Raw genomic sequence first — 43,325 nt, forward strand, 5'->3', positions numbered from 1 at the left:
GGTAAGTTATAGTAACGCAACATTTCTTCCGCTTCCTTATCGTATTTCAGTGCAAAACAGAACTTCATACCCACATTTGCAACCTCTTTGTTTTCTGATTGATAATCGGATGCATTTTGTGTTCCTAAATACAAGCCGATATTGTGATAACGTCCTTCTCGAATGATTTTGTCAGAAGACGCCGCACCCTCTTTATTTTTCAAAATACTTGATGCTTCATCTTGTAGGTACACTTTGAAAATACTACGATCGGAATGCATTAAGGATTTACCAAATGCCGCTAATGCAATTAAGATACTACGAGATAATTTGTCTGTAACACTTTCATTCTTTTCCTCTGATTTCGGAATGCGTAAATGTTGAATTTGTAATACTTGTAATGGACGTTCTAGGCTTAATACACGGTAATCTTGACCTTGTTTACCAAACAATAAATCTCCTAACTGGATGCCTTCTAAGGTTGCTAAACGATTTGTAAGAGCGTTTAACCGTTCTAATTCAGTTGGCAATAAGTTAGGTTCTTTCTTCATTTCCTCTAGCTCTTTACGAACCAAAGTTAAACATGCATCTTCTTTTTCTGCCACTCGTTCAATAGCTTTATATAAATAGTCATATCGGATATCCTCTAACCCTACATCCGATAGGAACGTTAAAATTTCAAGTGCTAAACTCTTCGCATCCTCTATTGTTGCGCTTATTCGGAATGGGTCTAAACAGCCCGCATCCTTTTTATCCTTCCCAAGCGTCCATACTTGCAAGGTATCCTCATTGAACCCTGGCAATAATTCTGGCCATCGTGTGCGGTCCCCTTTGGGGTCGATTATAAATGCCCTTCCCCCACTCATCACAATCCAGAAAGCGAGTAAATTCATTAAGAAGGATTTTCCTTTCCCTGTTTGCCCCGCAAACATAACTGATAAACTCTCAAACGCTGTTACAATGTTATCTAATGCTTTCGCCGCGAGTTCTGGACGAACAAAAACAGGACGATTTAATTTCTTTGTCTTTCCAATGTAAAACCCTTGATTGTCACCAATTTGCGTTGTGGCCCCGAACATGCCCATTGCAAGTACACCTGGCTCCACAAACAATTTGAAATCCGTATTATAACGCTTTGAACCTGGCAAGAACTCGTAGAAGTACGATAACTGTTCTCCATATGGATTGACCAATTCAATTTTCATTTTGCGATATTCTGTAATGAGCGTATTAACACGTGATTTTAATGTTTTCGCATCTTCGGCATATACGCAAAACAGTACACTTAGTTCATATCCAGGTGCCCCCGTTGTTTCAAATCGATCTTTTACAATTTTGACGCCCCTTGCTTTACGATCAATTGTTAAATCTGTTGTACGACCGCCCACCATTGCTTGTTGACGTTGATCGTTTAATTCCAGTTCACTGTTTGAAAGTTTTTGTGTGACCATCTGATTTTCTAAGTGATACGCTCGAATACTCATTTCAACAGGAAACTTTAACGAATGAGATTGAATGCGATAAATCCACTCTCCACCAGGAAAGGCTGATATTTCGGGCATATCTTTCACCGCAAGAAAAGCAACATGAGAGGTTTCGATTTCTCCTTCTTCATTTTGTCTTTCAAGGATAAGAGAACGCCCTGGGCTTTCATCGATTACCGTATCTGTTAATTGGACCATTTCTTGTAAATCTGGACGGCGTACTTTTACCGCCTTTCCTTCTTCATTTTGCAACGTAACCGTAGAACCTACTTTCCAGTTTTGATTCCGATTCAGTTCTTTCATACCACGTGTGAAATTATGATGGAATACAAAGCGAGTCGTAGCTGGTTTCGCACGACGTGTATTCGGAAACGCCCCTCTGACTTGACCAAATAGTACATCCTCTATTTCCAAATAATTTTCGATTTCTTCTTCTAAAATATCCGTCACATTCATACCCGATATATTTTGAGCTGTCTCTGCAAAGCCTTCTCTTACCTTCTTCATAAACTTCCATGTTTCTACGACAGGGTTACGAATTTGTCTTTCTTTCTGTTCCATGTTCAGTTGTACTAAAACGAAAAAGCGATATTCCATGTTCTCTTTCGCAATGGCCGCATTTCGTAAGTATTCTTTTACCTTTTTGAAAAGAAAGCGTCCTGTTGGTGCCATTGGCCCTTTTAAAGTGGAAATATGTTCATCCAGAATTTCATCTGAATTTGTTGTACGAGGAATCACAAGCAAGTGGATATCATATTCTTGATGGGTAAAAAGACCGAGTTGATTACGATAGTATACTTTTTTCGTACTTTCGTCTTGATGATCGTATTCAAAACCGTCTATTTCATATACTGCGGATACTTTTCCATCTATACTAAACGCTAAATTCTTTTCAACGTGCTTTAATGGTGGTCTGTTCATCGTTTTCAACATATTCAACTTCCTCCTTTTGGGGTAAAAATGTTAAATCATAAGCGTGTATGTCGTTCTCTTCTTCTTCACTGGATACATGTACGATTGGTAAATCTTTTACATCATGTTGTACACATACATGACCATAAAACACATGTTTTTTAAATTTGGGCAAATTCACTAATCGACTGCTTTGATGTTTACGTAAACGAAATGTGATCCAGGACCGAACAAAAGAGAAAAGTGATTTTCCATCTGTTTTATATTTATCTGCACCCCATACGAGGAAAAGAGGAATCACACCATAATACATGAGCCAAACTTGATCGATCATATCCCCAAATATCCATTTAAAGGGAGGAAGGAAGCGGAAGGCTACAAGCCCCGCTTCTACCGCCGCAAAATAACCAAGTGCCCTCCATGTAACCGCACGCGGAAGACGATACCCCATAATTTCGTACTGTCTTCGCATATAGTTCATATAGCTTCCGAAACAATAGACAATGATAGATTTTGATTCTTTTTCCTTCATGTAGCTCCCTTCCTTTCCATCCCTTACTTAGACGCCAAACAATCCGCCTAACCACGTTCCGATTGTTTTTAATGCATCTGGTTTGTTAATGAAGAATACGACAATCCCGCCGCCAACAATTAACGTGATCGCTTTTCCCCATGCGCGCTTTGCCGCTACGATCAAGATAACAATGATAAACGCACAATATAACGCGTATGTTCCTTGTGTCTTCATCATTTCGAAAAATCCTTCCAGACCGATTCCTAACACAAAATGATTTATACTAAACATATACATGCCCCTCTCCTATTTTGTTTTTAAATCTTTTACAATCCATTGCTTTCCATCTTGTTTGACAAACAACGTGTAACCTGTTTTCATTTTCGTTTCAGAATGCGGATCAATCATAGATACCTCTGTTTGTACCTCATACGTGCCTTTTGTTTTTCCTGGATAAATCTTAGAGGAAAGTACATTTTCAAATTTCATGGCTCCTTCTAACCCTTTAATATCCGTATTAGCTAACACATACGCGAGTTCTTTTTGTGTTGCGGTGGTATAGGATTTAAAGAAAGTGGGTAGAAATTCTCGAATATCTTCTTTGACAGCGAGTTCATGGACTTCCTCTCGGTCTTTCTCTTCTTTTCCTTCTGGTACTTCTGCTTTTTCATTTACCTTGACAATTTGAGGGAATCCACTAATGACAAAAGCCTTTCCATCTGATTGAACAGGAACCGACACTTGCTGGATCACCTCCTTATCCTCTGGACCGCTATTATCTGCCTTCATGCGGCTTAATTTGTATCTCACTTTAAAAATTACGTTTGCTTCTTTATCTGTGATCTCATCTACTTTTAATACAGTTGCGTATAGAAAATGGGAATCCCATTGGATACTTGCAAAATCCAAACCGACTTGTGGATCAAGTGTTTTCGGTATATAGAGTTGTAAGCGCTCTGAACGCTTCTTCTTGCCTTCATCCCCTCTTTGCCATGTAAAGTATTCTTTTGCAAATCCGCGCGCAAATTCAATCGCTTCTGGACGCGAGGCAAGGTTTTGTTTTTGCGTGACTTCTTTTGGAATGGTACTGGCTTTTGCTTGTGTATCTCCCTTTCCTTTTACTACGGTTGTAATGGATACAATCAGCATCCAACAAAACAGGAGCCAAAAGGTCCATTTCCCAATTAAGCGGCCTTTATATGAAGGAAGCCTTTTTGCTTTCCTTGCCTTCCCTTGTTTACTTTCAAATGTTTTTGCAAACCACTGTTTCACCTTTTGAAGCATATTCATCCCCCTTTCAATTTCGGTACTGGCGTAAAGATCGTTCGTAGCAATCACAAGCGAATGAAGCCATGCCAACCGCGGTTGATTCATCTTGTATTTCATTTCTTGCATAATTGATAAAATTGTTGAGTTTCGTTTGACTGCCTGTGATATATGGGAATCTAGCATGCACCACATACCGTTTGTCTTCATGCTTCCCCACTTCAAAGGACGCCCCATCTGTAGCCCGAAACGCCCTTACAAACTCTAAACCTTCCAATTCGTCCATCATGCACTCTCCTTTTCTCTTAAAACTGTAAGAAACTTGTTTGCCTTTTCTTTAAACATCCACCCTTTGTCTATCCGTGCTTGCTGGAACATGTCATAACAGCTGATTTCATGTTCAATTTCTAACATTGCTTTTTCTTTTGTAAGCTCTATCCCATCGCACTTCCATTCCAATTCATTTGTATCTAATCCGATTTCTATTTCGATAATTTTTCCATTTTCCATCAGATAAAACTTTTGCATATATACATCTGTTTGAGATAAACAAATCTCATGTATTTCCTCACAACCCATTCCCTCATAGATTTCTGCTAGAAATTGAACTTCAGTTTCTTCTAAACTTCCTCTTTCATAAGTGTTTTTATGTGTAAACATCGTTTATCTCCCCCTTATGATCGACTATCGGCCATCTTCCATATTCCCACTACCACCAGGAAGAGAAGTAACACGCCTTCCCATCCTTGCGTATAGTAAATTTCCACCACTTTACTTTTCACCACTTCCCAGGCTTCTCTTGATCCTGGTACTCTTTCAAATAACCAATCTGAAAAGACAATTAACAGAAAAATACTGGCGCTTATCGATAAAATAAACCGAAACACATTTTTACAGCCTCACTTTCTTATTCGGATTCTGAATATTGCGATAAATGTTACCGAATGGGTCTTGCAATATATCTTGAAACAGTGTGATAAACACTGGTATTTCTGGACTACTTACCCCTTTTAAATATCGAATCAATTCTTTTTCTCTACTTTCACTACCCGCGATAAATACCAGGCGCCATTGTAATATTTCATAACCCATACCAATATGCGTCCGATACTCTGCCGCTTTTCCTTCTTGTGCCATGAAATCGTTATAACGGATAATCTTTTTTTCTAATACTTCTTTTGATCCGTAAGAACGTTCCATTTCCATAAATACACCAATGTTTTTATCGATCTCTTCTTTTAACCCAATCACTGCAACTCCATCTGGGCGTATGACACGACTTTTTCCTTTTGCATATTGAAATGTGGCCCGCGGTTCGTTGATCCATTCCTTTAGTTCCAATCTTTCTTCTTGCTTCGATATTAATGTCATGGCACATTCAATTTTCGCTAACATTAAACTGTGATATACAAAGGATGCCGAGCGTTTGGACCAACTATTTTTCCAATGCACTTCCCCTCGAAATCCACGAACCATTTCAACTCCTTTTGGTGTTAATGTATAAATGCGTTGAGGTTTCGCAACTTTTCGTTTCTGATTTCTCGATGATGTAACAGGTAAATACTCGTAACGGATATAGCCCGCTTGCTCTAGCTTATATAAACGATTTGTTACAGATTTTTTTGTATAATCCACATACACCTTTTGATGAATGTACTCAATATCCAAGTAGATGTGTGTATGCAAGCTCATGAGTAGTTGTTCATCTGAAATTTGAAATAAAATGTTTCCCATGCCCCTTACTCCTTTTCCCAACTATCGAAAATGCTCACTTCTTGCGGTGTATCCTCTTTTATTTCTACATTTTCTATTTCGATTGTTGTAACAGGCTCTTTTACTGTCTTATCTTCTTTCTTTACTTCTATTGTTGTCGTAGCTTGTTTTCGGAATGGGATAATTTGCGCTTGGTGTGCGGGTTCGACTGGCTCTGTTTCTAAAACAGGTTCTTTCACCTCTTCATTAGAAGATAATTTCTTTTCTAACTCATCAAACCCCGATGTCACAACAGGTTCTTCTTTGGTTAAATTGACTTTTTCGGCTTGTTGATACTTGCCTTTTCCATATAGAAACTCATCAATTTCCTTGTCGATTTCTAATCCTGCTTTCCCATTTTGTTGCTCTAAAGAATGAATCTTTGCTCTGGTCCATTCATTTGATGCATGAATTTCTTTTTCGTTTTTATAATTCGCCGCTTTTCCATTTGGTAGATATCGGTCTAATGGTGGAACTCGTATGGTACACCATACATTTTTTGCTTCACCTCTGATATAATCTTGTGTTTGAATCGCTACAACTAAGTTAGGAAGGTTTTGCAAATACTCTGTACGGAATTGCTTTTGCATAATGCCTTCTAACGTTTTTGCGGAATTATGACCTTGCCTACATACAAAGTAATTTCCGCCCGCCTCTGTTAACATGTCTGTTAGCTCTCTGTCTAACTGTCCCGACACTTGCTGGGTAATCACCCATAATCCAAATCCATGCTTCCGATCCTTTGCGATGATTTTCGGTAGAACGGGTACTGGCACGTCATGGGCTTCATCTATCACGCCTAAATGTAGTTTTGAACCATGCGGCCGCTGTTGAGCGATACGGTGATATTGGTTACAAATGTAACCGACTGTAAGCAATGTATCTTCTTTTCCCATGCCCGCTAAATCATAAAAGATAAGGTGTCCTTCATCCATCCACTTCCGAATTTCTAAGGAGAAGCCTGTTTGCCCGTACATACGCTTTAAATACAACGTATTACGGAAGATATCTAATCGGTTTAAAATCGCTTGTGTGCTGTCTTCTAACGCGCTTCCCACTTCATATTTCCAAAAGTGAGAGTAATATTTTTGTTCCGGCCCTTGTAAATTGGCAATTACATTTGCTCGAAACAGTTCGTCAGATATGAAGAGTGGGATACTTAAAATCGTGTGAATTTGACTCTTATCACAAAGTAACGTCCCAATAATCGCTCTTAGTAATCTTTCGGTTTGTTGTGCTTGCCCTTGAATCATTAACTTAATCATTTCCATAATGGATTCAACCACTGTTTGGATATCTTCATTTGGAAAGCGATGAAACAAATTCAAGGCTGGTGGATGATCTGTATTTCGAAAACGGATAAAATGAACTTTACTCCAATCAACTTGTTTCCCATCCTTTTCCGCTTTTAAGAGTCGATTCATTGCTACATACGCTAAATCTTCTGTTGGATCAAATAGAGACAATCCGCCCGCTTCATTCGGATTTTCTAACCATTTATCAATGACACTTTGCATCAACCTCATGGCAATGGTGCTTTTACCAGACCCAACTTTCCCCGTAATGTAACCATGATTTTTGAAAAAGTCTTCTCGAATTTTTACTAATCGATCCTTAATATAGGGATGCATCACATGGCCAATTGAAATGCCTTCGGCCAATAAATCATTTGGTATCATGTTTTCCCCTTTATCTAGATACAAAATGTTGCGCTCTGTCTTGCTGTTTTTATCCCCTGTTACGTTAGGAAGATGAAACAAGTTTAATAGCTCTGATCCCGTCCAGATCATTTTCCCGTATACGGGATGTGGTACAGCTGGCATGCTGCGTCGGAGCCTTCTGTATCTCAGCTCATTCACATCGGCCATAATACTTGCTACCATATGCCCTAAGTTCTTGATGACAGGTACACCAGGATAGTGGTCACTTGCAAATGAAACAGATACTTGAAACGCTACTTCATTTTTTGCAAACCGTTTATTTAATGCGCGAATCTCTTCTTTTTCAAAGGCATCTAGCCCATGCTTTTTCTTCTTTCGAATGGCTTTTTCTGCTTTTCGAATCCCTTTTGTCAGCTGATACCCGTTATCTGGTGTAAAAGCAACATCAACCCATGTCTTTTCTTCCATTGCACTTCCTAACATCGGTAATACATCACGTGTATAGCGTGCTAGTGATAACGTGGCATCTAGCCGCTTTCTCTTTAATACCATCCGTCCTCCTACCGCTTTCCTTGTTGGAAATGGCATTTCTTCCTTTGGGACAGTATAAATTTCACTGTGGGTATAGGCGCTTTGTATCGCTTGCACAACCTGTTTGATTTTATCTTCTGGACCACCTACATAAAAGCGAACACGCTCGTTTTCTCCCTCTGGACGATACATCGTCATGCGGTACCAATCGCGCCCTTTTAACAGGCGTTCTAAAGGCTTTCGGCCCGAACCATGTACATGCCGAATCATTTGTCCTAGTTTATCTGGTGTGACTTCATCATCTATGTGCGGAATGAATAATACGTATCGATACCGCTTCTTTTCTAGATATAAATAGATGCCATGTAAGACAATCCGTATGACAATTCCCAACAGGATCAATAAAGCAATCCCACGAAACACACCGACTACAGTTGGCACCAGCTTCATCAATTCTGTGAGGATTTTTTCTTTAGAAAACCAGACAAATGCAACAGCTCCTATACCTAAAAGCATTTTCCAGTTCTTTTCTATGAAATTTTCAATTTCTTTGTCGAGCTTGCTGTGCGCCACTTCTTCACTTCCTTTCTATCCTTGAAATGGCCTTATGCAAGGGCGAATAACTTTTCACGATGCTTTTCTGTGTGTTCTTCTGCGGCTAATTGAATCAAGATTTGAGGTTGCATGATCCCGTTTTGAGGTTGATTAATTTGATCTAAGAGTGTTTTATAGTTGAAGAGTTCTTGCTTCACTTGTTCGATATCTAATTCACCATCTACCGTTACTTGTTCTTTCCAGAACGTTTCCCAGCATTCTTGACGATTTTGATACGCTTGTTTTCCCATCTTGCTTCCTCCTTTTAAGTGGGGAGGATATTCAGTGAAAGAATGTCCTCCCATGAATATTATGATTTGTGCGCTTTTTTATAGGGGTCTAATGTGACTAAGAGGGAAGAGAAAATCATGCTCTTTCCCATTCTTCCCGTCCATTCTTCTGTACGCTTATTTGTTGAAGGTGTATGTGTTGTATGTGGAACTCGACCAATATAAAAACCGCGTTTACTTCGCATATGCTTAATTGGTTTCATTAGAAAACCTCCTGTATTGTTTTATCATTCTATATCGTTAAATAGAAATATTGTATAGTTTTAAGCGATGAGTGGGTCTAATTCTAAATACACATCAAATCTGTGCAATAACTCTTCTGGTATCGCTTGAAAACTCACAAAAACTCTTACATTCAGTTCCTCTAGCTCTTCTAAAAGATTGATGAATCCCTCTGGATTATTGGAATACAACCTTAATCCTTCATCTATGATAACGACATCCGATTGTTTGCATGTTTCTATCTCGGTTTTGCTTAGAAAAGAATCTTTTGATGTAAAGGTGATAATCTGAGCACCCATTTTTTCGTATTCTTTATACTCTCCATCCCCATCTAAGACAGTCGCTTGTTGATTATCCGCCATGACAAGGGTAAGAAGTTGCTTCATCAAACCTGTTTTTCCTTTTCCTGTTCCACCTCGTACCAGGATATTTCTATTTTCTTCCCCAAATACAAATTGAGGATTCATTTTGTTCCCTTCATTCTCTATGACAATGGAATTTGACTTACTCATGTCATACCATTTTGGTTTTATAAATGCTGGGATTTGTGCACTTCTTCCAATAAATGTTCCACACATAGCAATCTCACCTTTCCATTCGTATCAATTTTTTATCAAGCTATTAAATCTAATTCCTCTAAATCTGTAGAAAGAATCTTAATTTCTTGTTGGTGCTCTTTGAATAGAACATGTTGGATATTTTTTCGCAACTGAAACCCATCTTCCACCAATGCAAGTAAATATGATTTCGTATATTTCCTATTATTGATTTGATAATGTACATCAAATATGCACATGATCCCGCCCTCCCTTATCAGTTGAGAGTGTTTTACACTTCTTGATTCTTACGTTTTCTAAATGCGTAAACAGCTAGGATGCTTCCAAGAACGACAAATGTAACACCAATCCATTTCCAATATGGATTTTCAGCTTTGCCGCCTGTTGTTGGTAAATGGCTTTCTACTTTCTTAGGTTGTTCTTTCATCGGTTGTGGTTGTTTTACAATGTGTTGTGGTTTCTCTGGTGTTGGTACAGGTTTTTCAATGACCTGTGGCGTTTGTGGCTTCTCTGGTTGTGGTTTTGGTTGTTCTGGCTGTGGTTGTTCCGGTTGCTCTGGTTGTGGCGTTTCTGGTGTTGGTGGAACTTCTTTTTTCTGATCTGCTACAACATGTTTGATAATCTCACCATCTGTTTTAATTTCAAAGGAGAATGTTTCTTCATTGATTAAGTATCCCTCTGGTGCAAATGTCTCTTTATATGTGTATTTACCAGCTGGTAATTTTTCAAACTTTGCAATGCCTTGTTCATTTGTTTTTCCTTTTACAACTTCCTGGCCTTGCTCGTTATAGATTGTAAACTCTGCACCTGGTAACTTGTTGTTTCCATCGGCTACGTCTACTTTTGTAATTTCTAAGCTACCTTCAATCTTTTTGTTTTTTACGGTGTGTTTAATAATTTCACCATCCGTTTTAATTTCAAAAGAGAATGTTTCTTCATGTGACACATAACCTTGTGGTGCAAGTGTTTCTTTGTATGTGTACTTTCCTGCTGGTAGTTTATCGAACTTCGCAACGCCTTGTTCGTTCGTTTTCCCTTTCACGACTTCCTGGCCTTGCTCGTTATAGATTGTAAACTCTGCACCTGGTAACTTGTTGTTTCCATCGGCTACGTCTACTTTTGTAATTTCAATTGATCCTCTAATCTTCGTATTCTTTGCAACTAGCTCAATTGTTTTCCCTTTTTCAGTGATGCTAAACGGAATCGGCTCTTTTACCAGTACATAGCCCGCTGGTGATGTCTTTTCAATGAATTGGTACTTTCCGAATGGGATATTATCAATTTTGATTAACCCGTTTTTGTCTGTCTTATGCTCACTGATTTTCTTACCTTTTTCATCAGCTAGGATAAAAACAGCACCTTCTAATTTCGTTTTTCCGTCTTCATCTACTTTTAAGAGCTGTACATTTCCTTTTACTTGATCGTTTTTCACTTCAAACGTAAGTGTTTGATTATGCTCTTTTACTTCAAATGGATACTTTGTTTGATTTAATAAGTAACCTTCTAATCCTTTCGTTTCCTGGAAGTAATACTTTCCAAACGGAAGAGAATGTACTTTCGCAATTCCTTCTTGATCTGTTGTTACTTTTGTGACTGCCTTTCCTTCTGGCGTAAATACTGTAAATTCAACGCCTGGGAGAATCTTGCCTGTGTCACTGATCTTTTTAATTTCAATATTTCCTTTGATTTGTACATTTTTCATTTCTACAACAGCAACTTCACCTGTTTTTACTTCAAAAGGCTTTGGTGTAGCGTCTAACACATATCCAACAGGTGCTTTCACTTCTTTTACAGTGTATGTGCCAAGTTCTAAGTTACCCATTTCAGCGATACCGTTTTTATCAGCTGTAATCGTTCCCATAACTTGTTGATTGCTGTTTGCGATTTCAAATACTGCGCCTGGTAGCGGCTTTTTGTTTTCATCCACTTTCATCACTTTTAAGGCGCCATTTGCTTTCCAGAATACTTGTAAGTCTGTGCTTACCTGTTCTGTACTGCGCTCTAATAGTACAGTTGCATCTTGAATCGTACTTGTTCCTTTATATACGACTGCATGAACATTTGTTAGATTTGAAACGACTTTTAGAGATAGTTCACTACTCTTAGAGGATTTTGGTACTTGAATACGGAACTTTTCTCCTAGTTGGAACGTTTCTTTTGCTTCACCTTGTTCTGTGACAATACGTGTGCCTTGTGGTGCATTGTTCATTTCTACGTGGAATGTACCTTTTTTTGCATTTGTTTGAACGTTGTATGTTGTTGTTTCAAAATATTCACCGTTTAATTGTGCTTCTTGTTTATCCGTTGGAATGACATTCATCCAGACATCTTGTGTATCCTGGCTTTGATTTGCCGCATGAATAATGTTCTTTGCCGCTTTTTCAACAGCCGCATTCTTGAACTGTAATTCATCAACGGAAATTTGGCCAAGTGCATTCCAAAGAGCTAATTGCGTTGCATAATGGGCCTCTTTCCAATTGGCAACACCTAAATTTTCTGGTGTTTTCTGTGGGTACCCATTCATTAAGACGCGATAGGATACATCATCTGTTTTGCCCGCTTCGGGTAAATCCTCTCCATTTGGGGATTTTAAACCGTATACTAGGCAATACGCAATTTGACCACTCGCGTTCTTTAGAAACTCTGTACGAACATCTTTCCCATACTGCGGACTATAGGCCCAATCCATCTGATACCTTTCTCGATTGATTACCTCCGCACTGGCTTGATTCAGTGGAATCAAGAAGCTCATAACGAATAAAAGTACACTCGTAAAGAGTAGTAGTGTTTGATGCGATCGTTTCAAAACCATTTTTTACAGCTCCTTTAGGATTATTCAGTTTTCAAAGGACAGAATATTTAGAATTTTAATTTTCTAAATATAGAACAATATACTTTAGTCATAATTATTTCGTCTTTTAGCCGAATTTCATTTACAATACACTTAGATAGATGTAATCAATAACATGATTTTTATTCATTCTGTGATGGGTATTGCACGATAATATGTTGGTCTGAAAAGTTTCTCGATCGGAACTTCAAGGAAATCAGCTATTTTTTTAGCTTTATTGTCTTTCAGACTCCTTCTTCCAATTTCAACATCATATAATGTGCCGATCGGAATCTTAGCGCCTTTGGAAACTTCCTTAATACTTAAACCTTTGGATTCCCTGTATTCTCGTACAACGGTTTTGTTTTCATGTGACGCTAGCATTTTTTCACCCTCCCTTCCCTTAATTACATTGTATTCGGCTTAAAGCCGAAAGTCAACACAAAACGAATAAATTTTATTCAAAAACGCAATTTTGTTTTAAAATCCATGCAAAGGAGTTTAATTATGACCAATACATTTCTAGGACAAAACCTTAAACATCTCAGAAACTCACAAAAGCTAACTCAAAAAGAGCTAGCTTCCAAAATTAATATCTCTTATTATGCTTATAACAATTGGGAAAATGATTTAAGGGAACCCGATTTGCTATCTTTAAAAAAGTTTTCTATTTACTATGACCTTCTTATTGATGAATTAGTTAATACACAAATAATTTCATCAGATTCTATAGAGATACAAAATCAAAAACTAGATATGATAAAAAATCTAGAAAAAAAAGATATACTAAAACCACTTGAAGAAAACTTAAAAAGACTAAGATCATTAAAGGGACTAAGTCGCAAAAAAATCGCCGAAGAATTAAATACTCCCTATAGTACCTATGCTGGCTGGGAAAATGGATTTAGAGAACCTGATATTTCCACGCTCAATAATATAGCTTCATACTATAAAGTAAGTATAAATGATTTATTGAATCCAGAAGCGGCCGTTAGGGATGAAGATACATTAAAGCTCATTTCGCGCTTATCTAAAAATTTATTTGAAACATACATAAGTGTTCCAGATGAGCATAGAGCCGAATTAGAGAAAAAATTGATCGCCTATATGAATGAATTTAAATCTCAAAAAAAGATCAAATAAGTTTAGTTAAAATAATTATGTTTAAATTAGCCTGTCTTTTCTATATTTTCCCTTGTACTTTCTTGTTTACATATTTGGATTAAATCCATATATAGGTTGAAAATAGTGTATACATCAGTTGTACCACAATTATTCTTAACATTTTGCTCTAACCATTGAATATTTAATTCCATGACAATGCCACGTCCTTTTCTTATAATTTAAGAATCAGCGTCAAGGTGGTGTATTTTTTTTACAGAATCAAAAATCGCACCACCCCCTAAAAAGTACGAAAGACGCTACAATAAGTAGCGTCTAATCATTTCAAAATTCAGTTTTTTAAATTTAAACTCAACCAGTCCCAGGGTCTACCATCATATAAGATGTAGTTAAAGAGGGATTATCTTGAACCTTAGCAAACTTTTGAACAGGTTCGTCATGTAAAGAAGTTACTGAAATCCCTAAGATAAGTAACATGCACATTAAATATTTAGTCAACTAAATTCACCTCGCTTTTCAATAGCGCTTGTTTCACACCTCTAGCATAAAACAAGTTTCCAGATCTTTCAAAAGATATTAATGCCTCTTTTAAACCTTGTATGTCTCCAACTACTTTTGAATAAGAATATAATTGATGTGCACTAAATCCATTTTGTTCCAAAATTTTATACATTGCAAGCCCTTTTTCTCGATCTCCATGTATACATTCATAATGAGCGTGTTCACCAATATGAATATAATCAAAATCAATCTTATGAAGATTAAAATTATTTTCGATATACAGATGTGCCAATGTTGTTTTAAAAGCAAAATATTTTTGAGACTTTCTAGGGACATGGATATTATCAAGAAGCTCCAAAGCTGATTCCATGTGCATTTCTGCCCTCAAAGGGTCCTCATATATGTAACTCTCTCCTAAACACCCTTTTGCAACAGCCTTAATCATCGGAATTTCTAAGTCTGATTTTATGATCGATTCACAGACTTCTCTACATTTATCAATTTTGTCACTCAATAAATATATATAAGCAAGCCTTTCTCTATATTGCATATATAAATGATCTTTTATATATGTCTGTTTAATGTCTTTTATAAATTTTTCCGCGTCTTTTGCAAAGGGAGCAACTGCATTTGATTCATCCTCATCATACATAGCCACAGTATAAAGCAAATTTGATAACGCTTGACACTCTGCGTTAGAAGAAATTTTTAAAGTTTTAATTTCATCAACTATTTTTTGCCCCTTAATTTCATTTTTATTTCTTCGATTAAATAAATCATAGATTAACAGGTACTGACTCACACTATCGGTATTAATATGTTTTTTTATTAATCCATCTATAATCTCATAATCACCAGAAACATGCGAATAACACAAGGCTTTCCTAATGTTCAAAGGGCTTTTTACTAAGAGTATAAAGGTATTAATTTTTTGACGCCTTACTTCTAAATTATCATATAAAATACTAACAACTTTTAAAAAGCTGTCTAATTTCATTTCATATTTATTTTTACATTCTATTGCCCTAGTTATTTTCTCTCTACTTACCCCCGATAATTTAGCTATTTTACGTAATGTATATTTTTCGTTTATTTTTTGCGATATTTCATCCATAAGATGTTTCATTGTAAATTCTTTTGTAATGATCTCGTTCATAGTGACAATTCCTCCTCACTAAACCCTATTAGCCCTTTACAAAATTTTAACATATCTTCATGTTTTTTATTTTAGAATATTACGAATCTTCGTCAACCTGGTTGAAAAAATATATACTGAAAATTCTGAAAATTCTTTAAATTTTTATTGGAATTTCGAATAGGTTTTATTCATCTTTTATTGATATTTTGTGAGGAACGTTTTACAATACAAATATAACAACAAAAAAAATAAACCCACCTCGAGCTTTTATCTGGCTGAAGTTTGGCGACGACACCAGATAAAAGCTCCCTAACAGGGTTCATTCACATAAAAAATTTATATGATTTTTTTTAGTATCATACTTGATACTGAAATTATACCATATTGTATATGTAATGTGAATATAGAACCTCTGTTTTTCCAGCATTTTTCTGTTTATTTTAGGTGGGAAAAATAGGAGGTTTTTTCATGCTACTAAATAACTTTTTGCTGAGTAGAGCAAAACGAGAATTAAGTCCACACCTGGTTCATGTTCCGCGAGGTGCTATTAATAAAACAGTACAAAAAGTAATTAAAGCTATTGATCTGATTCTTAAAGAGACAGAAGGTAAAACCACTAAAGATTTCTTCATACAAACACCACGCCGCTATCAGGCATTGGAAGTTGTTTTATCTTACCTAGTACAAGAAGGATACTCTCAAATGCGACAAACTCAAATTAGTGAAAAATCGGGTATCTCTGTACCAATTATCAACTTTATTCTGAAGTGGTTAGAGGACCTCGAGGTATGCCATCAAATCAAAACAAGACGTCATGGTAAGAATGCACCATCTATTTACATATTAAGCCTCAATACCAATTATTTAAAAATCATTGAATACTTTAAGCAAAAATGGGCGTTTTCAATTGATATGTTTTCTACATTTACAAAGTTTCTATCTAAAAAACTAAGTAAAAAACAGGAGCAATCTACAGAACAAGCCGAAAAGCCAATTGTGCCTACATGCCAGGGAATAGACATATTGGATTCTGTTGCTCCTTCAAATGAAGAAGTAGAAGAAAAACAGCCAATGAATCCCCCTGATTTGGGTGAAAAGTTAGAACTACGATTCCGCGAAATGGATGAGTTTATGAGTGAAGATCAAAAGAAACTCTATATGTATATCATAAGTAAAGATACAAATATTACTGAAAAAGATGCTTATACAATCGCATTGCGTATGCCGCCAGACGTAGATTGGGAAGCAAGAAAGACTTTTGAGGATTGTGTACAGTTTTTTGAGATAAACAAATCACAAGAAAGTACGCCTGCACATTTCGTAACAATCTATACAAAACAGTTAACTGCAAATAGGAAGCGTAGACAGCAACAAGCGCAAGAAAACATAAGAAATATAGGATTGAGAAAATCAAATAAGAGTACAATCCCGTTAGATTTATTCAAAAAGATGCTTGATCCAAACGCGTAAATCTCGTTTTTCACAAAAAAATAATTGTTTTATAGCCTTGTTCAAAAAATTCATATCTAACAAGGCTTTTTGTCATGCCATTCTTTATTTTAATAGATTAAACATATTATCAATCTATTATACTTTTATAAATTAAGGGCGTTTTTCACAACAAATCCACTATAAATTTAAACTCAAATTGAACCTGCTTTTAAATCAGTAATTAAATAAGAAGAATTCTCTAATCCCTTGTAAGAGTAAGGCTCATTGAGCAAAAACAAATCCTAATGTATTTAATGCTTTTAATTTTTAAAAAACAAGATTTAATTATAAGGAGTTTCCTATATCGGGAGTTTCTTTTTTTTATAAACTTCTACATATCATTCAAAAATTGATCAAAATATCAAAATAAAAATCTTCTCTTCACTTAATATATAAATCTACAGTATTTCAGTTGCTCATCCTATTTCCGAACAAACACATTAATAATTAGTATCTTTATTCGTTTCTTTTCCTGCATATCATGATAATTGTGTATCTATTATCAATCCTAATTCTATCCATGCATACTGCAATAATACTGATGTTTATGTTATGCCAAAGTGATGCGAATATGATGTCTATGTAATGTATACATGATGAAACGCGGCATCATTTCGGCATAAGTGCAAATTAAGGTTAATGTACACAAACACTAGCTTTATTCTACATACATAAAGAAAAAGAAAAACGAAGCTCTCCTGTTAAGGGTATCTTGATTCAGCTATGAATCAGATTCCGTTGACAGGCAGATTTTCAAAAAACTACGTAGGCGGGGCGGCGGCCATTCCCATTCCTCGCATATTGTCCTCCCTCAACATCGGCCCATCATTCGCCTTCCGCTCATTCCAACACATCTGTATATCCCCCTATATCACAACCTCACGACCTGTCTAGCCAGGCTCATATGTCTCCGCATAGCCCCGCAATGTCTCGGCTATGGCATCCCACACAAGCCCCCTCAAAAAAACCTCACGCCCTAGAATCCCCTATTGCTTGTTTATGTGGTTTTCGCATATAATTGCGGTACACAATTTTTAGGACAAAGGAGTATATAAAAATGACTTGGGAACTTTCTGTTGATGTTTTCCTTTCTGATCTGTTAAAACATGGCCGTAAATCATCCACAGTTAAACAATATCGCTACGATCTCACACTTTTTACATCTTGGGTACAGAAATGCGTCAAATTGACTCCAGAAGCGTTTTTTCGTTCTTTTGATACAAATACATTAGATAGATATTTAAAAGCGCTTAAAAAGGAACGTAGAGCGTCGATTTCTAATGTGAAGCGTGTACGAGGCATTCTAATAAACTTTTTACAATTTCATGGCGCCGCCCAGGATTTAAAAAGTGATGTCTCCCCTCCTGGACTGACTTCTAAACACTTTGCATCAGACAAAGAAATTACAAAGCTATTCCGCGTCATGCGTAGTTATAACGGGTTAACCGACTACCAGGCGTCAGGACGAAAGTTTATTCTAGAACGTAACCTTTTATTGATCCACTTCATGTTAGATTATGGGCTATCTATCCAGGACATTCTCACACTATCCATGCATGATATACACTTTGGGACGAATACGATTACCCCAGGAGGGCTACACGCCCACAAACGATCCATTACCCTTTCAAAAGAACATGTAAAACTTGCCTTATCGTATTACAACAAGATTCCTAACCTTGTAAGACCACGCCAACAAACGGGCGATCCCTTTTTTGTGGCGTTTGATTTTGGCCCGCAAACATTCCGATGGGACTATGAAAAAGATCAACCCGCCGCTTTAACTAGAATCGCTGTACAACGTATGTTACAGAAAGAAGCGAAACGCGCTGAAATCCATATAACCCCTACTATGCTACGGAACCGTTTTATATTAAATGGGCTACAAAATGACATGAAACCCATTGAAATTAAAGCGTTTTTGGGATTAAAAAGCGTTGAGGCCCTACATAGATACGTTCAATTCTGGAATAAACAGCAATGAAAAGAGTTTTATATAAGCATAAAAAAGCACTGGTTCCAGCAAAACTAGGGCTTTTTTTATGCTGTTTTTTAACACTAAAAATAGTTTCTAAAAAATTCAAAATAAGTAAAAAAATGCTTGTTTTGTGCGTTAGCGCATGATAAAATATAATTAAGAAATGCGCTAGCGCATTGAAATACTAAAAAGGAGCTGTTGACCATGAAATTCTTTCAAAGCGTCACTACCTTAGAGGAACTGAAAAAGCAATATAAAAAACTAGCAAAGAAACACCATCCCGATTGTGGCGGGAAACATGAAGATTTTATTGCATTAAAGAAAGAGTATGACAGACTTTTTGAGCAACTACATAGTAACTCTGGAACACAAAACAATGGAGCATACCAAAACATCATAGACGAACTTATCAAATACGATATTGAAATTGAAATCATCGGGACTTGGATTTGGGTAACAGGAAACACTTATTCTTTGAAAACTGAATTAAAAGAGTTAGGGTTTAAATGGGCATCTAAGAAAAAGGCTTGGTACTGGTATGAAGGAGAGTATAAGAAGTTTCATAGCAAAGACTTCTCACTCGATGAAATTCGCACAATGCACGAAGTGAAACGTATCAAGAAAAACAAGCCAAAACTTGAAGCATAAGAGGGGATTTCCCCTCTTATCTTTCTCAAAAAAGGAGATGCCCGCATGTATGTAAATGCAAATTGTGAAAAATTTAAGCACATATACGATATGAAAAGATTAAAAAGTTATAGTGACATGGTTGATCGAGATATAGAAAGATTAGAAGAAATAATAAAAAAACTTAAAAATTATCAAATGGATATATATGAACATGCTCAAAATGTTGCAAATACTGAATTTAAAAGCGTTGTGACACTCGTTAGAAGAAGAGATTATTCTACAAATCATGTGAAATATCATGTACAACTAGAAATGCGACCAAACGTCAGTACAGATTATATAGAAAGTGAACGGGTGTACGGTTTTTACAAACATGAAAAAATGTTTACAGGTAGAGAACGTCACCTGGCTTTAAAATATGCGGATGAGCTTGCAAAGCAATATCATTGTGAAGTTGAAAGGAAGGGATTTTATGCAAAGAAAATTTAGGCTTCCAGACGATGTCTGGGAGCAATTTCTAAAAAAAACAAGTGCCCCTGGCGAAACCTTACGTTTATTAGTGATTAATTACAATAATGATGATAGCGACCCATTAGAAGAAGTCATGGGCGTTGAAGAAGCCGCCGAAAAGTGGGATATGCCACCAGGAACAATTAAAAATTTATGTGCCGCGGGAGAAGTAAAAGCAAAAAAAATAGGTAACAGGTGGATTATTTCAAAAAGACAATCGGCCCCACGATCTAAAAATAATTAAATTATATGAAAATCAATAAAAGTCAATACAAATGAATACAAGTGAACACGAATCAATATGAAAAATACTTGTATTTTAATGATTTTTATGGATTTTTACTGATAATTTTGTATTGACTTGTATTAAATTGTATTAATTTGTGTGTAATTGTATTGACTTTTTAGGAGAGTTTAGCATATAATGGAATTAAGTTAATCAATAAAAAATAATCTTTAGGAGGTTTTTATATATGGCAATTCTTAAAGCTGGTGCAGACGCGGGAAACAGTGGTTTAAAGTTAAATGTATTAGGTCTTGATCCTTTATTCATACCAAGTATTTATTCACATCACATTGGAGAAGCAACGAACATTTTGAGTGATGAGGATATTTCTATTGAAGAATTAGAAAACAACATTGATGTTACAATTTCATCACCTACCTTAAAAGCAAACAATATGCGTTATATCATTGGTCAAAAAGTGATTGATGAAAACATTAAAGGTATTGAAATGGAAAAGAAATCGGATAAATCGAAAGATGATCTTGTGCTACTTGTTACATTAGCTGGTTTAGCAATTAGTGCTATGAAGAAACACCCAAATAAAAATAAAATTGATGTGACTTATGATCTATCTGTTGCATTACCTGTCGCAACAATCACACCTCAAACAGCACAAGAGTTTGTAGAACGTTATATGAATCATCATACGGTGAAATTCCACCACCCAAGCGGACGTGAAGTAGTAGTTAATATTCAAGTTGAATTTTGCAAGTGTTTACCAGAAGGCGCGGCGGGTTCATGGGGAATCGTTTATGATGAAAAAGGTAAAACAATTAAAAGAAAAGTAGAAACTACAGAAGATAAAACCACAGAAATAGACTTTGTTGACAAAACAATATTATCTTTCGATATTGGTGCTGGTACGACAGAAGAAGTTGTTTCTCATGGTGTTAGCTTTAAACATAAAATGAGTCGTGGTTTACCATATGGAGTTAAAGAAACTTTACTTGATATTATCAAGGTTTGGAACTTAAACAATAAACAAAAGACAATAGACAGTATTGCTGAATTTAATGCGATTTATCTTGATTCTGAACACCCTCGTCATATTCGTTTAAAAGAGGCATCACGTGGCGCGTTATTAGGTTTAGCAAATCGAATTGCAACTGATATTATTAATAAAATTGATGATATGAAAGATGATCCGTATGTATTCATTTATGGTGGCGGTGCCGCAATTGTAAAAGAAAGCCTACAGCAAATTTTAGAACAAAAAGGACGTTTAACAAATGTTATTTTCTTAAAAGACCCACTTTTCGTAAATGCACGCGGATTACTTGTGTACACATGCTCTCCAAGATTTGAAGAATTAAAAGAAAAAGCGCTTGCTCCTGTCGGTGAAAAATAATGGCTCGTAAAATATACAAAGCTGGTGATAGAGCAAATGTCTATATTAAAAAAGACATTTCACCAGAAATGATCGATTTTATTAACAAACAAAGTGATCTTACAATGTTCTTTTTGTATGCGGCGCAACAACTTCATAAACAAATTGGTAATACGGATGTAGCGGAAATTTTACCACGTAAATATACATTTGCATTGGATAATGAAACACAACCTTTACCAATTAAACATGATGAAGGTTCAAAAGCTGTTCATACACCTGTTTCAGATCAAACTCATATCGAAACAAGTCAAGAAATAACGAATCCTGGGGAATCCAATGATAAAGAAGAAAATACATCATGGAATAAACTAAATGATTTAGAAGATGATCCATATGCATAATGCAAAGAAAGAGTTGTTCTTTTATAAGAGCAACTCTTTTTTTATTAGGGTTATCTTTGTATTGATTTGAAAGTCATGAAGATTATTAAAGAAAATACTTACAAAGACTTGATTAAACAAAGATTACACTTCAAAATTGGAATTGAACGACCTTTGAGCGAGGGAGGATAAACATATGAATGATACAACATCACAAGAACGCGCTTACTGGACACATGAAGTATCTGAAAAACTACAAATATCTGATAGCACTTTAAAGCGCTGGGCGAATGAACTAGAAGTGAGCGGGTATAAATTCGCAAAAGGCGCAAATGACAGTCGTGCATTTACCGCTCATGATATACAAGCATTAGAAAAGTATAGGTATTTGACCAAAAAACAAAAAGTAAAAAAAGAAGAGGCCGCAACAGCTGTTGTAGAAGAGTTTAAAGAAAAAACGAGCGATTGGGCGCCCCCCGCTCACCAAGAAAATGAACTAGCTTCGACTAGCTCGCAAGTCGCTCAAACGTTAGAAACTTTCATGAGACAACTTCAAGAGCAAGAGAAAACGAATCAACAAATTCTTCAAGAATTACAGTCTGCTAACGAGCTAAATAAAAACCTATTATTGCAATATGAACAATTGAAACGAGATTTTGATGAAATGCGTGAATCACAAAAACTCATAGCATCTACCCAAGAGCAAAAACAAGGATTCTGGTCTAGGCTCTTTTCAAAAAATAAAGACGCATGATGAAAAACTACATCATGCGTCTTTATTTTTGTTCCACTACACAAATTATTTTTCTTCAAAACTAAATTCTAATTTGCTGTTTGCAATTTAAATCTTTTTTTATATTTTCTTGCGTGTAAATGTCAAAATGTTTTTGGAAACCGCCTTGCAAAGATTTGTTGTATGATGCCTAAGTCAAATCTTTGCATTATATGTATACCAGATTCCAAGCATAAAATTAACAAAATCGTTCGTCTGATTACTCTATGAATTTATGAAATTCTAATCGGAAATTTAAGTTTTTAAAATAATGGGTAGAATATTTTCTGAAATATATGTCCAAACTTGTAAATAAATTAACAAGTTTAGGAGATGTGTTATATGTTTTTTAAAGATAATAAGACTCTTTTAAAAAAATGGCTAGATCGTCATGGGATTGAGCAAAAAGAGATACTGAAAGCTACAAAAATATCTAGCGCAACTTTAACAAAGGCTTGTCGCGACAAAACGTATATCCCAACACCCCTTGTAATGAAAAAGCTCTTGAAAGCTATTAGAAAAATAGACCCCTACGCACAACCACATGACTTTTGGAAAATGTAAATAGGCACAAGAACTATTGCCCTTGTGCCTTTGCTTTATCCGTACCGTTTTTGTAGATCGGTCCAGGATCGGCCATACATACGAGAATGCCTTTTTGTTAGAAAGCTATTATCATATTTTGGTTTAACCGGTGCCGCCATTTTACAAATGAACGATGGTTGCATTTCCCCACCAGCTCTTACACTGATAATTGCGTGATGTGCTGGTATTTTATATGCTTGTTCTAGTGAAATTGTATCCTCAAATCGATACTTAGATAATTCAAATGTCTTTGTATGATCGTTCATAAATAGGAATTGCTGTACGCCGCCACCTTGTAAATTCTCTTGTAATGACGGTTTCAATTTGTTCCAATGGTGAAATGCATAGATGCTTCCTAGTCTCTCTTTTCTGCCCTCTGTACCCACTCTACCCATCAATTTAGTTAATCCTTCACTTTCATATTGCTCGGGTTCATTAAAAATGATAAACGCCCCATTTTCTTGCTCTTTTTTAGACATTAATAACCTGGTCATGAAGGTTTTTAGTGTGATCCAGTGAACCAGGGTTTTTACTGCATGTTCCCCTAATCCCCTAGCATTTGGAACCCTTAAAATAATAACTTTTCCTTCTTGCATCCATTTACCAAAATCAAGTTCTTTCAATGGGTCTTGTGCAAAGATATCATACAATCTTTCATTCCCAAAAAAGCGGTTTAATCTGGTTATGATGGGATCACACTTATTCCCTAATTGTTCATTATCTCCCCACTGTATCAGCTCATTCGCAAGACGCAAATTCCCTTCATTCACTAATTCTTGAATGCGATTTACCCGAAAATCCTCATCTTCTATAATACGTTTAATATTAAATAAACTTCCTTTACTTGCTTTGGCCGCATCCGTTAAATATTTTTCACTTCGGCTTAATCCTTCAATTTGCATGAAATCAATCATTTCATCCGCAAATCTTGAAGCACCGTTCCGCCCTAGCTTTGTAATTACTTCTGTTAAATCTAGAGGTGGGATATAATCACTGTCGTTTAAATCCAGATCAATAATGTTTTCTGGTGGTATGGCATCACGAATCCCGTCTGCCATACCCCGCCCACCTTCTTCTACAATTGCATCTGGTATGATAAAACTAATCTTATGTTTTGTATTTCCCTCAATAACAAAATTCTTAATTGCTGTATCTTTACCAGCCCCCTGTCCTCCTATAAAGACGTAACCTCTATAAAAATTATCTGGATTATCTATTGGCATATAGATTGGTATTTTTTGATCTTTCAATTCCGAATGTCCTAAAAATATTCCTTTCTCATCCCGCATAATCGCTGGTATCTCAATTTCAACTTTCTTTTTTACACTCAATGCATCAGCATATTTTCGTTGCAACTCTTTTACAGGCATTTGCAAAGCTAATTTGCTCATTTCATCGGTACTCATCAAATTTACATTTGGATCAAACTTTGTCTTGCTTGATAGTTCGAATGTATTTAATTCCTGTAATATTTCTGTTTGGCGTTTTCTCATTCTTATTTTTACGCCATGTAGTTCATTCGTTTCTGATAAATCCATCATAGAAAGTGCTAAGGTTTCCCCCATTGTCTCCCTGGTTAACCGATCATGGGAATGTGAGGCCACCCGTATACGAGTTTTAAAAACAGGCTGATTTCCTTTGTCATAACTCACACGATTTGTTCCAACTTCATCAGCGGTTGTATGTGCCTTTTTAATGATGTGCTCTTTGTTAAATTTTTTATCTGATTTAAAAAAAGCGTTCGAGAACGCCTGGAATGTGTCAGTTAATAAATCATTTATTTCATTAATAACAGCCGCAACACCAATTTTAGCCCCTGTTACAAGTCGTTTGCCGCTCATATTAACCCGTTGGGGTGGTTTCCCCTTCTTTAACTTTTCAATGGCCCAGGAAGCGTTTTTCACCCATTTCTGACGGTTTTCCGCTTCATTACAGATACTCAATCGGCAAATGTCTCCATCATAACTTAGTTCATCAATAACACTTAAAATATTACCAATAGGCGTTTTTGTATCGTTGCTATTTGTATTTAAGGAAAAGATGTCATGTTTCAAATATCGCATTTCTTGTACGATTGTATTTTCATCAGAAATTTGCAAATCTGATATTTCCGCTTCCTTAATTGTCACACTCATTTTGTTCTCTAATTTTCTTTTGAGCTTTAATGCTTGATATTCGCTAGTTGCTACATAAAATTCAATTTTCTTCTGGCCATTTTCCTGTTTGAAAATGACATCAAACCAGAAATAATCCTTCTCCCGATAATGAAATGTAATCCCTTTTCTTTCTATACGACTTCCCATACTTTCGTACATTTCATACATCTTATGGATCGCCCGCCATAAACGTTTTGTATTATTAGATACATCAGCATGAGGAATAATCCGATATACAACCATTTTATTTTTTTCTACTTGTAAAAATTGTTTCAAAGAATATATCTCTTTTCTTTTAAACCAGGATTTTTTAATTTTCTTAGGTTCATATAACACTGGTAAATATTCATTTTGCACCAAAACAGGAAGGTTCGAATTTTCCTTATCGCATATCACAAAGCCTTCTCCCTGTATCATTTTTAGGCCCCTCCTAATATACATATTGCCAAGATAAGTCCGCCTGCGAAATAGGCAAGCGGCTTCATCATTCCGCCTTTGTGTGTCATTGAACCTATCATAATGAATCCAGCTGTCACTAATGCACCATATCCCATAATATCGGGCAAATTTAAAACAAACCAATGGCCTAATTGACTTAATATATCAACCATAAATTCACCAAGTGGCTTGAAAACCCATTCCAATTCCTTCCCTACAATAGCATCACTAAAGTTATTTAATTGATCTAGAAAAGAACCTTCTTTTGCCTTTTCTCCAATATACCCAGCTGTATTAGCCGCAATCATTTTGCCACCTTCTAAAATGAATTTCACAAGGACCCCTCCTTTTAAATTCCCTTTAAAAAGTCTCTTATGTCAACGCTGTGCCTAGCTAAAACATATCCGCAACATGCACCAATTAAAATTTCTATTGCCTTTGTACGGTGGCCCAACGCCCAGGCCGCACCCGAAAAGATAATAACTAAAACTACGCCCGCATCAAACCCGTTCATAATTGCACTATGAACATTGCCAAACGTCCCGTTAACTCCCGCGGCAAATGCTACCTTTGGAAGTATTAATATTAATGAACTCCCTGTAGCGGTAAAAACCTTTTTAAGTACGTTCTTATTATTTGTTTCTTTATGTGCTTTCTTTTTATAACTTTGGTCCATAAAAGAGCGAAAAGAAATCGTTTCTGTCTTAGTCATGTTGTAACACCCCTCGTATAATTTTAAAAGAACTACACATACTACCTATAAATGAAAAGTAGGAGGTCTAACGATATGCATGTTGCAATTGCTGTCGCTGTAGGCGCGATTATTGGATCACTTGTAAATATTTTTGTTGGGTAAAAATACAGGCAGTGAGCTTTTTGAAGGCTCCTGTCTTTTTGTTTGCGCCTTAATTTGTTCAATACGTTCCGCGGCACTTAATTTCTTCTTTTCTGTTACATTCTGTTCGTCTTGTTGAATTGGTGACGGTACTTGTTTTCTATCCTCTTCGCATGGCATTTTTTTATGTTTATCGGGTATATCGTTCCAAATCAATTTCTTTACATAACCCGAAAAATTTTTACGCTTCACATGTTGTAACATGATCCGATCCTTTTCATTCTTCTTATTGAATGCTACAGGTTTACTAAACTTTGATCTTTCCATTCTGCTCACCCTCCCTGATGTGACCGATAATATCGGTATTACTAAAACGTATTCCTTGCTGTTTGTACGTTATTCACCTTTTTATACAAAAAAACTCTCTTCTTTTTTATTTAATCGATATAAGCGGTAATATCACTTTCCCCATAAAAAAATGACCCTTTTAGGCCACATTTTCGATCATTAGCTATCAGCGTGCTTTACGCTATTAGCTATATGTATGAGGTATTACCTTTGTGCAAGTACAATTTAAAATTTCGAAATTTATAGACATTTACCGCTCTAATACCATTTCTATACTACACAAAATGGTATAATCATACTGTTATTTCATAAAACAGCAAGGGGTGTCACGTGTGGGAGAAAGCCGAAAAAAAGTCAAAGTTTTACTAAACAAAGGTGGAATTGATATAGAAAATCTTGAAATCGTTCCACTTCATGAGAATTTCAAAGAAATTTTGAAATGTGAATGGATTGAGTTTAATTCATTAGGTGGCGGATTTGTGGGAGTCTGTGACGCTCAAGCAAAATCAAAAGATTTACAAGAAAATCCGTTTGGCTTTAGGGGATCAATGATTTTGTGTAAAGTTTATGAGGGCAATGAAGAACATCGACAAGGTGAATTTATAGATATCACAATTGAAGATGAAATAAAAGTAATTGGTGTTTTTGCTTATGCATTGTATGGAGAAGATGCATTTGTTGATGATGATGAAGAGGAAGAAAATGATACATTTTTAGAAGTAATCCCAGGAGGTAAAGGTACTTCTAATAATATAGATTAAATACTGCATAAAATAAATTACATAACAAGGGGCTTTTACTTATTTAAGATTAATATGATGAATTTGCAAAGGTGGTAAATATGAATACTGTAAAAAGATACGCAAAATATGACAACACAACTAAATGTACGGTAGATGGCTGTGAAAATAGACCTGATTATGAAGTATACTTGTACGATTATTATGATTTTATGAACGAAGAATTTTTTGAACAGGATTATACTTGCCCATTTATTTGCGAGAAACACATGCAAATAAATGAAAAGGATGCTGTTGGTGAAAGGAAACCTAGAAGAGTTGTACGTTATCCTTATACAAACAAAGGTGGTGCACAAGGATACACCAGATATCAACCGATATTAGAAGTATACCCTCAAATTTTTCATGAGGGACTACCTGTTACTGCGCCTTCACTAAGAGTGGATTTTTCTGATATTAATAGCCAACTAATCCAATATTTAGCTAGAAATCCCGAATTAATGTATCAACTAGATTCAAGAAAGTTCGAAGAATTAGTTGCTGAGCTATTTAATAAAAAAGGATATGAAGTGACACTAACCCCAAAAACAAGAGACGGTGGAAAAGATATTTATGCTCTAAAAAAAGATTCATTCTCTTCTACGTTATTTGTAATAGAAACAAAACGATACAGCAAAACTAATAAGGTCGGTGTCGATTTGGTTAGAGGGTTATATGGAGTCAAACAGGCTGAAAGGGCAAATGTAGGTATGTTAGTTACTACATCTTCTTTTACTAAAGATGCCATAGACTTTGCTACACCGCTTAAATATGATATGAGCTTAAGAGATTTTAATAATTTAAAAGAATGGTTAAAAGAATATAAGTGAAATTCTTCATTATTGTAAAGAAGAAATCCATATAAAACCAATAGGTTTTATAGATTGAAACTCTATACTTTATGGTATAATTAGTAATTGAGGGTGAATTTTTTCAAGAGAAAAAGGCAAACAATATAAATACTTTCTGAAAGTGTTCAATTCAAGTTCTACAAAAAGCATTTGTTATTCTATAGCAAATGCTTTTTGACAAATTATATTCTTTTTTATAACATAAAAAAGAATTGAGTGGTCGAGACTCAATTCTTCTGGTGAAGTCATTTGCCAACGAATACCTGGTGAAAGAATCCTTCTTTTATGATTGGATTCTTTTACTTTATTTTGAGCATGAAATGTAATACTGTATATGCCATTTTTCTTGTTGAGCATCCGCGTTTGAGTGCCAATTGTTGTAAGAGTTTTTGCTGAAATGGTGATAATTCAAGTTCTACAAAATGCTGAAAAGCATGAGATTGCCTTACAGGTACATCTTCCATATAGATGTAGTCTAAGCCCTCTGTTACTAACTCCGATGCAATTTGATCTAAATTTTCGTTATACAATGCGAACTCTTCCAATCTTTCATACAAATGTGGTTCTAAAGAAATTAATATCTTTTTATTTTCTTTTCGAAACTTCTGTTTTTGACCTTTCCAATATTGTTGCTCTTGCATAACTGCATGTAACATTTTGATTCCCCCTATTTATAATTTAAATTTGTATTTCTCCCTTAAAATCAAATCCCTACTTATTGTTTCTTACAGTATCAACAGCGGCTAAACAGGCGGCTATCCCTAGACGCTTTTCACTATATATTTTCTTGTTCACTGTTAGGTACCAGCACCCATTTTCTTTTACGCTCAATAGATCGTCATATTGCCTCCCTAATTTTTCTAAAATAAAAGTGGATTCCTCAACAGGATTGAAATATTCAATCGGCATTCTAATAAATGGTGTACGATTTTTACCCCAATATGTACCGCATGTTTCTAGCCCCAAAAACTCTTTTGCAATGACATAATCTAGCCTTTCTGTTGCAACAGATAAATCATGATACGGTATCCACCAATTAGAATCACTCATGGCCACAAACTCTTTTGCAATACTGTTGTATAGGATTTGACAGATACTAATACCTTCAAAGTCATCTTGTGTGACAACAAAATCGGACTGTCTTAATTTGTGCCCGTTTTTATCTGTTGTACCAATTTCAAATTCTTCACTTTTCAATAATTGGACTGTTTTCATCACATTAAATTCCCCCTTTATTTCTCAAATGAACATGCTAAAATATTTTTGAAGGCATCTTATTTCTTGTGCCCTTCACCAATACGATCACTCATCACACTTCCCCTTTCTGTTGCTTTATAGCAATGGAAAGGGCTTGTTTTGTAAAGCGGCTTTTACTCTCTTGCATAGCATTTTGAAGCAATTTCAACTTTGTTTCTTTGCAAAGAACTCTCCATACAGATACACCGATTTTCATTTTCTTGCCTCCCTTTTATACTTCTTCTCCACACTCATGACAAACTGTTATAGATTCATCTGTTCCCTGGATTTCGATTGTTTGATTATCTCCATGCTTACAAGAATTCTCTTTGTCTTCTATCTGTTTTTTCATGTAAATTACAACTTCTTCAATGCAGTAATAACATAGTCTTCCTAACGCAAATCCTTCCGCGGCAATTTTTCCACACGCTCTACATTTGTAATCTTCCATGTGATTGCTCCTTTCTTTCTTAAAGGACTAATTCACTAAGCTGACAGCAATCAACGCACTAATTAAGATCAAACCAATAAATTGCATGGTACTTTTTAATGATTGGATCAATGATTTCTCTCCTTTCTAGAGGGATGATTTTAAAAATAAGCGTTCTTCCATATGGCTTCCCTCTAAAATCCATATAGGATACCCGAAAATAAGTAGGTGAAAAGCATCATAAAAATTGAGGTTGCAAAGAAGCCATAAAACCAAATTTGATCCGAAACATTTTCTTCAATACCAAAATAACGATTTAACTTTTTGTAATTTTCTGAAATAAGAGAGTAAAATTTTTTGGAGGATTTAAATTTGTGGTGGGGTTGTGTTAAAATTAACTCACCACTTTTGATTTTTAAAAAGGGTTTTGTCAACACAATTCATCCTTTCTTGAATCAAAGTTTATAGGTTTTGAAAAAGTCCTTACTAAGTTGGCAGACCTGGGAAGGGCTTTTTCTTATGCACTTTTACTTTTTCAATTCTTTTAGCGTTACATCCCTAAAGAACTGTGAATAGGATTTTTCGCTATCTTCAATACGTTTCCAGGATTCTTCTGGTAAAGTGATGGAAACTTTTTTAGTAATTCCAAGAGATGGGCGACCAGCGCCTTCTCTTTTACCTCCATGTTTTTGCATTGTAGCTCCTTTCTTGATTTAAGTTACTTTTATTTTAATATTTTAAGTTACTTAAATCAAGTGTTTTTATTTATTTTTGTTCGTTTTTTTTCGACAAATGAAAAAGGCCTAGCGATATTAAACTAAGCCTTTTTATTTGTCATACTATTTATTGGGTTTCTTTGCTCATCCCCCGAAAAGGGGAATCAATACAAATTATTCCGAATTGATGATGATTACCTGGGCTATTTGGTGCTGGTAAAACAATCATATGTATGATAACAACAACTTTTCTTAGTCCACTTGAAGTATTAACCTTACTAATCGATTCTGTAACATAAACATTCGTTATTTTTGGAAGTTGTTTTTTGACATAGTTTTTAGGGAAGTAAACAAAAAATAAAGGTGTTTTCACACCTTATTTCTTTTACTTTTTATGATTTAACTTTGCATTCCTCAAAACTCTCTTTATCCGATTCATTCGTAAAGCCGTCAGGCCAATTTCTTTCTTTGATCTCTAAGAACTCTTTGTCTTTTTTAAGAATTTCTTTGAATTCTACAAATAATGAATCTAAATCTAATTTTTCTTTTCCACCGTCAAATATATATGTGATAAATGCACTATTTGAATTTTCCTCACCAACAGCAAGACGCGTCTTTAGAAACGGATAAATATTACCTTCATATTCCAATTCATTAATGGGAAATTCATTTCTTGGTAGAATTAAATCTGTTATTACAGTTTTTTGTTCTTGAACAATCTGTTTGTATTTGTTGGCAGACACTCTTATCTGATTAGTAATCGTTGTGGTAACAATGTTGAATGATTCAAGTTTTTTAATCGCTTTTTTAACATCGTTTAAAATCAAGTTTTTATCTTTTATTATTTCCTTTTCAGTTAATACGACTACTCTACATTGATTCATGAAATCACAACCTTTTATTATTTTATATAGTATCTCTAACAATAAAAATAAATCTACAGTCTATACCCTCGGATATCATTATGTTTATATGGAATATCTTTTTTACCTAACATAATTAAGATTTCCTAAAAGTTACATTTTAAATTTTACCATAATTCAGAATTTGATTGACGGAAAATCATCCACATTTTTTTATTTCACTACAATTTTCACTTTAGTACCGTCTGGTAATTTTTCCACCTTGTTCCCTATATACGAACCAGCACCACGATTATCAGCTGGTTTTATATGCCTAATATCAGCACCTTTCCCGCCTTCTCTACACATTGCCATAGGGTATTCATCCCGATCATATCCTTTTTTCGTTGGAACATTTGCTAAAGATTGTTTTCTTCTTTCAGCGGCTCCATCCCGATCAATTGTACAAATATCTGTTTTGCCATTTGCAATCGCATCTTTAATATGTGCCGCAGTTTCTGGATACTTATTTGATGGAAACTCTATAACTTGTGCAATATCTTGTGATCCACTTGTTTGTTTTGCATGATTTGGATTTTGAATTGCTGAACATCCCGAAAATAGTAATCCCATTACTAAAAAACTACTTACAGCCCCTTTAAAATTCATTATGCTCCCCCTTATGAAAATCTTAATTAAATTTGCTAAAAACATAGTCATAAAATGCATCTGCAACATTTTCCACGAGATGATAAGAAACATACTTCTCTAATGCTTTCATTAACATAGGCTTTTCATCTATAAAATTAATCGTGTAATCCATTAAGAAACTCCAATTCCAGGACGGAATTGCTATCAAACAACTATGTTTCATTTCATGTTCACAAAAATAAACCGTTGGTGATCCACATTGCTTTAATACTTCAAACTCAACACACTCCATTTGTTATCCCCCTTACTCTATAGTGTGAAATCCTCCATTGTTTTACGGATTTCATCAGCTTCTACACCAATGTATTGTAGTGTTTGTCTTTGTGTCGCATGACCAAATAACTTCATCAAATAATACACATCTTTCATTTTTTTATAATACTGATAGCCAAACGTTTTCCGCATGCTATGTGTTCCCCAATGCTCCGAATCAATCCCACAAGCCTGTGCCGCTTTATGCAAAAACGTATGAGCCATTTGTCTTGTGATTGGCTTATCTCCTTGACGACTTGGGAATAACCAATCGGAATCTGCCATGTTACTTGTATATTTCGCTATCTCTTGTTGTAAAACCGTATTGAAGTATACTTCTACAGTTGTATCTGTTTTTTCCATTTTAATCTTTATAACATGCTTCCCTCGAACATCCTTCACGCGCAATCGTAAAATGTCACTAATGCGTAAACCTGTGTTAATTCCAAAATAAAATAAAAAGTAATTTCGATATGAGGAATTTTGCAACAGCCAATCTTTCATTTCTTCAATTTTTTCTATTGAACGGATTGGCTCTTTTGCCCCAGGTTTTCGTCCCCCTTTCGCCATAAAAAATGACCTCCTAATTCTCTGTTGTAAGCTATAATATGTAAAACTTAGTTTAACTATAACTATATTTTGTTAAACTGACAATCTTTTTCTTTTCATTTTATAGCGAAAAAAACCAGTAATACCATAGAAAAACGCATGATATCACTGGTTTTAATGAGTTTAACATTTTGTATCTTTTGTAAAACTTATTGATTACCTCTTCATTTCTTTTGCTTCAAGAAAATGAAATGCTGGAATTTCTAATTCTTGACTTAATTTTTCTTGATATTCATCTACCTTTACAACTTTTAATACACCATTTTCTTCTTGATACTGTACTAAATATGGTTTATCTGAATCTTCATCTTTAGAAACTATATGATACAATACATTATTTTTCTTAATTGTCATCGCTTGTGTTGTTGCAATTTTCCCTGTTTGAAAAGGGTAAGATTTAAATTTGTTTTCCGTATTCGCTTGATCCAATGACCTTTTCTCATTATCATTCATAATAGTGTATACATAACTGCCATCTTTTTCAGATAACATAGCAAAATCTTGACTCATTACACTACCATATATCGGATCTTCAGTAACTTTCTGCACTGTCTCCTGAAGAGCATTAATGTAAAGATATAAAATGACCATTCCAACAACCATACCGATAAGAACTACAGTTAAAACGATTTTTTTAATTGACTGCACCATAAATTGTAAAATCCCCCTCTATATATTTCTAAAAATTCATACTTATGCATTTATTCCCTATGTTTTATATTACCATAAATAGGCTTTTTGATTACTTTTAAAAATAGGTATTTCAAAACATATACAGTTTTATTGATATGTTTCAAATGTTTTTAAGTTGTACTTTTGAAACGAAAAACACTATGTTTTTTGCTATGTCATAAAGTGTACTTTTTGACACGGGATATAACGTCTAAATAGCATAAGCTTATTCCCCCTTTTCGGGGATTTGGGCAAAAACACCCAAATTAAAAAAGGTCTGTTATTAGGTGTGCACCTGTTAGTGAAAGTGACCTGATAGTAAAAGTGTACCTGATAGTGAAAGTGTACCTGATAGCAGTAATACATACTAAATGGAAAAATCCATTTCAAATTTTTTAAGAAAAACAAAAATTTAGTTTAGCTTCTCTTATATTAAAGGTAAGAATGTTACACAGTTTATTTTTTGCTGGGAGGTAACATGAAAAACTAAGCTATTTTTAAAACAAAGGAGGGACAACGTAAATGAAGATCAAATTTGAAATTGACATTGATAAGGACACATTGTTAACAATTATTACACTTATAGGGTCATGCTTTTAGTAAATCTTAAATTTATCAAGTATACTTTTAGGTGAAGAGTAACTGTAGGTCAACAGAGATAAAGCACTTGTTCAAGTGCTTTATCTCCTTATTATGATTGAGGATTAACAATGAAAGAACATGAGAAACAAAAATCATATTATATAAGAGAATACACATTACGAGATAAAAGCACCAAATCCATTAGGGTTGAACCCTGGCGCTCTTTTAAAGAGGAAATGAGGGTGCTTGGTATTACGGATAATGACATTTTTCAAATTCAACTGATAAAAAAACATATATAACTTTAGCATACAAAATTCGTAAAATGCTGGTGCCACTCCAAATAAAATTAGTCAATTGCAATTCCTAATTGATACAATGGTTCTAATAAGGGGTAAAAACTATTTATAGGAGGTCACTATGTACGATTTAACAATAGGGCTAGAATATGACAGGGCTTTAGATTTAAGTCCAAGATACCGATATGATTTTGTAGGGATTGATTATCAGAACGATTATATTTATGGATTCATTTTCGTTTTTCGTACGATGAAAAAAGGGAACGGAACAGGTAATGTATTAATTGATTTAGTTCACAACTCTAACATCAATGCTCTCCAAGCTCATATACATGGTGATTGTCATTTCCATCCCTTCAAATTCAGAATGTCTATGAGTAATGATTCAATTAAAATTACAGATCACATTTCTTTAGAGAAGGTCAAAAATACAACAAATGATGAATATTACGCACTTATAAAAGACCAAAAATATCGATTACTCAATAACGCTAGTAATCAAGAGTCTAAAAATGTATCTTTTGTTAGACATCTACTATTTACAGAATATAATCAGCACGTAGAAAATGTAGATACTCTCGAATTTGCTCCAATTTTCAGGTTACAACAAGAGCATATATGGCATAACTCTAAACATTCAGATTATATGAATGTGTCACAATTGGCTAAATTTGATGATTCTCTAAAGCACTCCAAAGAATGGCAGCAAGCCCAAAAAATTATCCTAGATAAAATGGAACATTTAGAAAAACAAAAGGACGAAATACTAACTAAACTTTTAAAATGGAACGATTTAGAGAACTCTCGTTTGATTGAATCGTAAGAAAAAACGTTTTATGATAAATGGAATAATCAATAACAGTTATTTACATAAAAGAAAAAAGTCCTGCTGTAAAAACAGGACTTTTTAATTTATTGCTTTCAGTAAGGAAGAGGGCTTACTTCTTCATTTTCATGTCGATGATCGCATTTTCTGCAAAAAAGAATCCAATTTGGGTATTCGTCATACATTGGGATCATTTCAACTTCCCTTTTTTCTCTTTTGACACATACTGGACATATCATATTCATTCCCTCCTTTTTACGCACGATGTTGATTTTCACTTTTTTAAGACTGTATATCGAACTTCTTCTGAAATACATAAACTGGCGGAGTTCACTTTTATACTACATTTTCCTAACCGCCGCTTTACTTCTGATTGTAATTTCTCACTTGCTTCCTCTAAAGATTGTGCTGGAATAATCGTAGATTGTGAGTCTGTTACTTTGCCACTGTACATCACTGAAAAGTTCAATTCATATTGATGTATCAAGATTCCTCCACTCCTTTTCCTCTTACATTTCCTCACAGATTATTCTTACTTGTTGCTTCTTCTTGTAGTTTTTGTAGAGTACGCATTTGCGGTACATACCAGCTTTTTCTTAATCGGATAATCGTAATTCCTACAATTAAAATCAAAAAGACTTGTAGGAAAATATCTTGTGTTTCCCACAACGTGCACAAATAAAGAAGACTTCCCGAACAAAAATAATACATGGCCAATAATAGATTTATATTTGCAATTAGCATTTGTTTCTTTACAATCGCGGCTATCCCCGCTAAAACAACTGTACAAACCCCTATACTTAGCAAAATATATGCAATAACTTTTAAAAAAAGCATCCTCACACCCCTTTCTCTCTAAAAACTCATTTAAAGCACTTAAAAAGCCGAATAAAGAGCATAATCTCATTCGATACCAAATGTATTAACAGTTTCTTTAAAATCAATTACAAGCGAATTTGAAGCGTCATTTTTTCTGAAAAGGAAACTTTTTATGTTGAAAATCATATATACTTTGTTTTCCAACACATCCAATTGAAAACCCTGTAAAAAAAGTTGCACCTATGATTTTTAATCCCCATTGCCATGTGTTTTCCTGTAAAAAATGGTGCGAAACATAGAGACATACCCCTGTACAAATAATGATCCAGATTCCATATTCATCATATTTTCTCTGTTCTAACTTTTGTTCCTGGAACGGATATACCTGGATAAATAAAAAGGCTATCAGCAAAACTGACAGCCCAATTCCCAATACGATCATTTTTTATCGCCCCATTTCCACTCGATTACACCTCTTTATAGCGCTTCTGTAACAATTGCTGTACACGTGCCGCATACATTTTAAAATAGGGAATGTTTTGCGCGGCAACCTTTCCAAAGTCCATTTGCATTAATGTTTCTTCTAACAGTTTGAACTCAAATTCTAGGAATTTATCATGTTGTTTCTGAATTGAATGCGGAATATTATGCAAGGCATCCGCAATTTCTCGTACATATGTCACGCTGTATTTATCTTCGTTTGAATAGGAAAATACATTTCGAATCAATACAAACGTTTCTTGCAATATTTCATACCCGATATGATGCAATACATTTTGATTCACCAACTCACCTCATTCCTTTCTCTATGGCCCTTCAATTCCTGTATTGATCTGGAACTCATAATTTTCTACAAACCATTTCTCACCTTCTAATAGTAAATTTAATTTCATGGTGTGTTTTTCTTGTTGTTCTGTTCCATCAACCGTTACAAGATAATCATATTTAACCGTTACATCCGCTTTATTATCAGCGGTTTTGATGTAGTACATATCTGTTATCTTCGCTTTCGTTTGAATATGCATAGAGCCATCATCTTGTATATGGTTATGTCCATCATCTGGCGCGTTTAATAATTTGTTTCGTGCTTCTCCTGTTATCATTTCTTTGATTTTCTCAAATCCTAGCTTTTCTTTTTGTTTGTTATCATTCTGTATTAACAACTCTACAAATTGTTTTGCTACTTCTTGCCCTTTATCTTGGGTATTTTCTGTTAAAACTGTCACGCGCTTTTCCAATGCTCGATTCTCTGTTTTTAGCTCTTTTACTTGTTCCGTCCATTTCTTTTCTGTTTGCTCGACTTTATGCTGTAAGGTGCGATTTTGATTCCATAACCATACACTGATACCCACTAGTACAACTATGATTAAAGCAACGATTCCCTGTTTCATCCCTAATCCTCCCTTTCTTTCCGCTTATTTCGGCAAATAAGGTGCTGGGTCTACTTGACCAAACGTCAAAGATGTTTTGATCTCAAAGTGAAGATGTGGCCCTGTTACTTGCCCTGTTCTTCCGCAAACACCCACCTGTTGACCGACTCCAATGTTTTGTCCTTCCTGTACAGTAATGGACGACATATGACCGTATAAACTCCAATATCCATTCCCATGATTGATTACAACTACGTTTCCATAGCCACCAAACCCCGAACCGGAAGCGCCAAATTTCGCCCACTCTACAACGCCACCTTTCGACGCGGCAATTGGTGTGACACCGTCTTGGCAAGAATAATCAATACCTTTATGAATAGTGCCCCAGCGTGGCCCAAACGGACTTGTAATCGTTGTTTGAGCGATTGGACGAATAAAGCCTTGTGAGCTTGCTGATCCCGTATCTACAACGCCGCCTGGCTTTCCCGCTTCACAATTAAAAGTAAGGCCGCCCATTTGCGCCACAAACTTTGTTACTAATACTGGCCATAAACCATTTGTGCCATGCGGATCATTTGCGGCTCCTGGCGGTGCATATTTCGCTCCAATTGCTTCTATAGTTGTAATCCCCATACCGATATAATTTTTATATAGGTTTCGCGCCATAGCGTTGATTCCTTCATCTAAAGTGGCAAACTTCATGAATCCTTTCATTTGTGAACTACCAGGGTCCATGAGGCCACCAGGGTTGTTATAGTTCTTTACTGCATTAGAAGTACCATTACCCGTTTCCAATCTTGCAATGGCCGCTAATAAAACGGGATCGATTTGGTTTTGTGTTCCTGCATTTAAAAAGGCTTGTGCTTTCCCTGTAAAAACGCCGCCCAGGTGGGGTTGTAGTTCTTCTGGTGCCACTGTTTTTCCACCTGGCCGACAAACCGTCATTCCATTACTTGGGATGGTTGCTGGTGCTTCCTCTTCTTTTTTACCAATGCCTTGCCCCAAAACAATAAATAAAAGAAATCCAATACAGACGAACAATCCTATTGTGAAAGTAGAACTCCCAAAAAGAAATGTCAGTAACCAGGATTTCTTTTTCTTCTTCTTTTTTTGTTCTTGTGCAATCTCTTCTTGTACCGTTTTATCTACAACTTCTTTTATTTCTGGTCTCATATCATCCCTCCCCCCTTACAACATGTATCAAGATTGATTGAAATACTTTCGAACAATCAGCCCATATATAAGGGCTAAAAGAATGGGTATAATCGCAAAAACATGAAATAGTAGCGTTAAAACAGTAGATTGCTGGTCTTGTATAAATTGTAGTAATCCAAAATGACCGATTCCTACAAACCAAATGAAAAAGGCTAGTTTCGCTCTATCATCTATACGACAACGTAACTCACTATGGATAATTTGAAGTGTTAGAAGAATGAGTGTATACCAGATAAGTAATCCTAAACCAATCCATCCTAATAAATCTGTCGCCCATTCTCTTTGTATGAAAAGAATAATTATGTTCATCCATCCTAAACACCCAATGCAAAGAAAAATACTGATATTCACCATTTTCATACAAGTTAATCCCCAGTGTTTCATAGATAAATCGCTCCTTTTTGCGTAAAAAAATAGTAAAGTCCTAAAAGACTAGGACTCTACTCATCTTTTTTTGGTGGCTCCAAATCATCTAAATTATCTAAGTTTTGCGGATCAGTAGAAGGCATCCAGTTTTCACTTCCCGCGGCTACAGCTCCATATTGTATATCTGGCGTATCAATTGTTTCTGCTTTTTCTTGAATTGGCTCATTTTTGCTTACTTCTTTCTCATTTACTGGTGCCAAATCAGAAGAAATAGGTTCCGTTGGGATAAATGAGTCAGAAGAATTTGTATTTTGTACAGTTGACTCGACATCTATATCAGGTTTTTTTGCAACAATCTCCCCCGCTTCGGTCACTTCTGCAGGTATAGCATCTGGAATATCTGCACTTGTTGTTTCTGGTGTATGAGGGACAATGACACCTTCTTCATTTACATCTGCACGAATTGTATCTGGTATTAAAGGTTCATTTGCATCTGTTTCAATTGGCGTTGAGATTTCTTGTTGTGGAATGTTTGTTGAAGTTTCCTGTTCTGGTTGTATTTCTTCTCTTGAAATATCCATCGGAATTTCTTCTGTTGGAATGTCTTGTTGTGGGATATCGGATGGGATTTCTTCAAATGTTTCATGATCTGGTGACACTTCCTCTAATGGAAGTTCTTGTGTTGGTACTTCTGTTTGAATCTCTTCATATGCCTCCATATCGCTTGAAACCTCTTCTAGTGGTATTTCTTGTTCTGGCACCTCTGTTTGGATTTCTTCATATGCTTCCATATCAGTTGAAACCTCTTCTAATGGCACCTCTCGTTCTGGTACTTCGGGCTGTACCTCTTCATATACTTCTATATCAGTCGGAATATCTTCTAATGGTACCTCTTGTTCTGGTACTCCTGGTTGAATTTCTTCATATCCCTCTATATCAGTTGGCATTTCTTCTCCTGTTGGAATTTCCTCGTCTTGTAAAGATACTAGCTCTGGTTGAACCTCCATTTCTGATTCTTCTACTTCTGTTCCTTCTTGTTGCCCTTCTACTTCTTGTTCTAATGCTTCTTTATCTAAGCTGATAAGGTCTTGTTGCATTGGTGCTTCTTCTTCACCTGGTGTCGGTTGTTCTTTTCCTTCCTCTTCTTGCTGTGGTAAATTCCCTTCTTTATCACGATCTTGTAAAGAAATAAGGTTTCCTTTCTTTTGATTCTCTTCTTTTTCTTGTTCCGCTTGATTATTTGGTAAATCATTCGGTATATTTGCTTGCACTAATGGGTTGGCTTTTGTCTTTTCATCGTCTGTTCCTGCATTTTCTATCTGACTACCTGCCGCCGCCAATTCAGCCGCGTTGTTAAAATGTGCTCCCATTTTGTCTCCAATATAAGACATTGTATTTCCAGCGTATTCTTTCCCCTTATCTACAAAGTTTTCTGTCATAAGAGATATATTTGTGACTGTTTCATAGACGCCACGTGCTCGACTAAAGGCCGCAACAATATTTCCTCTAAACAGGTAGCAAAGAACAAAAACAAGAATTTGGAAAATCATTGTAGACACATATCCTGCAACGCCCGCTTCTGGTAACACATATAGTAGTTCTGCCACTGTAAAGATGATAACAAGCATAACTGACATAAAGATTTTTAATGCCAATGGGCGAATCCATTGTGAAGCCCAGCTTTCAATAACTCTACGATGTCCTGGCAATAGAGCCACCGCCATGACGATTGGTGAGATAATACTCATGACAAGGAACCATAATTGGAATGCTACAATCAGTAAACAGAATGCGATTACTGGAACACCTGCGAATGTATTCACGACATAGTACATAACTGTAAATACAAGGCGCTCTCCTACAGAAGAAATCACCATCATTTGATTTCCTTTTTTCACTTCTTTTTGTACCAAGTCATCACGATCTTTTCCTAGTGGTTTCGATAACAACTCATCCACTCGTTGAGCACCTAATTTTTCTTTTGAATCCTCTCCATACTGTAGAAACAAATATGGTCGTTCAACTAACAAATCCCAAATCTGCTTTTTCACTGAAAAGATTGCGTCTGCTTTGGAACGTCCTGGATCACCCGCAACCGTTCCTGTCGCTTTTGCTAACACTGTTACACTAATTTCAGAACTAATTGTATTCGCACTCTTTAAAATTGTACTTGCATTCCCAATGTACGTAACAATAAAAGCAATGACAAATACCGTTTTTACTAACTCACTTAAACCTTTTGAAGGCTGGCGCTTAATAAAGAAGATATACCCCGCATAACAAGCCGATAACACACATGCAATACCGATAATTGCTGGGAATAGTCCAGAAGATAAAAAGCCGCCTTTTCCAATACCAGCAATATTTTGCATAGCCGCTCCTAATTTATCCGCAACCGTATCTACAATATCCAAATTCAACGCTTGATCGACTAAAAAGATGGTTAATTGGCCCAGAATCACATTTAACTGAAAGGCCATATTCGCAAACCATTGACAGGTTGTATATAACATTCTTTGCAAATCTTTCCCTACACTATCATCACCAAATAAATACCCGCCAACCTTTTGAAACACATTTTTTTCATCTTCTTTTGGTTGGTACGTATCAATCTCATAATACTTATCCTTGTAAATTCCATCTGTGTACCCACTAAATAAATTTTCGGAAATTCGTGCCCCTTTTTGTTCCTGTTTTTCTTCCGTTTTTTGATCTTCCGCTAGGGCCACATGAGGCCCTAACGGTAGTAAAAAGAATACAAGAATCATACAAATAGAGAAAAGTTTTTTCATTCCTTTTGCCCCCATTTATGAACATGAACTGGTTCTATACTTCCCACAATAGAATCTAAACTATTATGACCATCCCAGTTCCATTCGTAATTTTTCCATTTTCCATCCTTTTTGTCTTTTATCATTTTTAACTTTATTCCCATTTGAGCGTTTTCTACAGGATCAAAATATTTCACACGATAGTAATACTCATTTTCACTTTCTTTTAAATCATATCGATATAAGTCGTATCGTTCTTTCATTCCTTTGCTAGCACCAGGATGCATAATTTCATCTTTACCTAAATCATATTTCTTATAGGACAAATCATTAATTTTATTTGAATCCATTTCAATATAAGCTCTTACATACTCCATCGCGGCTTTATCCGCTTCTTTCATGTCACGTTCTTTCTGATTTTCTTGTTGATTCGCATTACTTTTCGTTTCATTTGAGCAACCCGCAATCCCCGTTACCATCAACATTCCTGCTAGACATAATCCAGATAACATTCGTAATTTTTTCATTGTTCCATCCTCCATATACAGATAATTTAGAATACTCTTATCTGTATTGTAATACGAATTACGCCAATTGTTGTGCGCGTTCTTCGTCTGTTTTCGTAGAGGAATCAAATGCAGTCTTTAATTCTTGGAAAACAGGATCAATTTCTACAACCGCAGTTCGGCCGAAAATATCCTGGAATAAGGCTTCGCCGCGTCGTAATTGGCGTAACATCAAGATATTTTCTTCTGTGACCGGTAAGTTATAGTAACGCAACATTTCTTCCGCTTCCTTATCGTATTTCAGTGCAAAACAGAACTTCATACCCACATTTGCAACCTCTTTGTTTTCTGATTGATAATCGGATGCATTTTGTGTTCCTA

Annotated in this window: 55 protein-coding genes; 13 read left to right on the forward strand and 42 right to left on the reverse strand. The window is 35.5% G+C overall.

Translation table 11 applies throughout. From position 1 onward, the window contains the following. From AU379_RS16820 to AU379_RS16890, 15 genes are all read right to left on the reverse strand, one after another. The coding region (locus AU379_RS16820; protein WP_061139519.1) for an ATP-binding protein at positions 1-2,396 on the reverse strand (2,396 nt) is incomplete at its 3' end. After that, entirely contained in the window at positions 2,356-2,907 is a 552-nt protein-coding gene (locus AU379_RS16825; protein ID WP_061139520.1) for a TcpE family conjugal transfer membrane protein, read from the reverse strand. The genes AU379_RS16825 and AU379_RS16820, both read right to left, overlap by 41 nt. A 27-nt stretch (positions 2,908-2,934) precedes the next feature. After that, the gene (locus AU379_RS16830; RefSeq protein WP_061139521.1) at positions 2,935-3,186 is read right to left on the reverse strand and encodes a TcpD family membrane protein; all 252 of its coding nucleotides are present in this window, start codon (positions 3,184-3,186) and stop codon (positions 2,935-2,937) included. A 9-nt stretch (positions 3,187-3,195) separates the two neighbouring features. Continuing rightward, positions 3,196-4,173 (reverse strand): conjugal transfer protein, encoded by a 978-nt coding sequence (locus tag AU379_RS16835; RefSeq protein WP_061139522.1) that lies wholly within the window; start codon positions 4,171-4,173, stop codon positions 3,196-3,198. A gap of 13 nt (positions 4,174-4,186) precedes the next feature. Further along, positions 4,187-4,444 (reverse strand): hypothetical protein, encoded by a 258-nt coding sequence (locus AU379_RS31235; protein ID WP_061139523.1) that lies wholly within the window; start codon positions 4,442-4,444, stop codon positions 4,187-4,189. Continuing rightward, the gene (locus tag AU379_RS16845; RefSeq protein ID WP_061139524.1) at positions 4,441-4,815 is read right to left on the reverse strand and encodes a hypothetical protein; all 375 of its coding nucleotides are present in this window, start codon (positions 4,813-4,815) and stop codon (positions 4,441-4,443) included. The genes AU379_RS31235 and AU379_RS16845 overlap by 4 nt, the downstream gene beginning before the upstream one ends. A gap of 14 nt (positions 4,816-4,829) precedes the next feature. Further along, complete coding sequence (locus AU379_RS31240; RefSeq protein ID WP_000488217.1) at positions 4,830-5,042, reverse strand: hypothetical protein; 213 nt, start codon at positions 5,040-5,042, stop codon at positions 4,830-4,832. Positions 5,043-5,046: 4 nt separating this feature from the next. Next, positions 5,047-5,889: a replication-relaxation family protein gene (locus AU379_RS16855; RefSeq protein ID WP_061139525.1), complete on the reverse strand. Its 843-nt coding sequence runs from the start codon at positions 5,887-5,889 to the stop codon at positions 5,047-5,049. A gap of 5 nt (positions 5,890-5,894) precedes the next feature. Beyond that, positions 5,895-8,672 carry a hypothetical protein gene (locus tag AU379_RS16860; protein ID WP_061139526.1) on the reverse strand — a complete coding sequence of 926 codons (2,778 nt, stop codon included), beginning with the start codon at positions 8,670-8,672 and terminating at the stop codon, positions 5,895-5,897. Between the two features lie 32 nt (positions 8,673-8,704). After that, positions 8,705-8,944 (reverse strand): hypothetical protein, encoded by a 240-nt coding sequence (locus AU379_RS16865; RefSeq protein ID WP_061139527.1) that lies wholly within the window; start codon positions 8,942-8,944, stop codon positions 8,705-8,707. Positions 8,945-9,003: 59 nt separating this feature from the next. Then, positions 9,004-9,186, reverse strand: coding sequence for a hypothetical protein (locus AU379_RS16870; RefSeq protein WP_000802604.1), 183 nt, complete (start codon positions 9,184-9,186; stop codon positions 9,004-9,006). Positions 9,187-9,246: 60 nt separating this feature from the next. Further along, positions 9,247-9,783, reverse strand: coding sequence for a type IV secretion system DNA-binding domain-containing protein (locus tag AU379_RS16875; protein ID WP_061139528.1), 537 nt, complete (start codon positions 9,781-9,783; stop codon positions 9,247-9,249). Positions 9,784-9,818: 35 nt separating this feature from the next. Further along, on the reverse strand, positions 9,819-10,001 hold the full coding sequence (locus tag AU379_RS16880; protein WP_061139529.1) for a hypothetical protein: 183 nt from the start codon (positions 9,999-10,001) through the stop codon (positions 9,819-9,821). 32 nt (positions 10,002-10,033) lie between these two features. Further along, the gene (locus AU379_RS16885) at positions 10,034-12,574 is read right to left on the reverse strand and encodes a SpaA isopeptide-forming pilin-related protein (protein ID WP_061139530.1); all 2,541 of its coding nucleotides are present in this window, start codon (positions 12,572-12,574) and stop codon (positions 10,034-10,036) included. 165 nt (positions 12,575-12,739) lie between these two features. Further along, the gene (locus AU379_RS16890; RefSeq protein ID WP_000881199.1) at positions 12,740-12,976 is read right to left on the reverse strand and encodes a helix-turn-helix domain-containing protein; all 237 of its coding nucleotides are present in this window, start codon (positions 12,974-12,976) and stop codon (positions 12,740-12,742) included. Between the two features lie 123 nt (positions 12,977-13,099). Here AU379_RS16890 and AU379_RS16895 point away from each other — a divergent pair, with 123 nt between their 5' ends. Further along, complete coding sequence (locus AU379_RS16895) at positions 13,100-13,735, forward strand: helix-turn-helix transcriptional regulator (RefSeq protein ID WP_000185547.1); 636 nt, start codon at positions 13,100-13,102, stop codon at positions 13,733-13,735. Positions 13,736-14,065: 330 nt separating this feature from the next. Here AU379_RS16895 and AU379_RS30625 read toward each other — a convergent pair whose 3' ends face one another. Together AU379_RS30625 and AU379_RS16900 are read right to left on the reverse strand one after the other, a co-directional pair. Further along, positions 14,066-14,212, reverse strand: a complete 147-nt coding sequence (locus tag AU379_RS30625) for a hypothetical protein (protein WP_000170514.1) — start codon at positions 14,210-14,212, stop codon at positions 14,066-14,068. Further along, entirely contained in the window at positions 14,205-15,371 is a 1,167-nt protein-coding gene (locus tag AU379_RS16900) for an AimR family lysis-lysogeny pheromone receptor (protein WP_061139531.1), read from the reverse strand. The genes AU379_RS30625 and AU379_RS16900 overlap by 8 nt, the downstream gene beginning before the upstream one ends. Positions 15,372-15,821: 450 nt before the next feature. On the opposite strand from AU379_RS16900, the gene AU379_RS16905 reads away from it, so the two are divergent. The 9 genes from AU379_RS16905 (at position 15,822) to AU379_RS16945 (ending at position 23,294) form a co-directional block, all read left to right on the forward strand. Then, positions 15,822-16,823 carry a hypothetical protein gene (locus AU379_RS16905; RefSeq protein WP_061139532.1) on the forward strand — a complete coding sequence of 334 codons (1,002 nt, stop codon included), beginning with the start codon at positions 15,822-15,824 and terminating at the stop codon, positions 16,821-16,823. 1,078 nt (positions 16,824-17,901) lie between these two features. Continuing rightward, positions 17,902-18,828, forward strand: a complete 927-nt coding sequence (locus tag AU379_RS16910; RefSeq protein WP_061139533.1) for a site-specific integrase — start codon at positions 17,902-17,904, stop codon at positions 18,826-18,828. Between the two features lie 198 nt (positions 18,829-19,026). After that, positions 19,027-19,470 carry a hypothetical protein gene (locus AU379_RS16915; RefSeq protein WP_000667966.1) on the forward strand — a complete coding sequence of 148 codons (444 nt, stop codon included), beginning with the start codon at positions 19,027-19,029 and terminating at the stop codon, positions 19,468-19,470. A 45-nt stretch (positions 19,471-19,515) separates the two neighbouring features. Then, positions 19,516-19,941 carry a hypothetical protein gene (locus AU379_RS16920; protein WP_061139534.1) on the forward strand — a complete coding sequence of 142 codons (426 nt, stop codon included), beginning with the start codon at positions 19,516-19,518 and terminating at the stop codon, positions 19,939-19,941. Continuing rightward, entirely contained in the window at positions 19,925-20,206 is a 282-nt protein-coding gene (locus AU379_RS16925; RefSeq protein ID WP_001189040.1) for a helix-turn-helix domain-containing protein, read from the forward strand. Before AU379_RS16920 ends, AU379_RS16925 begins: the two co-directional genes overlap by 17 nt. A 229-nt stretch (positions 20,207-20,435) precedes the next feature. Further along, the gene (locus tag AU379_RS16930; protein WP_061139535.1) at positions 20,436-21,596 is read left to right on the forward strand and encodes a ParM/StbA family protein; all 1,161 of its coding nucleotides are present in this window, start codon (positions 20,436-20,438) and stop codon (positions 21,594-21,596) included. Beyond that, complete coding sequence (locus tag AU379_RS16935; RefSeq protein WP_061139536.1) at positions 21,596-21,979, forward strand: hypothetical protein; 384 nt, start codon at positions 21,596-21,598, stop codon at positions 21,977-21,979. Before AU379_RS16930 ends, AU379_RS16935 begins: the two co-directional genes overlap by 1 nt. Before the next feature lie 175 nt (positions 21,980-22,154). Continuing rightward, positions 22,155-22,712, forward strand: a complete 558-nt coding sequence (locus tag AU379_RS16940) for a MerR family transcriptional regulator (RefSeq protein WP_061139537.1) — start codon at positions 22,155-22,157, stop codon at positions 22,710-22,712. 360 nt (positions 22,713-23,072) lie between these two features. Continuing rightward, entirely contained in the window at positions 23,073-23,294 is a 222-nt protein-coding gene (locus tag AU379_RS16945) for a helix-turn-helix transcriptional regulator (RefSeq protein ID WP_082769959.1), read from the forward strand. Between the two features lie 35 nt (positions 23,295-23,329). Here AU379_RS16945 and AU379_RS16950 read toward each other — a convergent pair whose 3' ends face one another. From AU379_RS16950 to AU379_RS16965, 4 genes are all read right to left on the reverse strand, one after another. After that, positions 23,330-25,888: a hypothetical protein gene (locus tag AU379_RS16950; protein ID WP_061139539.1), complete on the reverse strand. Its 2,559-nt coding sequence runs from the start codon at positions 25,886-25,888 to the stop codon at positions 23,330-23,332. 2 nt (positions 25,889-25,890) lie between these two features. Continuing rightward, entirely contained in the window at positions 25,891-26,244 is a 354-nt protein-coding gene (locus AU379_RS16955; protein WP_016099482.1) for a hypothetical protein, read from the reverse strand. Positions 26,245-26,258: 14 nt separating this feature from the next. Then, the gene (locus AU379_RS16960) at positions 26,259-26,621 is read right to left on the reverse strand and encodes a hypothetical protein (RefSeq protein ID WP_006917283.1); all 363 of its coding nucleotides are present in this window, start codon (positions 26,619-26,621) and stop codon (positions 26,259-26,261) included. 117 nt (positions 26,622-26,738) lie between these two features. After that, a complete protein-coding gene (locus AU379_RS16965) occupies positions 26,739-27,071 on the reverse strand; it encodes a hypothetical protein (protein WP_061139540.1) in 333 nt (110 codons plus the stop codon). Between the two features lie 353 nt (positions 27,072-27,424). On the opposite strand from AU379_RS16965, the gene AU379_RS16970 reads away from it, so the two are divergent. Both AU379_RS16970 and AU379_RS16975 read left to right on the forward strand, forming a co-directional pair. Next, positions 27,425-27,853 carry a hypothetical protein gene (locus AU379_RS16970; protein ID WP_061139541.1) on the forward strand — a complete coding sequence of 143 codons (429 nt, stop codon included), beginning with the start codon at positions 27,425-27,427 and terminating at the stop codon, positions 27,851-27,853. 80 nt (positions 27,854-27,933) lie between these two features. After that, on the forward strand, positions 27,934-28,701 hold the full coding sequence (locus tag AU379_RS16975; protein ID WP_061139542.1) for a restriction endonuclease: 768 nt from the start codon (positions 27,934-27,936) through the stop codon (positions 28,699-28,701). 320 nt (positions 28,702-29,021) lie between these two features. On the opposite strand, the gene AU379_RS16980 is transcribed toward AU379_RS16975, so the two are convergent. The 11 genes from AU379_RS16980 to AU379_RS17030 all read right to left on the reverse strand — a co-directional run bounded on the left by AU379_RS16980 (position 29,022) and on the right by AU379_RS17030 (position 34,169). Then, entirely contained in the window at positions 29,022-29,378 is a 357-nt protein-coding gene (locus AU379_RS16980) for a hypothetical protein (protein ID WP_061139543.1), read from the reverse strand. A 55-nt stretch (positions 29,379-29,433) separates the two neighbouring features. Then, the gene (locus AU379_RS16985) at positions 29,434-29,937 is read right to left on the reverse strand and encodes a hypothetical protein (protein ID WP_061139559.1); all 504 of its coding nucleotides are present in this window, start codon (positions 29,935-29,937) and stop codon (positions 29,434-29,436) included. Between the two features lie 94 nt (positions 29,938-30,031). Beyond that, positions 30,032-30,175, reverse strand: coding sequence for a hypothetical protein (locus tag AU379_RS30630; protein WP_000690450.1), 144 nt, complete (start codon positions 30,173-30,175; stop codon positions 30,032-30,034). A gap of 15 nt (positions 30,176-30,190) precedes the next feature. Next, the gene (locus AU379_RS16990; RefSeq protein ID WP_000390512.1) at positions 30,191-30,409 is read right to left on the reverse strand and encodes a hypothetical protein; all 219 of its coding nucleotides are present in this window, start codon (positions 30,407-30,409) and stop codon (positions 30,191-30,193) included. 173 nt (positions 30,410-30,582) lie between these two features. Continuing rightward, positions 30,583-30,825 carry a DUF3961 domain-containing protein gene (locus AU379_RS30635; protein WP_253724515.1) on the reverse strand — a complete coding sequence of 81 codons (243 nt, stop codon included), beginning with the start codon at positions 30,823-30,825 and terminating at the stop codon, positions 30,583-30,585. A gap of 90 nt (positions 30,826-30,915) precedes the next feature. Beyond that, the gene (locus AU379_RS17000) at positions 30,916-31,083 is read right to left on the reverse strand and encodes a hypothetical protein (protein ID WP_061139545.1); all 168 of its coding nucleotides are present in this window, start codon (positions 31,081-31,083) and stop codon (positions 30,916-30,918) included. Between the two features lie 413 nt (positions 31,084-31,496). After that, the gene (locus AU379_RS17010; RefSeq protein ID WP_061139547.1) at positions 31,497-31,988 is read right to left on the reverse strand and encodes a hypothetical protein; all 492 of its coding nucleotides are present in this window, start codon (positions 31,986-31,988) and stop codon (positions 31,497-31,499) included. A 192-nt stretch (positions 31,989-32,180) separates the two neighbouring features. Next, positions 32,181-32,615, reverse strand: a complete 435-nt coding sequence (locus AU379_RS17015; RefSeq protein ID WP_061139548.1) for a NucA/NucB deoxyribonuclease domain-containing protein — start codon at positions 32,613-32,615, stop codon at positions 32,181-32,183. A 22-nt stretch (positions 32,616-32,637) separates the two neighbouring features. Next, on the reverse strand, positions 32,638-32,889 hold the full coding sequence (locus AU379_RS17020; RefSeq protein ID WP_016123530.1) for a YueH family protein: 252 nt from the start codon (positions 32,887-32,889) through the stop codon (positions 32,638-32,640). Between the two features lie 17 nt (positions 32,890-32,906). Next, complete coding sequence (locus AU379_RS17025) at positions 32,907-33,479, reverse strand: tyrosine-type recombinase/integrase (protein WP_061139549.1); 573 nt, start codon at positions 33,477-33,479, stop codon at positions 32,907-32,909. A gap of 195 nt (positions 33,480-33,674) precedes the next feature. Then, positions 33,675-34,169 carry a hypothetical protein gene (locus tag AU379_RS17030; protein ID WP_061139550.1) on the reverse strand — a complete coding sequence of 165 codons (495 nt, stop codon included), beginning with the start codon at positions 34,167-34,169 and terminating at the stop codon, positions 33,675-33,677. A 1,023-nt stretch (positions 34,170-35,192) separates the two neighbouring features. On the opposite strand from AU379_RS17030, the gene AU379_RS17035 reads away from it, so the two are divergent. Beyond that, positions 35,193-35,894, forward strand: coding sequence for a hypothetical protein (locus AU379_RS17035; RefSeq protein ID WP_061139551.1), 702 nt, complete (start codon positions 35,193-35,195; stop codon positions 35,892-35,894). A gap of 277 nt (positions 35,895-36,171) precedes the next feature. On the opposite strand, the gene AU379_RS17040 is transcribed toward AU379_RS17035, so the two are convergent. The 10 genes from AU379_RS17040 to AU379_RS17085 form a co-directional block, all read right to left on the reverse strand. Further along, positions 36,172-36,384: a hypothetical protein gene (locus AU379_RS17040; protein WP_061139552.1), complete on the reverse strand. Its 213-nt coding sequence runs from the start codon at positions 36,382-36,384 to the stop codon at positions 36,172-36,174. Positions 36,385-36,416: 32 nt separating this feature from the next. Further along, positions 36,417-36,734, reverse strand: coding sequence for a hypothetical protein (locus tag AU379_RS17045; protein ID WP_061139553.1), 318 nt, complete (start codon positions 36,732-36,734; stop codon positions 36,417-36,419). A gap of 127 nt (positions 36,735-36,861) precedes the next feature. Continuing rightward, on the reverse strand, positions 36,862-37,158 hold the full coding sequence (locus AU379_RS31245) for a hypothetical protein (RefSeq protein WP_000636253.1): 297 nt from the start codon (positions 37,156-37,158) through the stop codon (positions 36,862-36,864). A gap of 25 nt (positions 37,159-37,183) precedes the next feature. Then, positions 37,184-37,504, reverse strand: a complete 321-nt coding sequence (locus tag AU379_RS17055) for a hypothetical protein (RefSeq protein ID WP_082769960.1) — start codon at positions 37,502-37,504, stop codon at positions 37,184-37,186. An 18-nt stretch (positions 37,505-37,522) separates the two neighbouring features. Continuing rightward, complete coding sequence (locus tag AU379_RS17060) at positions 37,523-38,107, reverse strand: hypothetical protein (protein WP_061139555.1); 585 nt, start codon at positions 38,105-38,107, stop codon at positions 37,523-37,525. 24 nt (positions 38,108-38,131) lie between these two features. Further along, positions 38,132-39,259 (reverse strand): peptidoglycan DD-metalloendopeptidase family protein, encoded by a 1,128-nt coding sequence (locus AU379_RS17065; protein ID WP_001247228.1) that lies wholly within the window; start codon positions 39,257-39,259, stop codon positions 38,132-38,134. A gap of 27 nt (positions 39,260-39,286) precedes the next feature. Next, positions 39,287-39,685 (reverse strand): hypothetical protein, encoded by a 399-nt coding sequence (locus AU379_RS17070; protein ID WP_000683504.1) that lies wholly within the window; start codon positions 39,683-39,685, stop codon positions 39,287-39,289. A 56-nt stretch (positions 39,686-39,741) separates the two neighbouring features. Further along, on the reverse strand, positions 39,742-42,459 hold the full coding sequence (locus tag AU379_RS17075; RefSeq protein ID WP_061139556.1) for a hypothetical protein: 2,718 nt from the start codon (positions 42,457-42,459) through the stop codon (positions 39,742-39,744). Continuing rightward, positions 42,456-42,965, reverse strand: coding sequence for a hypothetical protein (locus AU379_RS17080; protein ID WP_061139557.1), 510 nt, complete (start codon positions 42,963-42,965; stop codon positions 42,456-42,458). Before AU379_RS17080 ends, AU379_RS17075 begins: the two co-directional genes overlap by 4 nt. Before the next feature lie 58 nt (positions 42,966-43,023). Continuing rightward, positions 43,024-43,325, reverse strand: a 302-nt coding sequence (locus AU379_RS17085) for an ATP-binding protein (RefSeq protein WP_082769961.1), incomplete at its 5' end; no start/stop codon positions are given.

The organism is Bacillus sp. JH7 (assembly GCF_001563515.1).
In the GTDB taxonomy this organism is placed as follows: Bacteria; Bacillota; Bacilli; order Bacillales; family Bacillaceae_G; genus Bacillus_A; species Bacillus_A cereus.

What these genes read in the sequence shown, in the direction of transcription:
- AU379_RS16940 (WP_061139537.1), top strand. Translation starts at nt 22,155, where the DNA reads ATGAATGATACAACATCACAAGAACGCGCTTACTGGACACATGAAGTA.
- AU379_RS16855 (WP_061139525.1), bottom strand. Translation starts at nt 5,889, where the DNA reads ATGGGAAACATTTTATTTCAAATTTCAGATGAACAACTACTCATGAGC.
- AU379_RS17015 (WP_061139548.1), bottom strand. Translation starts at nt 32,615, where the DNA reads ATGAATTTTAAAGGGGCTGTAAGTAGTTTTTTAGTAATGGGATTACTA.
- AU379_RS16845 (WP_061139524.1), bottom strand. Translation starts at nt 4,815, where the DNA reads ATGTTTACACATAAAAACACTTATGAAAGAGGAAGTTTAGAAGAAACT.
- AU379_RS16910 (WP_061139533.1), top strand. Translation starts at nt 17,902, where the DNA reads ATGACTTGGGAACTTTCTGTTGATGTTTTCCTTTCTGATCTGTTAAAA.
- AU379_RS16950 (WP_061139539.1), bottom strand. Translation starts at nt 25,888, where the DNA reads ATGATACAGGGAGAAGGCTTTGTGATATGCGATAAGGAAAATTCGAAC.
- AU379_RS16870 (WP_000802604.1), bottom strand. Translation starts at nt 9,186, where the DNA reads ATGAAACCAATTAAGCATATGCGAAGTAAACGCGGTTTTTATATTGGT.
- AU379_RS16890 (WP_000881199.1), bottom strand. Translation starts at nt 12,976, where the DNA reads ATGCTAGCGTCACATGAAAACAAAACCGTTGTACGAGAATACAGGGAA.
- AU379_RS16875 (WP_061139528.1), bottom strand. Translation starts at nt 9,783, where the DNA reads ATGTGTGGAACATTTATTGGAAGAAGTGCACAAATCCCAGCATTTATA.
- AU379_RS16825 (WP_061139520.1), bottom strand. Translation starts at nt 2,907, where the DNA reads ATGAAGGAAAAAGAATCAAAATCTATCATTGTCTATTGTTTCGGAAGC.
- AU379_RS16990 (WP_000390512.1), bottom strand. Translation starts at nt 30,409, where the DNA reads ATGGAAGATTACAAATGTAGAGCGTGTGGAAAAATTGCCGCGGAAGGA.
- AU379_RS16980 (WP_061139543.1), bottom strand. Translation starts at nt 29,378, where the DNA reads ATGTTACATGCAGTTATGCAAGAGCAACAATATTGGAAAGGTCAAAAA.
- AU379_RS17060 (WP_061139555.1), bottom strand. Translation starts at nt 38,107, where the DNA reads ATGAAACAGGGAATCGTTGCTTTAATCATAGTTGTACTAGTGGGTATC.
- AU379_RS16880 (WP_061139529.1), bottom strand. Translation starts at nt 10,001, where the DNA reads ATGTGCATATTTGATGTACATTATCAAATCAATAATAGGAAATATACG.
- AU379_RS16935 (WP_061139536.1), top strand. Translation starts at nt 21,596, where the DNA reads ATGGCTCGTAAAATATACAAAGCTGGTGATAGAGCAAATGTCTATATT.
- AU379_RS17035 (WP_061139551.1), top strand. Translation starts at nt 35,193, where the DNA reads ATGTACGATTTAACAATAGGGCTAGAATATGACAGGGCTTTAGATTTA.
- AU379_RS31245 (WP_000636253.1), bottom strand. Translation starts at nt 37,158, where the DNA reads ATGATCGTATTGGGAATTGGGCTGTCAGTTTTGCTGATAGCCTTTTTA.
- AU379_RS16895 (WP_000185547.1), top strand. Translation starts at nt 13,100, where the DNA reads ATGACCAATACATTTCTAGGACAAAACCTTAAACATCTCAGAAACTCA.
- AU379_RS16915 (WP_000667966.1), top strand. Translation starts at nt 19,027, where the DNA reads ATGAAATTCTTTCAAAGCGTCACTACCTTAGAGGAACTGAAAAAGCAA.
- AU379_RS16930 (WP_061139535.1), top strand. Translation starts at nt 20,436, where the DNA reads ATGGCAATTCTTAAAGCTGGTGCAGACGCGGGAAACAGTGGTTTAAAG.
- AU379_RS17045 (WP_061139553.1), bottom strand. Translation starts at nt 36,734, where the DNA reads ATGCTTTTTTTAAAAGTTATTGCATATATTTTGCTAAGTATAGGGGTT.
- AU379_RS17030 (WP_061139550.1), bottom strand. Translation starts at nt 34,169, where the DNA reads ATGGTGCAGTCAATTAAAAAAATCGTTTTAACTGTAGTTCTTATCGGT.
- AU379_RS16975 (WP_061139542.1), top strand. Translation starts at nt 27,934, where the DNA reads ATGAATACTGTAAAAAGATACGCAAAATATGACAACACAACTAAATGT.
- AU379_RS16925 (WP_001189040.1), top strand. Translation starts at nt 19,925, where the DNA reads ATGCAAAGAAAATTTAGGCTTCCAGACGATGTCTGGGAGCAATTTCTA.
- AU379_RS16965 (WP_061139540.1), bottom strand. Translation starts at nt 27,071, where the DNA reads ATGGAAAGATCAAAGTTTAGTAAACCTGTAGCATTCAATAAGAAGAAT.
- AU379_RS17075 (WP_061139556.1), bottom strand. Translation starts at nt 42,459, where the DNA reads ATGAAAAAACTTTTCTCTATTTGTATGATTCTTGTATTCTTTTTACTA.
- AU379_RS16835 (WP_061139522.1), bottom strand. Translation starts at nt 4,173, where the DNA reads ATGCTTCAAAAGGTGAAACAGTGGTTTGCAAAAACATTTGAAAGTAAA.
- AU379_RS16945 (WP_082769959.1), top strand. Translation starts at nt 23,073, where the DNA reads ATGTTTTTTAAAGATAATAAGACTCTTTTAAAAAAATGGCTAGATCGT.
- AU379_RS16905 (WP_061139532.1), top strand. Translation starts at nt 15,822, where the DNA reads ATGCTACTAAATAACTTTTTGCTGAGTAGAGCAAAACGAGAATTAAGT.
- AU379_RS16900 (WP_061139531.1), bottom strand. Translation starts at nt 15,371, where the DNA reads ATGAACGAGATCATTACAAAAGAATTTACAATGAAACATCTTATGGAT.
- AU379_RS17080 (WP_061139557.1), bottom strand. Translation starts at nt 42,965, where the DNA reads ATGAAAAAATTACGAATGTTATCTGGATTATGTCTAGCAGGAATGTTG.
- AU379_RS16920 (WP_061139534.1), top strand. Translation starts at nt 19,516, where the DNA reads ATGTATGTAAATGCAAATTGTGAAAAATTTAAGCACATATACGATATG.
- AU379_RS16885 (WP_061139530.1), bottom strand. Translation starts at nt 12,574, where the DNA reads ATGGTTTTGAAACGATCGCATCAAACACTACTACTCTTTACGAGTGTA.
- AU379_RS30630 (WP_000690450.1), bottom strand. Translation starts at nt 30,175, where the DNA reads ATGAAAATCGGTGTATCTGTATGGAGAGTTCTTTGCAAAGAAACAAAG.
- AU379_RS17010 (WP_061139547.1), bottom strand. Translation starts at nt 31,988, where the DNA reads ATGAATCAATGTAGAGTAGTCGTATTAACTGAAAAGGAAATAATAAAA.
- AU379_RS17025 (WP_061139549.1), bottom strand. Translation starts at nt 33,479, where the DNA reads ATGGCGAAAGGGGGACGAAAACCTGGGGCAAAAGAGCCAATCCGTTCA.
- AU379_RS16865 (WP_061139527.1), bottom strand. Translation starts at nt 8,944, where the DNA reads ATGGGAAAACAAGCGTATCAAAATCGTCAAGAATGCTGGGAAACGTTC.
- AU379_RS17070 (WP_000683504.1), bottom strand. Translation starts at nt 39,685, where the DNA reads ATGAAACACTGGGGATTAACTTGTATGAAAATGGTGAATATCAGTATT.
- AU379_RS17020 (WP_016123530.1), bottom strand. Translation starts at nt 32,889, where the DNA reads ATGGAGTGTGTTGAGTTTGAAGTATTAAAGCAATGTGGATCACCAACG.
- AU379_RS16830 (WP_061139521.1), bottom strand. Translation starts at nt 3,186, where the DNA reads ATGTATATGTTTAGTATAAATCATTTTGTGTTAGGAATCGGTCTGGAA.
- AU379_RS17065 (WP_001247228.1), bottom strand. Translation starts at nt 39,259, where the DNA reads ATGAGACCAGAAATAAAAGAAGTTGTAGATAAAACGGTACAAGAAGAG.
- AU379_RS16985 (WP_061139559.1), bottom strand. Translation starts at nt 29,937, where the DNA reads ATGAAAACAGTCCAATTATTGAAAAGTGAAGAATTTGAAATTGGTACA.
- AU379_RS31235 (WP_061139523.1), bottom strand. Translation starts at nt 4,444, where the DNA reads ATGATGGACGAATTGGAAGGTTTAGAGTTTGTAAGGGCGTTTCGGGCT.
- AU379_RS17000 (WP_061139545.1), bottom strand. Translation starts at nt 31,083, where the DNA reads ATGCAAAAACATGGAGGTAAAAGAGAAGGCGCTGGTCGCCCATCTCTT.
- AU379_RS16960 (WP_006917283.1), bottom strand. Translation starts at nt 26,621, where the DNA reads ATGACTAAGACAGAAACGATTTCTTTTCGCTCTTTTATGGACCAAAGT.